The 57,671-nt window shown below is 38.7% G+C and carries 53 protein-coding genes (1 of these 53 running past the window's edge); 32 read left to right on the top strand and 21 right to left on the bottom strand.

Annotation, left to right across the window (positions count from 1 at the left end; genetic code table 11):
* A protein-coding gene (locus GQR56_RS13910) for a LysM peptidoglycan-binding domain-containing protein (RefSeq protein ID WP_024609628.1) crosses the window boundary here: on the bottom strand, positions 1-155 show its 5' end (the start). The gene continues 967 nt to the left of window position 1, outside the view; only the first 155 of its 1,122 coding nucleotides appear in the window; it begins with the start codon at positions 153-155; its stop codon lies beyond the left edge, outside the window.
* 118 nt (positions 156-273) lie between these two features.
* Here GQR56_RS13910 and def point away from each other — a divergent pair, with 118 nt between their 5' ends.
* The 4 genes from def to trkA all read left to right on the top strand — a co-directional run bounded on the left by def (position 274) and on the right by trkA (position 4,507).
* Positions 274-780, top strand: coding sequence for a peptide deformylase (def, locus tag GQR56_RS13905; RefSeq protein ID WP_166112467.1), 507 nt, complete (start codon positions 274-276; stop codon positions 778-780).
* A gap of 21 nt (positions 781-801) precedes the next feature.
* A complete protein-coding gene (gene fmt / locus GQR56_RS13900) occupies positions 802-1,755 on the top strand; it encodes a methionyl-tRNA formyltransferase (protein WP_166112464.1) in 954 nt (317 codons plus the stop codon).
* Positions 1,748-3,043, top strand: a complete 1,296-nt coding sequence (gene rsmB, locus GQR56_RS13895; RefSeq protein ID WP_024609625.1) for a 16S rRNA (cytosine(967)-C(5))-methyltransferase RsmB — start codon at positions 1,748-1,750, stop codon at positions 3,041-3,043. The genes fmt and rsmB overlap by 8 nt, the downstream gene beginning before the upstream one ends.
* 87 nt (positions 3,044-3,130) lie before the next feature.
* Complete coding sequence (gene trkA / locus GQR56_RS13890) at positions 3,131-4,507, top strand: Trk system potassium transporter TrkA (RefSeq protein ID WP_024609624.1); 1,377 nt, start codon at positions 3,131-3,133, stop codon at positions 4,505-4,507.
* Between the two features lie 65 nt (positions 4,508-4,572).
* Here trkA and GQR56_RS13885 read toward each other — a convergent pair whose 3' ends face one another.
* The 9 genes from GQR56_RS13885 to GQR56_RS13845 form a co-directional block, all read right to left on the bottom strand.
* Entirely contained in the window at positions 4,573-4,788 is a 216-nt protein-coding gene (locus GQR56_RS13885; RefSeq protein ID WP_024609623.1) for an EF-hand domain-containing protein, read from the bottom strand.
* 79 nt (positions 4,789-4,867) lie between these two features.
* Positions 4,868-5,080 carry a calmodulin gene (locus tag GQR56_RS13880; protein WP_024609622.1) on the bottom strand — a complete coding sequence of 71 codons (213 nt, stop codon included), beginning with the start codon at positions 5,078-5,080 and terminating at the stop codon, positions 4,868-4,870.
* 148 nt (positions 5,081-5,228) lie between these two features.
* Entirely contained in the window at positions 5,229-5,441 is a 213-nt protein-coding gene (locus GQR56_RS13875) for an EF-hand domain-containing protein (RefSeq protein WP_024609621.1), read from the bottom strand.
* Positions 5,442-5,497: 56 nt separating this feature from the next.
* The gene (locus GQR56_RS13870; protein ID WP_024609620.1) at positions 5,498-5,710 is read right to left on the bottom strand and encodes an EF-hand domain-containing protein; all 213 of its coding nucleotides are present in this window, start codon (positions 5,708-5,710) and stop codon (positions 5,498-5,500) included.
* Between the two features lie 461 nt (positions 5,711-6,171).
* The gene (locus GQR56_RS13865) at positions 6,172-6,834 is read right to left on the bottom strand and encodes a flagellar brake protein (protein ID WP_024609619.1); all 663 of its coding nucleotides are present in this window, start codon (positions 6,832-6,834) and stop codon (positions 6,172-6,174) included.
* A gap of 40 nt (positions 6,835-6,874) precedes the next feature.
* Complete coding sequence (locus GQR56_RS13860; RefSeq protein WP_024609618.1) at positions 6,875-8,326, bottom strand: TrkH family potassium uptake protein; 1,452 nt, start codon at positions 8,324-8,326, stop codon at positions 6,875-6,877.
* 96 nt (positions 8,327-8,422) lie between these two features.
* Entirely contained in the window at positions 8,423-9,037 is a 615-nt protein-coding gene (locus tag GQR56_RS13855; protein WP_024609617.1) for a YigZ family protein, read from the bottom strand.
* A gap of 86 nt (positions 9,038-9,123) precedes the next feature.
* Positions 9,124-10,446, bottom strand: coding sequence for a Xaa-Pro dipeptidase (gene pepQ / locus GQR56_RS13850; protein ID WP_024609616.1), 1,323 nt, complete (start codon positions 10,444-10,446; stop codon positions 9,124-9,126).
* 115 nt (positions 10,447-10,561) lie between these two features.
* Positions 10,562-12,448, bottom strand: a complete 1,887-nt coding sequence (locus tag GQR56_RS13845; RefSeq protein ID WP_166112461.1) for a transglycosylase SLT domain-containing protein — start codon at positions 12,446-12,448, stop codon at positions 10,562-10,564.
* A 193-nt stretch (positions 12,449-12,641) separates the two neighbouring features.
* On the opposite strand from GQR56_RS13845, the gene fadB reads away from it, so the two are divergent.
* From fadB to tusA, 3 genes are all read left to right on the top strand, one after another.
* The gene (fadB, locus tag GQR56_RS13840; protein ID WP_166112458.1) at positions 12,642-14,801 is read left to right on the top strand and encodes a fatty acid oxidation complex subunit alpha FadB; all 2,160 of its coding nucleotides are present in this window, start codon (positions 12,642-12,644) and stop codon (positions 14,799-14,801) included.
* 4 nt (positions 14,802-14,805) lie between these two features.
* The gene (gene fadA / locus GQR56_RS13835) at positions 14,806-15,975 is read left to right on the top strand and encodes an acetyl-CoA C-acyltransferase FadA (RefSeq protein ID WP_007584192.1); all 1,170 of its coding nucleotides are present in this window, start codon (positions 14,806-14,808) and stop codon (positions 15,973-15,975) included.
* 318 nt (positions 15,976-16,293) lie between these two features.
* Complete coding sequence (gene tusA, locus GQR56_RS13830; protein WP_138584853.1) at positions 16,294-16,533, top strand: sulfurtransferase TusA; 240 nt, start codon at positions 16,294-16,296, stop codon at positions 16,531-16,533.
* Between the two features lie 62 nt (positions 16,534-16,595).
* Here the strand turns inward: tusA and GQR56_RS13825 are convergent, their stop codons facing one another.
* From GQR56_RS13825 to dnaA, 8 genes are all read right to left on the bottom strand, one after another.
* Positions 16,596-17,120 carry a transposase gene (locus GQR56_RS13825; protein ID WP_166112455.1) on the bottom strand — a complete coding sequence of 175 codons (525 nt, stop codon included), beginning with the start codon at positions 17,118-17,120 and terminating at the stop codon, positions 16,596-16,598.
* A 312-nt stretch (positions 17,121-17,432) separates the two neighbouring features.
* Complete coding sequence (locus GQR56_RS13820; RefSeq protein ID WP_166112452.1) at positions 17,433-17,882, bottom strand: hypothetical protein; 450 nt, start codon at positions 17,880-17,882, stop codon at positions 17,433-17,435.
* Positions 17,883-17,956: 74 nt separating this feature from the next.
* Positions 17,957-20,026 (bottom strand): glycine--tRNA ligase subunit beta, encoded by a 2,070-nt coding sequence (gene glyS, locus GQR56_RS13815; protein ID WP_024609611.1) that lies wholly within the window; start codon positions 20,024-20,026, stop codon positions 17,957-17,959.
* Positions 20,027-20,028: 2 nt separating this feature from the next.
* Positions 20,029-20,931: a glycine--tRNA ligase subunit alpha gene (gene glyQ / locus GQR56_RS13810; RefSeq protein WP_024609610.1), complete on the bottom strand. Its 903-nt coding sequence runs from the start codon at positions 20,929-20,931 to the stop codon at positions 20,029-20,031.
* Between the two features lie 142 nt (positions 20,932-21,073).
* A complete protein-coding gene (gene gyrB / locus GQR56_RS13805) occupies positions 21,074-23,500 on the bottom strand; it encodes a DNA topoisomerase (ATP-hydrolyzing) subunit B (RefSeq protein ID WP_166112449.1) in 2,427 nt (808 codons plus the stop codon).
* A gap of 12 nt (positions 23,501-23,512) precedes the next feature.
* Positions 23,513-24,607 (bottom strand): DNA replication/repair protein RecF, encoded by a 1,095-nt coding sequence (gene recF / locus GQR56_RS13800; protein WP_024609853.1) that lies wholly within the window; start codon positions 24,605-24,607, stop codon positions 23,513-23,515.
* 15 nt (positions 24,608-24,622) lie between these two features.
* Positions 24,623-25,726, bottom strand: a complete 1,104-nt coding sequence (gene dnaN / locus GQR56_RS13795) for a DNA polymerase III subunit beta (RefSeq protein WP_024609854.1) — start codon at positions 25,724-25,726, stop codon at positions 24,623-24,625.
* A gap of 13 nt (positions 25,727-25,739) precedes the next feature.
* On the bottom strand, positions 25,740-27,128 hold the full coding sequence (dnaA, locus tag GQR56_RS13790) for a chromosomal replication initiator protein DnaA (RefSeq protein WP_166112446.1): 1,389 nt from the start codon (positions 27,126-27,128) through the stop codon (positions 25,740-25,742).
* 517 nt (positions 27,129-27,645) lie between these two features.
* Between dnaA and rpmH the strand changes: the two genes are divergently transcribed.
* From rpmH to mnmE, 5 genes are all read left to right on the top strand, one after another.
* Positions 27,646-27,780, top strand: coding sequence for a 50S ribosomal protein L34 (gene rpmH / locus GQR56_RS13785; RefSeq protein WP_004335215.1), 135 nt, complete (start codon positions 27,646-27,648; stop codon positions 27,778-27,780).
* Between the two features lie 7 nt (positions 27,781-27,787).
* The gene (gene rnpA, locus GQR56_RS13780) at positions 27,788-28,213 is read left to right on the top strand and encodes a ribonuclease P protein component (RefSeq protein ID WP_024609856.1); all 426 of its coding nucleotides are present in this window, start codon (positions 27,788-27,790) and stop codon (positions 28,211-28,213) included.
* Between the two features lie 126 nt (positions 28,214-28,339).
* Positions 28,340-28,615: a membrane protein insertion efficiency factor YidD gene (gene yidD / locus GQR56_RS13775; RefSeq protein WP_024609857.1), complete on the top strand. Its 276-nt coding sequence runs from the start codon at positions 28,340-28,342 to the stop codon at positions 28,613-28,615.
* Between the two features lie 8 nt (positions 28,616-28,623).
* Positions 28,624-30,261, top strand: coding sequence for a membrane protein insertase YidC (gene yidC / locus GQR56_RS13770; RefSeq protein WP_024609858.1), 1,638 nt, complete (start codon positions 28,624-28,626; stop codon positions 30,259-30,261).
* Positions 30,262-30,396: 135 nt separating this feature from the next.
* A complete protein-coding gene (gene mnmE, locus GQR56_RS13765; protein WP_166112443.1) occupies positions 30,397-31,761 on the top strand; it encodes a tRNA uridine-5-carboxymethylaminomethyl(34) synthesis GTPase MnmE in 1,365 nt (454 codons plus the stop codon).
* Between the two features lie 51 nt (positions 31,762-31,812).
* Here mnmE and GQR56_RS13760 read toward each other — a convergent pair whose 3' ends face one another.
* Positions 31,813-32,388: a hypothetical protein gene (locus tag GQR56_RS13760; protein ID WP_166112440.1), complete on the bottom strand. Its 576-nt coding sequence runs from the start codon at positions 32,386-32,388 to the stop codon at positions 31,813-31,815.
* Positions 32,389-33,380: 992 nt separating this feature from the next.
* On the opposite strand from GQR56_RS13760, the gene mioC reads away from it, so the two are divergent.
* The 15 genes from mioC to glmU all read left to right on the top strand — a co-directional run bounded on the left by mioC (position 33,381) and on the right by glmU (position 47,281).
* Positions 33,381-33,830: an FMN-binding protein MioC gene (gene mioC / locus GQR56_RS13755; protein WP_024611299.1), complete on the top strand. Its 450-nt coding sequence runs from the start codon at positions 33,381-33,383 to the stop codon at positions 33,828-33,830.
* A gap of 428 nt (positions 33,831-34,258) precedes the next feature.
* Positions 34,259-36,148 carry a tRNA uridine-5-carboxymethylaminomethyl(34) synthesis enzyme MnmG gene (gene mnmG, locus GQR56_RS13750; RefSeq protein ID WP_166112437.1) on the top strand — a complete coding sequence of 630 codons (1,890 nt, stop codon included), beginning with the start codon at positions 34,259-34,261 and terminating at the stop codon, positions 36,146-36,148.
* A 15-nt stretch (positions 36,149-36,163) separates the two neighbouring features.
* Complete coding sequence (rsmG, locus tag GQR56_RS13745; RefSeq protein WP_024611297.1) at positions 36,164-36,784, top strand: 16S rRNA (guanine(527)-N(7))-methyltransferase RsmG; 621 nt, start codon at positions 36,164-36,166, stop codon at positions 36,782-36,784.
* Positions 36,785-36,798: 14 nt separating this feature from the next.
* Positions 36,799-37,584 carry a ParA family protein gene (locus GQR56_RS13740; RefSeq protein WP_024611296.1) on the top strand — a complete coding sequence of 262 codons (786 nt, stop codon included), beginning with the start codon at positions 36,799-36,801 and terminating at the stop codon, positions 37,582-37,584.
* A gap of 20 nt (positions 37,585-37,604) precedes the next feature.
* Positions 37,605-38,528, top strand: coding sequence for a ParB/RepB/Spo0J family partition protein (locus tag GQR56_RS13735; RefSeq protein WP_166112434.1), 924 nt, complete (start codon positions 37,605-37,607; stop codon positions 38,526-38,528).
* Between the two features lie 142 nt (positions 38,529-38,670).
* Positions 38,671-39,051, top strand: a complete 381-nt coding sequence (locus GQR56_RS13730) for an ATP synthase subunit I (protein WP_024611294.1) — start codon at positions 38,671-38,673, stop codon at positions 39,049-39,051.
* A gap of 15 nt (positions 39,052-39,066) precedes the next feature.
* A complete protein-coding gene (atpB, locus tag GQR56_RS13725) occupies positions 39,067-39,924 on the top strand; it encodes a F0F1 ATP synthase subunit A (protein ID WP_166112431.1) in 858 nt (285 codons plus the stop codon).
* Positions 39,925-39,985: 61 nt separating this feature from the next.
* Entirely contained in the window at positions 39,986-40,219 is a 234-nt protein-coding gene (gene atpE / locus GQR56_RS13720) for a F0F1 ATP synthase subunit C (RefSeq protein WP_004335261.1), read from the top strand.
* A 41-nt stretch (positions 40,220-40,260) separates the two neighbouring features.
* Positions 40,261-40,731 carry a F0F1 ATP synthase subunit B gene (atpF, locus tag GQR56_RS13715; protein WP_024611292.1) on the top strand — a complete coding sequence of 157 codons (471 nt, stop codon included), beginning with the start codon at positions 40,261-40,263 and terminating at the stop codon, positions 40,729-40,731.
* 16 nt (positions 40,732-40,747) lie between these two features.
* Positions 40,748-41,281, top strand: coding sequence for a F0F1 ATP synthase subunit delta (gene atpH, locus GQR56_RS13710; protein ID WP_166112429.1), 534 nt, complete (start codon positions 40,748-40,750; stop codon positions 41,279-41,281).
* A gap of 14 nt (positions 41,282-41,295) precedes the next feature.
* A complete protein-coding gene (atpA, locus tag GQR56_RS13705; protein ID WP_024611290.1) occupies positions 41,296-42,837 on the top strand; it encodes a F0F1 ATP synthase subunit alpha in 1,542 nt (513 codons plus the stop codon).
* Between the two features lie 60 nt (positions 42,838-42,897).
* Positions 42,898-43,758 (top strand): F0F1 ATP synthase subunit gamma, encoded by an 861-nt coding sequence (gene atpG / locus GQR56_RS13700; protein WP_024611289.1) that lies wholly within the window; start codon positions 42,898-42,900, stop codon positions 43,756-43,758.
* 33 nt (positions 43,759-43,791) lie between these two features.
* Positions 43,792-45,177: a F0F1 ATP synthase subunit beta gene (gene atpD / locus GQR56_RS13695; RefSeq protein ID WP_024611288.1), complete on the top strand. Its 1,386-nt coding sequence runs from the start codon at positions 43,792-43,794 to the stop codon at positions 45,175-45,177.
* Positions 45,178-45,190: 13 nt separating this feature from the next.
* On the top strand, positions 45,191-45,613 hold the full coding sequence (locus tag GQR56_RS13690) for a F0F1 ATP synthase subunit epsilon (protein ID WP_024611287.1): 423 nt from the start codon (positions 45,191-45,193) through the stop codon (positions 45,611-45,613).
* A gap of 309 nt (positions 45,614-45,922) precedes the next feature.
* A complete protein-coding gene (glmU, locus tag GQR56_RS13685) occupies positions 45,923-47,281 on the top strand; it encodes a bifunctional UDP-N-acetylglucosamine diphosphorylase/glucosamine-1-phosphate N-acetyltransferase GlmU (protein WP_166112426.1) in 1,359 nt (452 codons plus the stop codon).
* 27 nt (positions 47,282-47,308) lie between these two features.
* On the opposite strand, the gene GQR56_RS13680 is transcribed toward glmU, so the two are convergent.
* Positions 47,309-48,151, bottom strand: coding sequence for a LytTR family DNA-binding domain-containing protein (locus GQR56_RS13680; RefSeq protein WP_166112423.1), 843 nt, complete (start codon positions 48,149-48,151; stop codon positions 47,309-47,311).
* 144 nt (positions 48,152-48,295) lie between these two features.
* Between GQR56_RS13680 and GQR56_RS13675 the strand changes: the two genes are divergently transcribed.
* The 3 genes from GQR56_RS13675 to GQR56_RS13665 all read left to right on the top strand — a co-directional run bounded on the left by GQR56_RS13675 (position 48,296) and on the right by GQR56_RS13665 (position 52,732).
* The gene (locus GQR56_RS13675) at positions 48,296-49,525 is read left to right on the top strand and encodes an acyltransferase family protein (RefSeq protein WP_166112420.1); all 1,230 of its coding nucleotides are present in this window, start codon (positions 48,296-48,298) and stop codon (positions 49,523-49,525) included.
* 83 nt (positions 49,526-49,608) lie between these two features.
* Positions 49,609-51,384 (top strand): choice-of-anchor I family protein, encoded by a 1,776-nt coding sequence (locus GQR56_RS13670; RefSeq protein ID WP_166112417.1) that lies wholly within the window; start codon positions 49,609-49,611, stop codon positions 51,382-51,384.
* 217 nt (positions 51,385-51,601) lie between these two features.
* The gene (locus GQR56_RS13665; protein ID WP_166112414.1) at positions 51,602-52,732 is read left to right on the top strand and encodes a DcaP family trimeric outer membrane transporter; all 1,131 of its coding nucleotides are present in this window, start codon (positions 51,602-51,604) and stop codon (positions 52,730-52,732) included.
* 21 nt (positions 52,733-52,753) lie between these two features.
* Here GQR56_RS13665 and GQR56_RS13660 read toward each other — a convergent pair whose 3' ends face one another.
* Positions 52,754-53,659: a LysR family transcriptional regulator gene (locus GQR56_RS13660; protein ID WP_166112411.1), complete on the bottom strand. Its 906-nt coding sequence runs from the start codon at positions 53,657-53,659 to the stop codon at positions 52,754-52,756.
* A 198-nt stretch (positions 53,660-53,857) separates the two neighbouring features.
* On the opposite strand from GQR56_RS13660, the gene GQR56_RS13655 reads away from it, so the two are divergent.
* Entirely contained in the window at positions 53,858-55,564 is a 1,707-nt protein-coding gene (locus GQR56_RS13655; RefSeq protein ID WP_166112408.1) for an L-lactate permease, read from the top strand.
* Positions 55,561-57,333, top strand: a complete 1,773-nt coding sequence (gene dld / locus GQR56_RS13650) for a D-lactate dehydrogenase (RefSeq protein WP_166112405.1) — start codon at positions 55,561-55,563, stop codon at positions 57,331-57,333. The genes GQR56_RS13655 and dld overlap by 4 nt, the downstream gene beginning before the upstream one ends.
* The last annotated feature ends 338 nt before the right edge of the window (positions 57,334-57,671 follow it).

Genomic DNA, 57,671 nt, shown 5'->3' with positions numbered 1-57,671 from the left:
GGTTCATTCAAATAAATACCAGAAATGTCCCAAAGCGTATCGCCTTTTTTCACAACATACTGTTTTGGTGCGTCTTTTTTTATTGTAAGAACATCAGCTACTGCCGGAAAAGCAGCACTTAATGCAAGCATGATTGCAACTAATGGAGATTTCATTGGGCTTCCTTGTATTGTTTTTTCATTATTATTGACCAAAACCTGTTAAAGGGGAACGCTAATGGCTAAAATAAGAGCATACAATACCCTAAATTAAGCACAAGTGTAAAAGGTAACTATGGCTACGTTAGAAGTTTTAAGATTTCCAGATGAACGTTTACGCACAATAGCACAAGATGTTGTACAAATTGATGACTCTATACGCCAGATTGTGAAAGACATGCTGGAAACTATGTATGATGAAAATGGCATTGGACTTGCTGCAACGCAAGTAGATATTCATCAAAGAATTGTGGTTATTGATGTATCAGAAGAACGCGATGAACCCCTGGTATTAATTAACCCACAAATTATTAAAAAAGATGGCTCTACTATTAGTGAAGAAGGCTGTTTATCAGTACCTAACTCGTATGCAAAAGTAGACCGAGCAGAAACAGTAACCGTTGCTGCACTTAACGAAAACGGCGAAGAGTTTGTTTTAGACGCAGACGAATTATTAGCTATTTGTATTCAACACGAACTTGATCACCTTCAAGGTAAATTGTTCATTGATTACTTATCTCCATTAAAGCGCCAACGTATTCGTAAAAAGCTTGAAAAAGAAGCCAAGTTTGCAGAACAGTAATAAGCACCTTAGGAAAACTCAGTGACTCAACCATTACGCATTATATTTGCCGGTACGCCGGACTTTGCCGCACGTCATTTACAAAAGCTAATTGAAAGTGAACATCAAATAGTAGGTGTTTATAGCCAACCTGACCGCCCTGCTGGTCGAGGTAAAAAATTAAAAGCCAGTGAAGTTAAAGAGCTAGCGCTTGAGCATAACTTACCTGTTTTTCAGCCACCATCATTAAAAACTCAAGACGCATTAAATGAGCTTAACAGCCTAAATGCCGATATTATGATTGTTGTGGCCTATGGCTTAATTTTACCTAAAGCAATTTTAGACGCACCAAGAATGGGCTGTTTAAATGTTCACGGATCTATTTTACCGCGCTGGCGCGGAGCGGCACCAATTCAACGCGCGATTTGGGCTGGTGACGAACAAACTGGCGTAACAATAATGCAAATGGATGAAGGGCTAGATACCGGCGATATGCTACATATTAGCCGCTGTCCTATTAGCACGATAGAAACCAGCGCAAGTTTATATACAAAACTTGCAGAGCTAGGCCCAGGTGCATTGATTGAAACCATTAACAAATTAGCGAATGGTGAAATCACTCCTGAGCCACAAAATGATGAACTCGCTAATTACGCTAAAAAGCTTTCTAAAGAAGAAGCGAATATTGACTGGTCAATGAGCGCGGTACAAATTGAGCGAAACATTCGCTCTTTTAATCCATGGCCAGTGTGCTTTACCCAAATGGGTGGACAAACAGTAAAGATTTATCAAGCGCAAGTTATCTTGCAATCAGGTAATCCTGGGCAAATTTTATTAAGCGACAAAAACGGTGTAATAGTTGCGTGTGGCGAACACGCTTTATGTATTACGCAATTACAACCGCAAGGTAAAAAACCAATGGCAATTAACGACTTTTTAAATGGTCGTAGTGACTGGGTAACTCCTGGCACAATATTAGGCGAAAATAATGAGTAATGTTCAAAATGTACGAGCGCTTGCCGCTGAAACTTTATATAACGTAGTTGATAAAGGCGCATCGCTTAATCAAGAACTCCCATTTGCAAGCCAAGGCTTGCCGCCTAAAGATAAAGCGCTGCTACAGCAAATTTGCTATGGCGTTTTACGCTACTTACCTAGCCTTGAAAATTACTGCCAACATTTAGTGGAAGATCCACTTAAAGGTAAACGCAGAATATTTCAATTTTTACTGTATGTTGGTATTTATCAACTACAACATATGCGCGTACCGCCACATGCAGCAATTTCAGAAACGGTAAATGCACTTGCTCAACTACGAGCTTTAGGCTTAAAAGGTCTTATTAACGCTATATTACGTAGTTTTCAGCGCCAACAAGTTGAACTTGAAGAAAAGGCAAAGCTAATTCCGGTGTGTTTATACAACCACCCAAATTGGTTTATTAAGCAAGTTAAAGAAGCTTACCCTGATAGCTGGGAAGAAATACTTGCAGAAAACCAACATCAAGCACCTATGTGGTTACGTGTAAATCAATCACAATTTAGCACTCAAGAATACAGCGATATACTTAGCGCTAATGATATTGAGCACACCGTAAACCCTGACTTTATAGATGGGATTAAGCTTGCCAAACCACGCGATGTATTTTCACTGCCTGAGTTTGATACAGGTGCGTGTTCAGTACAAGACGCTGCAGCACAGTTGGCAGCTCGCTTTTTAGAGCCAAAAGATGATGACTATATTTTAGATGCCTGCGCAGCACCTGGCGGTAAAACATGTCATATTTTAGAGCTAGCTGATGCAGAAGTACTTGCTCTCGACAGCGATTCAACCCGACTAGAGCGTGTTAAACAAAACTTAACCCGTATTGGTCTTGGCGCTGACTTACAATGTGGTGATGCGTCACAACCACACACATGGTGGGACGATAAACAATTTGATCGTATTTTATTAGACGTGCCTTGTTCGGCTACTGGTGTAATTCGCCGTCATCCAGATATAAAATGGCTTCGTCGCGCATCAGATATTGTAGATTTAGCAGCTCTTCAGGGCGATATACTCAATAGCATTTGGCCACTATTAAAGCCAGGCGGCACATTGGTATATGCTACATGCTCGGTACTTCCACAAGAAAACCAACAACAAGTTGCTAAGTTTTTAGCTAATAACGATGACGTAGATCATATTCCACTTCATGATAAAGACACCGTTACAACGCCAGGATTACAGTTATTACCAGGTGAAAGTGACGGATTTTATTACGCTAAGTTGGTTAAAAAAATCTAATATCGATAACACTGAATCATTAGCCATTTATCATAAATTAAGTGGCTAATATTTTAATTAAATTGGTAATTATAATACTGGTAAATAATGAAAATAATCATACTCGGTGCTGGGCAAGTTGGCGCCACACTCGCTGAAAATTTAGTGGGCGAACAAAACGAAATAACGGTTGTTGATATAGATGGTAATCGTTTACGTGAGCTTCAAGATAAGTACGATTTACAAGGGGTAATGGGACACAGTGCCCACCCTGACGTGTTACGTCGTGCCGGTGCAGAAGATGCCGATATGATTATAGCCGTGACCAGTTCAGATGAAGTAAATATGGTTGCTTGCCAAGTGGCGTATAGTATTTTTAATACACCCACTAAAATTGCTCGAATTCGCTCAGAGCAATATTTAAAGTACCGTGAAAAACTATTTCAAAACGATGATTTACCTATCGACCATTACATTGCTCCCGAAGCACTCGTTACTAAATATATTCGTCGTTTAATTGACTACCCTGGCGCATTGCAAGTACTACAATTTGCCGATGGTATGCTCTCGTTAGTTGCAGTAAAAGCATATTATGGCGGTTTACTTGTAGGCTATGCGTTATCAGCACTTAAAGAGCACATTCCTAATGTAGAAACTCGTGTTGCAGCCATTTATCGCCAAGGTAAAGCGATTAAGCCGCTGGGTACTACGGTCATTGAAGCTGATGACGAAGTATTTTTTATTGCTGCTACCAAACATATTCGCGCGGTAATGAACGAGCTGCAAAAACTAGAGCGTTCATACAAGAAAATTATGATTGCTGGTGGCGGTAACATTGGTGCGGGTCTTGCTCGTTCACTTGAAAAAAACCACACGGTTAAATTAATTGAACGCAGTAAAGAGCGTGCAGAGCAACTATCAGAAATGCTCGATAACACTGTTGTGTTTTGTGGCGATGCATCTGATCAAGAGCTACTTTCAGAAGAGCATATAGAACAAGTCGATGTATTTATTGCTGTAACCAACGACGATGAAGCTAATATTATGTCGGCCATGCTTGCAAAGCGTATGGGCGCGCAAAAAACTATGGTGCTTATCCAGCGTGGTGCTTATGTTGATTTAGTACAAGGTGGTGAAATAGATATTGCTATATCACCACAACAAGCAACTATTTCAGCATTACTAACACACGTACGTCGTGGTGATATTGTGAATGTATATTCACTGCGTAAAGGCGCAGCAGAAGCAATTGAAGCTGTTGCTCATGGCGATGAAAACACATCAAAAGTGGTTGGTCGCGCAATTGCAGATATAAAACTGCCAGCAGGTACAACTATTGGGGCAATAGTACGTAATGACGATGTACTCATTGCTCACGACGACACTATAATTATGTCGGGGGATCACGTTATTATGTTCTTAATCGATAAAAAGCACATTAACGTAGTAGAAAAGCTATTCCAAGTAAGTGCTATATTTTTATAGCTTTATTTTACGCACAAAAAAGCCGCTGACTAAGGCGGCTTTAGTGGAGTATTACCAGTATTTAATTACTGCACTTTTGAAAATTCTTCTTTAGAAATCTCACCATTACCATCAGTATCTAAATCATCAAAAATCTTTACAAGCTGAGGATTAACCTTTGCTTCTTCCATTGTGATAGCACCATCACCATCGGCGTCAAAAGATGAAAAATCGACTGCCGCATAGGCTGCTGATGAAGACGCTAGAACTAAAACTGCAAGTGTTGTATTTAATGTTTTCATAATAATTTCCTAAATAAGTAAAGTCGGTTTACAAAATGCTTTGCTATGGAAGCAATAAAAATTGACTGTGAAAAAATAATTAATAGTTGGCAAATTCTTCTTTAGAAAGCTCACCACTGCCATCTGTATCAAGCTCTATAAACTCAGCCATTAAATCGGTATCTACCGCAGCTTCGCTAGGGCTAATTGTGCCGCTGGCGTCTGTATCTAGACTATCAAAGTCGGATGCTGCAAAGGCAGCTGAAGAAGATGCTAATGCGATAAGTGCTAATGCTTTATTTAAATGTTTCATAACTTAATCCTTCAATATTTCATTTAATTGTCTATCAAAAAAATTGGCTTATAATTTACAAAGTGATTCACACTTCCTTGCTATCCTTTTTTGTAAGCTCCTTGCCTACTTAGATTGTCTTTGGCAATTCAGGAATGAACAGTTTAAATTAAGCTTTTGAAAATTCTTCTTGTGACAACTCACCATTTTGATCAGTGTCGAGCTCTGTAAACATGCTCATTAAATCTGAATTTATTGATGCTTCACTAAGGCTAATACCGCCATTACCATCAATATCAAAAGTATCGAAATCGGTTGCTGCAAAAGCCGCTGAAGAAGATGCTAGTGCGATAAGTGCTAACGCTTTATTTAGTGTTTTCATAGTATGTATCCTTCAATTTTTAAATATGTGGGGCTGTGCGCCTCAGTGTTTTAAGCTTATGCTTGTGAAAACTCTTCTTTTGATAACTCACCATTTTCGTCAGTATCGAGCTCAGAGAATATGCTCATTAATTTTGCATCTACAGATGCTTCAGCTTGGCTAATTGCACCATTGCCATCTACATCTAATGTATCGAAGTCTGTAGCCGCAAAAGCTGCTGATGAAGATGCTAATGCGATAAGTGCTAAAGTTTTATTAATGCTTTTCATAATATGTATCCTTCAAATTTATGTGTGCGATTAAATGCTTTCTTTAAATCACGTTTTCGTTCAGTACAACTAGACTAATACAACTTAAATGCCAGCTTTTAAAAACCATTACTTTTCAAAGTATTAGAGGTTAAATAAACTAAATATGGATAAATACTAGGTGATTTTTGTTGCTTTATAGCAACACACTTTACAGACACAAAATTAAAGCGAATAAAAACAATCAGTTATGTTTACGCGAAAAGATACAATTTTGATAAGAAATTATTAAGAGGATTCTTTTTTAGAAGAATTGAGTTGAAATTTAGCCAAGTGTTTTGTTAAAAAACAAAATATGGCATTTAAAATAAAAATCAAAGCCTTGTTTTAAAAGGAAAAACAATTAATTTTTAATGAAAATAAAAAATATTGATTAAAAATCAATTGAAAATCACTTTTTGTTGCAAAGAAGCGAAAGTAATTTATTCCGTTGTCGACTCTAGTGCTGAAGGGTCGATAAAATGCTCTTTCATAAAAGTTTGCATCTCACCTTCACTTGCTAATAGCTTAATGCCACAACGTGCTCCGGTAGTATGCTCTTTAACGCTACATACCTCACCTTCAAAGTTTTTATCACTGCTGTTAAGTATTACAGTGCACTGCATATCTTTTATATTTTCGAGTTCTTTATCACTTTTAACGTCAAACATAACTCCCGTTAATGAAATATCTTTAATTACTCCATTAAGTACTCGGTCGTCGCTTAATTTAAGTTTTGCAGGTAATAAGGTGGGTATACGTGTTTGTGAACGCAGAGCAAATAGCTGCACTTGTTTAGGAAAATTAATAAAAATAAGCCGTGCTGGATGAGAGGCAACCGACATTACCTGTTGGCGAAACGCTATAACCTGCCCACCTTCACCTTCTATTAAAGCTCTGACTACAACCATTACACCATCACGTAAATAATCAACAGCTGCAGGTAGGCGTTTTGAATTTGGGTAATTTAAAATAATAAACTTATTATCAAGTAAACCTATAAACTCCGTTTTTACACGTTTACTGTCAGTTGGGGTTAGTATTTCTAAATCAACCATTCCCCCAGTTGTTAACTGGTGTAGTTTTTCTAGGTTTGTAGTTGGCATATCCCTTTCCCAATAATAATTTTTATAGTTAAGCTATCGTTTATCCACGCCAAAATGTTGGTGTAAATAGCACTAATAAAGTAAATATTTCTAAACGCCCAAATACCATTGCAATGGTAAGTAACCATTTGGCACCATCGCTGACGGCTCCGTAATGCGATGCAACATCACCCAAGCCAGGACCAAGATTATTTAAACAAGCTGCTGTAGCAGAAAACGCGGTAATGTTATCCATACCGGTACCCATTAACGCTAGCATAATAATAATAAACACTAATGCATACGCAGAGAAAAACCCCCACACAGCCTCTACTACTTTATCTGGTAACGCTTTTCGACCCAGTTTTATCGAATATATAGCTCGAGGATGCACCAACCTATTAAGCTCGCGCACACCTTGTAAATAAAGCAAAAATACTCGTACTACTTTCATACCGCCACCAGTAGAGCCCGCACATCCGCCAATAAAACTCGAAAAGATTAGTAAGATAGGCAAAAACAAAGGCCAAGTAGAAAAGTTATCGGTAGCAAAGCCGGCTGTAGTACTCATCGAAACAGCTTGAAACAATGCCTGATCGAGGGTTTCGTCGCCATCTGCAAAAATTTCGTTTGATGAAAGCACTGTAAAGCAAATAACCACCAGCGCTAATTGAATACACAAAAACACCTTAAATTCTGGGTCACGTATATACACCTGTATGTTTCTACTTGCTACCGCAGCATAGTGTAGTGAAAAATTAACAGCTGCAATTATCAAAAAGAAAACACATATAAAGTTAATTACAGGGCTATCAAAATGCCCCATAGAGGCATCGTAAGTAGAAAATCCACCAATTGCCACAGTAGAAAACGCATGACAAATTGCATCAAACCAGTTCATTCCTGCAGCCCAATAGGCAAGCATACATGCAACTGTTAACGATACATAAATGTACCAAAGATGCTTTGCTGTATCGGCTATACGCGGGGTCATTTTTGAATCTTTTACTGGCCCTGGTATTTCGGCTCGATATAACTGCATACCACCTACGCCTAGCATTGGCAGTATAGCTACCGCAAGTACGATTATCCCCATTCCACCAAACCACTGTAATTGCTGTCGATAAAACAACACGGATTTAGGAAGGTATTCAATACCGGTAAGCACCGTAGCGCCTGTAGTTGTTAAGCCAGAGAATGCTTCAAACACCGCATCGGCTAACGATAAATTAGGTTCTTGTAAAAATATAAGTGGTAAGGACGCAAACGCCCCTAGTACCAACCAAAACAAAACAACAATCAAAAAGCCTTCTCGTGCTTTTAAGTCCCCGTTTTCATGACGATTTGGGTAATAAGCCATTAAGCCAATAACAACACTAAAAATAAATGCTAAAACAAACGGAACACCGCCACCGTCTTTGTAAATTAAAGACACCAGTGCTGGGGGCACCATGGTAATACTGAACAAGGCAACAAGTTGCCCAAGAATTTTTATGATGGTCCGAAATTGCATTTAGCTTATCGCTTTTATTATTAGTAAATTCAGATTGAGTTGTATCAACCAGATCAAATAGAGTGAGTATGCATAACATGCAATTTGTGTAGGTTATTACTCTTTAATAGTTAACTCAACTGCGCCGTGACTTAAATCAAAAATATCTTTTATTGCCTGCTGTGCTTGGCGACTATCAATAGTGATCTCCCATTTAATATTAGCAGTAAATTGCTTCTCAATATTAAGTACTTGATAGTTGGTTTTTAGTAGCTGCTCAATAGCACCTTGCATGCTGTACTCGCTACTTCCTGTAATTTCAACACTGGGTACTTTAAGCACTGTTTGCATATTTACTAATGCATTATTTAACGAGCCACCGTAGGCACGCACTAATCCACCTGTGCCTAGTTTTATACCGCCAAAGTAACGTGTAACTACAGCTGTTATTTCACCAAGCCCCGAACCCACCAGCACATTTAACATGGGTTTTCCTGCGGTGCCATTTGGCTCACCATCATCCGAAAAACCATAAACATGACTACCACCTGGATTACCAGCTACATGTGCCCAGCAATTATGGCGGGCATCGCCATACTTTTCTTCAATGTTTTTAATAAATGCTTTAGCTGAATTTAAATCGGGGGTATGTGCAATGTGAACTATAAACGTACTTTTTTTAATTTCTTCTTGATGAAAAACATCAGCAGCAGGATATTTATATTCAGACATATTAAAAGCTCAATTAAAAATGGGGCCTAAAGGCCCCGTTCATATGCATATTTTAACGTTTATTCGCTAACACGTCTTTATAGAAATTAATCGAGCGCTAAATTACGCGTCATATTCTCTAAGCTATCTTCGTGAACAATAATGTTGTCTTCAATACGAATACCGCCAAATGGTTTAAATGACTCAACCTTTTCCCAATTAATAAATTGCTTATTATCGGTTTGCGCTAAATCGTTAAGTAGTGAATCAATAAAATATAAACCTGGCTCAATAGTAAATACTTGGTTTTTTTCAATCAAGCGAGTACAACGCAAAAATGGATGACCTTCAGGTGATGGTTGATGTGTGCCCTTTTCGTCACTCATAAAACCGCCCATATCGTGTACTTGTAAACCAAGATGATGCCCTAGCCCATGTGGGAAGAAAGTAGAGGTAATTTTACGCTCAACAATTTCCTCAGCGGGTAAGTTAACAATTTTGAAGTCACTCAGTATTTGTGCGATACGGTTATGGCATTCAACGTGTAAATCACCATAAAGCATACCCGGCTTTAAACCTTTACCTAGTTCGATTTGTTGAACCGTCATCGCTTGTACAAGTTCAGCAAACTCACCCTGCTTTTTAAAATCGTAGGTACGTGTAATATCAGCAGCATAACCATTAAAGTTTGCACCGGCATCAATTAAAAATGAGTTATGAGTGTGTGGCGCTTTTGGATCAAAGTGCGTGTAATGCAAAATAGCGCAGTTTTCGTTAAGTGCAACTATATTGCCATACGGCATTTCATTTTCACTTTGACGTGTTGCCATTAAGTACGCTTGCTGAATATCGAACTCGCTACCACCATTAAAAAATGTGTCACGTGCGGCTTTATGCCCATCTACTGCAATACGGTTAGCGTTGCGTAAACATTCAAGTTCGTACTGCGTTTTATAAGCGCGGTGGTAATGAAAATAGTTAAGTACAGGCTCAGGGTTCATAATACTAAAGCCAAGTGCTTGCGCTACTTCAATGTACTCACCCATATAAGCGTATTTAGCTTTGTCGTATGGTAATAATTTTTCAACTTGATCAGGCTGAAGTAATAGCTCTATATCAAAGTACTCAGCCCAAAAATCACGAGGCTCATCTGGCACTTTATGCCAAAAATCAACTGGTCGATAAAATATTAGTTTTGGTTTGTCGCTACCATTTACCACAATCCAGCAATGGGGATTATCAATAACCGGTAACCACGCTTTAAACTGTGGATTAACTTTAAATGGATAATACATATCATCTAAAAACTGGCGCTTAGCTTGGCCTGAGTGAATAACTAATCCTTCTAACCCTTCGCTACTACAAATTGTACGAGTACGCTGTTGCAGTGTTGCAATATGTTCGGCGTATAAAACGGCTAATTTATCCATTGTTAATCCATCTGTTAAATTTAACTTGCTCTGAGTCTACCACTTATATGCTAAGCGCTCAAAAAAGGGGATATCTAAACGCATTAGATATCCCCCTACTTTAAACTGATGTTTACTAACCGCCCATTTTCATTTCCAGTAGCGGTGCTAGTATATTTCCTTCTCTACCCATTCTAGTGTGATAGACCTGTCTATACGCAAAAACATTTTTTACGTAATCGCGAGTTTCACGATAAGGAATAAGCTCTACCCACAATTCAGCTGGTATAGCCTCATCTGGTAACCAACGTTTTACCCTATGATAGCCTGCATTATATGATGCAGTAGCCAGCACTTCGTTACCGTGGTTTTTCTTTTTTAAATACTGTAAATAACTAGTACCTAATCTTATGTTGGTTTTGGGCTCATACAAACGGCTACTAGTTACACTTCCTTTATTTACATACTCCGCTGTACTTGGTAATAACTGCATTAAACCACGGGCATTAGCATGCGAACGTACATCTGGTGCAAATGAGCTTTCTCTTCGAGCAATTGCGATGCTCCATGCAACATCTATTTTACTGCGCTTGCTGTAACGCTCAAATAAGTCTTTAAACGCAAACGGAAAACGAAGTTCTACGTAATCCCATGCTTTAATTTTTGCTAACGTAAAAATAGTGCTGTCGTGCCAACCTAAATCTGTAGAGATTGTTGATGCAGCTAATTTTTCATCAGCACTCGATGTATTAGTTAAATAATTCCATTCTCGACGCGCTGAAGTAAAGCGCTCCATCTCATAAAGTGCTTTTGCACGCTTAAAGCCTGGGGCATTACTTACTTTATCTACGAGCGCTTGATCAACTATTAAAGGCTTATTATTTAAATCAACCGGAAGCCCTAAGCGTGCGGCAGCTAAAAAGCCGTAATAATCACGATTAGCAGCGACTACTTTCCAAATTTCATCTGCTTTTTGTTGCTCACCACGTTTTGCATAGCTATAAGCTAACCAATATTGCTGACCAAGACTAAGATTATCTTTGCCCGTAAAAAACGCAGCAATACCTTCCCAATCTTGGGTTTTAAGCATATTGCCTAACTGCCACTGTATGAGCTTGCTGTCTAACCGCTCTTTAGGTACTTTGTTTAACCAAAAGCCTGCTTGTTTATGTCCGCTAGAGGCAAGCGATAATGCAAATGTGTAATAAACGTCTGCTTTATCTTCATCGCTATATTTAAATATTTTTTCTAACTTTTCCCACGCTTTTAATGCAAGCTCTTTATCGCGCCACACTAAGCGTTTAACACCATAAATAGCTATTTGACCTTCTTTAGCAGACTTATTTTTATATCGATACAAACCAGCCGATGCGCTTGGGTCTTTATGAACCTTTAAATATAAATCAGCTAAGTAACCTTCATTCTTTGGCAATAATGTTTTTAAATATGGTAATAAACTTTGTGTACCGCCTTCAGCGGCTAAGGTTATGCGTTTCCACACAGTATCTTCTTTCATGTAACCTTTTTTACGCCACAATGAAAAAATAGCATCGCACTCTTCTGGTTGCGATTTACCTACAGCCCACAAATCCGTTACCTGATTAAATATTGCTTTTTCAGGCGCGCCTAAATCTAATTGAAAGTCTAAATAAGTACATGTTAGCTCAGCATTAGACGTTTCGCGGTAATTGCGAATATAGGCTGCTTTTTTATTTGTTTTTTCTAAATACTGTAGCCAAGCTTTACGCACAGGCCACTCGAGTGGTGTATGCTGATAAACCGTTAAATAATCTTCTATCTCTGCCTGATACTTAATATCGGGATTACGTTGCCAGTATGTTTTTTCAACATAAGGTTTTAATGGATGCTCAAGCCCGCTCACTGCTTCTTTAAAGTCTTGATAGTCACCGTATCGCACTTTTTTTTCAGCATCTAAAAATGCATCGTTGTCGATAGCCGCCTCGGCAGAATAAAGAGGAAATATAAATGCAGCTGCCACAACGTTTAATAAATATTTTTTCATAATGTCCTTTAATAAAAAATTAAAGCGATGAGTAAAAACTTTTCAACCACCTTAGCACCAAACCAGCTATATTTTAAACAGCCGATTGTAACCGAGTTAATTTTTTCGTTGCATTTTTAATTTAAAGCAAGCACACTGATTGAAATGCAAACTCATCGTACCAGTCTTAGTTCGTCAACTAGGGAGAATAATAATGTTATATAAAAGCGATTCCTTTGAAGTTAGTTTCATAAAGGAAAACATCGCCGAGTTTAAGTTTTGTGTTGCAGGTTCTGTAAACACATTATCTCAAAAAACTCTTTCAGATTGCGCAGCAGCATTAAAAGAATTAGCCGCCAATACTGATATCAAAGGCATGATTTTTACCAGCGATAAAGACCACTTTATTATTGGTGCAGATATCTTCGAATTTTTACCTACATTTACTAAACCTGAAGAAGAATTAGTAGTGTGGATCAAAAACGCAACTGATGTTTTTGATGCAATCGAAGACTTACCATTCCCAACTCTAAGCGCCATAAACGGTATGGCACTTGGCGGTGGTTGTGAGTGGGCACTTGCTACCGATTATCGCGTAGCAAGCGAAACAGCTAAAATGGGCTTACCAGAAGTTAAGCTTGGCATAATGCCAGGGTTTGGTGGCACAGTGCGCTTACCACGTATCATTGGCGCCGATAACGCAATGATGTGGATTACCTCAGGCGCAGAAAATCGCGCTGCAGATGCCCTTAAAGTAGGTGCGTTTGACGCAGTAGTTAGTGCTGACAAACTTTTAGAGTCAAGTGTATCAACACTTGAGCTAGCAATTGCAGGCAAGCTAGATTGGCAAGCAAAACGCAACGTAAAACTACAGCCACTTAAATTAAACCGTGTTGAGCAAGGCATGAGCTTTGCTATGGCAGAAGGTATGGTAATGGGTAAAACCAAAGGCCACTATCCTGCACCGGTTATGGCTGTACGTACTATTAAAGCAGCGGCAAACTGTACTCGCGATGAAGCAATGGCAATCGAAAATGCTAACTTTGCTAAATTAGCACGTACACCAGAAGCAGCTGCACAGACAGGTATATTCCTAGCTGACCAATACATTAAAGGTAAAGCACGTAAATTTGCTAAACAAAGCGATGTAGAAATTAAACAAGCCGCTGTATTAGGGGCTGGTATTATGGGTGGCGGTATTGCATACCAGTCTGCTTATAAAGGCACACCTATTATAATGAAAGACATCCAACAAGATGCGCTTGATTTAGGTATGGGTGAAGCGTCTAAGTTATTAGGCGCAAAAGTTAAGCGTGGCCACATGCCAATGGAAAAAATGCTTGCCACTCTTAGCAAAATTAAACCAACACTTAACGCGTCAGACCTACAAAGTGCCAACATTATTGTTGAAGCCGTTGTAGAAAACCCTAAAGTTAAGCAAGCAGTACTCGCTGATCTTGAAAAGAGCATGCCAGAAGGCACTGTACTTACTTCAAACACATCAACTATTTGTATTGATTTATTAGCAGAAGCACTCGATAAACCAGAAAACTTCTGTGGTATGCACTTTTTCAATCCAGTGCCAAAAATGCCATTAGTAGAAATTATCCGTGGTGCTAAAACGTCAGATAAAACAATTAATGCAGTAGTTGATTACGCGCTTAAATTAGGTAAATCGCCAATTGTTGTTAACGATTGCCCAGGCTTCTTTGTAAACCGTGTTTTATTCCCTTACTTTGCAGGTTTTAGCAAATTAGTGGTTGAAGGCGCTAACTTTGCAAAAGTAGATAAAGTAATGGAAAACGTATTTGGCTGGCCTATGGGTCCGGCTTACCTACTTGATGTTGTAGGTATTGATACAGCGTTCCATTGTACTGGCGTAATGGCCGACGGTTTCCCTGAACGTATGGCGCGTGCTGATAAAGACCCAGTGACTATTTTTGCCAACGAAAAACGTTTTGGTCAAAAGAACAAAGCCGGTTTTTACAAATACGAAACAGATCGTCGCGGTCGTCTTAAAAAGTCTCATGACGAGACAGCAGTTGAGCTACTAAGCCCAATTACAGACGCACCAAAAGAATTTGATAAACAAGAAATCATCGACCGTTGTATGATTCCAATGATCAACGAAGTGCTACTGTGTTTGCAAGAAGGCATTATTGCCTCTGCGCAAGAAGCAGATATGGCATTAGTTTACGGTGTTGGTTTCCCTCCATTTAGAGGCGGCGCGTTCCGTTACTTAGATCAAACTGGTTTAGCTAACTTTGTTGCAGCAGCAGACAAATACGCTCACCTAGGTGCGATTTACCAAGTATCTGAGCAAACTCGCAAGTGGGCCGAAGAGGGTCGTGTTTTCTATAAGGTGGAAGGTTAATATCATGAATAATCCAGTAATTGTAGATTGTATCCGCACACCAATGGGTCGCTCTAAAAGTGGTGTATTCAAACATAAACGTGCTGAAGACTTAAGCGCACATTTAATGAAAGGCTTACTTGATCGCAACCCAGCAGTTGATCCAGCATCAATTGACGATATTTATTGGGGTTGTGTACAGCAAACATTAGAGCAAGGTTTTAACGTAGCACGTAACGCAGCATTACTTGCCGGTATCCCACACAGCGTACCAGCTGTAACGGTTAACCGTTTATGTGGCTCGTCTATGCAAGCATTGCATGACGCAGCACGCGCAATAATGACAGGCGCTGGCGACACTTACCTAATTGGTGGTGTTGAGCACATGGGTCACGTACCTATGACTCACGGTAACGACTTTCATCCTGGTCTAGCAACAACTATTGCACAAGCATCGGGCTCAATGGGTTTAACAGCAGAATACCTTGCTACGCTTCATGGCATTAGTCGTGAGCAACAAGATGAATTTGCTTATCGCTCACATCAACGTGCACAAGCTGCAACTGTTGAAGGCCGTTTCCGTCGCGAAATTTTAGCAATGGAAGGTCACGCAGCAGATGGTTCGCTTATCTTAGTTGAAGACGACGAAGTAATACGCCCAGAAACAACAGTAGAAGGCTTATCAAAGCTTCGTCCTGTATTTAATCCTGCATCGGGTACGGTAACAGCCGGTACTTCTTCTGCACTTTCTGACGGCGCATCTGCAATGTTAGTAATGAGCGAAGAAAAAGCAAAAGAACTTGGCTTGCCAATTCGTGCACGTATTAAAGCAATGGCAGTCGCTGGTTGCGATCCATCAATTATGGGTTACGGCCCAGTACCAGCAAGTAAAAAAGCACTTGCTCAAGCCGGCATTACAATTGATGACTTAGGTGTAGTAGAACTTAACGAAGCCTTTGCAGCTCAATCATTACCTGTAATGAAAGATTTAGGTTTAATGGATGTAGTTGACGAAAAAGTGAATTTAAATGGCGGCGCAATCGCACTTGGTCACCCACTGGGTTGTTCGGGTTCGCGTATTAGCACATCGCTTATTCACTTGATGGAAGACAAAAATGTACGATACGGTTTAGCAACTATGTGTATTGGTTTAGGCCAAGGCATTGCAACTGTATTTGAACGTGTTCAAGACTAATTAGTTTAAACATGTAAAACCATCTTGGTGATTAAAAAGGCGAACTGATTTTATTCAGTTCGCCTTTTTTATTAGCTTTAATTTAGCAAAAATTATCCGTTATAAAACCAGTATGTAGTACTACGGAATTATGTGATCGGGCGTATTATTAAATAACGTGTTTTGCAGCAATAAAGTTTCAAATAAAATGAACATATTGAGGTAAGTAAAATAGTTAAATTACGCTCAAAATTGCGCTAAACTACCAAACTTATTAATTGCTATACCCTAAGCACTCGCGTACGCAGCAATCACTTTAATTAAACAGGTCAATTTATTATGAGCTTTGATAATCCCGATCACCAATTAGATGCCATAGGCCTTCGCTGTCCAGAGCCAGTAATGATGGTACGTGCTGCTATTCGTAAAATGAGTGATGGTGAAACGTTATTAATAACTGCAGATGACCCATCAACAACTCGCGACATTCCGAGCTTTTGTACGTTTATGGATCACACGCTGGTGGCTAAAGATGCAGCAGAAGCACCGTATAGGTATGTGGTAAAGAAAGGTTTATAAACTGATATAGGTTGGGTTGAGTTTTACGAAACCCAACGTATCTTATAATAATCGAAATAATTTCAATCATCGTATATATCGTTTAACTTATTATCACTCCCCCAGTTACTCGGTAATTTTGAATCTTTGACATATCGATGAAAACTCGAAAAAGACCAATTACTGACTTTAGAAACATATTTATGTTTTACAGGGTTGTAGTGGATATAATTAATATGGTTATTTAAGTCTTCTTCATCTCTAATTTTATGCTCCCAATAACGACGCTGCCAAATCCCGCGCTCTCCCTTCGCTATTCGACTTTTATTACAAAATTCTGTTGCTGGAAGCTCTCGAGAAAAGCCTGATTTTATAAGCCGCCAACGCATTGCGTAATTATTATCGCCTTTTGGTAATTGCCAAATAACATGAAGGTGATCGGGCATGATAACGATTGCAATCGTCTTTATTGGATGCTTTTTTGCCACCTTTGAATATACGCGACGTAATAAATCTATATTTTCCACGAGTAAATACTGAGATCTATCTTCTAAATTTACCGTAAAAAAATAACATGCGCCCGCCTCTAACATACGTTTATAACGCATATTTTTACCTATAAAACAAACAGATAAATAAGAGTATAGATTAGTTTTGTTAATTATAATCAAGGCAAGTTTAAGTCAAACTTATCCACGTTATTGTTGCATACTTATAAAGCTTGTTTCTGGCGTAGGTTGGGTTGAGTTTTACGAAACCCAACGTATTTAATAACCACCAAAATAGTTTTATTCGCCACACATGTTGGGTTTCGCTTCACTCTACCTACGAAATCCCTTTAGTGTTAATACTGAATAAACACAACAACGTCCTTGTCACAAATCGATTAATTCACTCGGGCAGCTTTAAAAATACAGCTATCACTTCTTCGTTATTGTAACTTGTGGTCTGTCGTAGTCGCTGTAATCAATGCTTACTATGTACGTGCCTTTTATTGCTGGCGTATAACTAAAGTAGTTATAAATAGTATTACAGTCTGCGATAGCTGGCTGGCCGAGTGTTAGTTTTTGCCCTGCTGGTTGTGCGTCGCTATAGCCACAGTTGTAACCCTCGCTAAAATCGGCATCCGCTATTTTAAATTCATATACTTTACCAGGGCTAGAAAATTTAACTTGTGCTTGATAAAGCGCAGGACCAACTGATGAGAACTGATACTGAGGCTCTGCATCCCACAGTGTAAAATCGCCACGTAGGTAAATTGTGCGATCGAGTTCTTGTTGTGGCAATACATCGTTAATCGAAATTTGGCTAGTACATGCTGTAAGTAAACCGGCAATTGCTAAAGTTAAAATTCGTTTCATGGAGATCATCAAATGGTGTCCTTTGCATACAGTGAAAACTAAAAAGCCAGCAAAACGCTGGCTTTTAAAATTACTAATCGGTGTTATTTTTGTAAAACAGAAATATCTGCAATACCTAAAAACAATCCGCTTAGCTGGCTTAAAAGCGCAAGACGATTTTGCTTAACAGCTTCATCGTCGGCCATAACCATTACGTTGTCAAAAAAGTTATCAACACTTTCACGAATACCCGCCAATTGACTTAATGCTTCTTGGTAGTTTCCATCTGCGTAAAGTGGTGCAAGGTCAGTCGCAAATTTTGCTACTTGTGATGCAAGTACTTTTTCAGCGTCGTCGCTTAATAAGCTCTCATCAACATTACCTTGGCTGGTGATGTCGTTTTTAGCCAGAATATTGCCTACACGCTTATTAGCTGCTGCAAGCGCTTCTGCTGCGTCTAATGTGCGGAAGTGACTCACGGCTTTAACGCGGCGATCAAAATCAACAGGTTTAGTCGGACGACGTGCAAGCACAGCTTGAATTACGTCTACTTCAATTCCTTCGTCTTGATACCAAGCACGAAAGCGCCCTAGCATAAATTCAAATACGTCAGTTGATACATTTAAGTTAGTTAGCTTGTCGCCAAACAATGTTTGTGATTTAGCTACTAGGTCTAAAATATCAAGTGGCAGCTCTTTTTCTACCATGATACGAAGTGCACCAATGGCAGCACGACGAAGAGCAAATGGGTCTTTGTCACCTTTAGGTGCTTGACCTATACCAAAAATACCCACCAGCGTGTCAAACTTATCAGCAATCGCTACTGCGCAGCTAATTAAGTTTGTAGGTAAGTTATCGCCTGAAAAGCGTGGCATGTACTGCTCGTTTTGCGCTACGGCTACATCTTCGGCTTCACCATCGTGGCGAGCGTAATGCATTCCCATTACACCTTGCACATCGGTAAATTCCATTACCATTTCAGTCATTAAGTCTGTTTTACTTAATAAGCCTGCACGCTGCGCTAACACTTTATCAGCACCTAATTGCTCAGCAATGTAACCCGCAAGTTCACTAATACGCTCAGACTTATCTTTAAGCGTACCAAGTTGCTTTTGGAACAATACGCTATCAAGTGACTCTAGTCGGCTTTCTAGGGTTTTCTTTTTATCGGTCTCAAAGAAAAATTGTGCATCGGCTAAACGCGGGCGTACTACTTTTTCGTTACCAGAAATAACCACACTTGGATCTTTACTCTCGATGTTAGATACAAACAAAAACTTATTTAAAAGTTTGCCGTTTTGATCTAATAACGGAAAGTATTTTTGATCGTCTTTCATGGTGTAAATTAACGCTTCGGCTGGTACATCTAAAAATGCTTCTTCAAATGTTGCCGTTAAAGTAACTGGCCACTCTACAAGTGATGTTACTTCTTCTAGTAAATCTTCATCCATAGCAACAACAGCGTTAACTGCTTTTGCAGCGTCTTCTATTTGCGTACGAATTTGTGCTTTACGTTGTTCGTAATCAGCAATAACGTAAGCAGATTTAAGTACGTCAAAAACGTCATCTGCATGGTTAATGCTAATTTTTTCTGGGTGATGAAAACGATGACCTTGAAGCTGGTTAGTTATTTGCTTACCAAGAATTTCGCCTTCAAGTAATTCGTCACCAAATAAAATAGTTACCGTATGCACTGGTCGAATAAATTGTGTTTTATTCGCGCCCCAACGCATTGGTTTAGGTATTGGCAATTTAGCTAGCGCTTTAGTAATTGCACCTGTCATTAACGCTTTGGTTTCTTGCCCTGCTACTTTAGCAATGTGCAATAACCATGCGCCTTTGTCAGTTTCGAGTGTTTGTGCATCTTTTACTTCAATACCACAACCACGTGCCCAACCCATTGCTGCCTTTGTTGGGTTACCGTCACCGTCAAATGCTGCTTTAGTTGCTGGACCGCGTTTTTCAACTTCTTTGTCTTGTTGCTTAGCTTCAAGCGCTTTTACTTGTAAACCTAAACGACGAGGCGATGCATACCAGCTTACGCCTTGATGTGCTAACTCTAGTGTTTCTAGCTCTGCAGTTAGGTTTGCAGCAAAAGCTTCTGCTAATTTACGCAGTGCTTTTGGAGGCAACTCTTCTGTGCCAATTTCTACTAATAAATTTTGTGCTGACATACTTACTTATCCTTACACAGCGGGAAACCAAGCGCTTCGCGTTTGTCATAGTAACTTTGTGCACACGCTTTTGATAACGCACGAACGCGTAAAATATAACGTTGACGTTCGGTTACCGATATTGCGTGGCGTGCGTCTAGCAAGTTAAATGCATGCGATGCTTTCATTACTTGCTCGTAAGCCGGTAGTGGTAAGTTTGCTTCAATTAACTTTTGGCTCTCTGCTTCACATTTATCAAACTGAGCAAATAAATCATCTACGTTTGCGTGTTCAAAGTTATAAGTAGATTGCTCTACTTCATTTTGATGGAACACGTCGCCGTATGTTACGCGCCCTAGTGGACCGTCTGCCCATACTAAGTCGTAAATACTATCTACGCCCTGAATGTACATTGCTAAACGTTCTAGACCGTAAGTAATCTCACCCGTTACTGGTGAACACTCAATACCGCCAACTTGCTGAAAGTAGGTAAACTGCGTTATTTCCATGCCGTTTAACCAAATTTCCCAACCTAAACCCCACGCACCTAACGTAGGTGATTCCCAGTTGTCTTCTACAAAGCGAACTTCGTGAGTTAGCGTATCGATACCCATAGCCGCTAAAGAGCCTAAATAAAGCTCTTGGATGTTATCTGGCGATGGCTTTAAAACTACCTGAAATTGGTAATAGTGTTGTAAGCGATTTGGATTTTCACCGTAGCGACCATCGGTAGGACGACGACACGGTTGCACGTATGCACTCGCCATTGGCTCTGGACCAATAGACTTTAAAAATGTTTGCGGGTGAAATGTCCCTGCGCCCACTTCCATATCAAGTGGTTGAATAATGACACAGCCTTGCTGTGCCCAATAATCCTGTAAAGCCAGGATCAAACCTTGAAAGGTTTTTACGTCATATTTTTGCATATTTGGCTTTTTACTATCTGAGAAGTAGCGTGAAAATTACCCTTAGTATACCTTGTGCACACTCAGGTTTTAAGCAGTTTGTGTAATTGAAGAAAATAAAAAAGGAGCCATTAGGCTCCTTTTCTGATCTAAGTATTACTTTTTAAACGTCTAGGTTAACTACACGTAATGCGTTAGTTTCAATAAACTCACGACGAGGCTCTACTTGATCCCCCATTAAGGTCGCAAATAATTGATCCGCGCCTACAGCATCTTCAATCGTTACTTGTAACATACGACGTGCATCCGGATCCATTGTCGTTTCCCAAAGCTGGCTTGGGTTCATTTCACCCAGTCCTTTATAACGTTGAATATATAGACCACGTTTAGACTCAGCGATCAACCATTCTAAAGCATCCACAAAGTTATCAACAGGAAGTGTTTTCTCTCCACGTTGAATATAAGCGCCTTCAGTAATGATATTTGCAATGTTAACACCAGTTGCAGCAATACGTTGGTAATCACGTGATGCAATAAAGTCATAACTAAGTACATGTGATTTATCTACACCGTGCTGACGGATATTCACAACTGGGTAGTATAAGTTACGCTCTGTATCATGCTGTGTTTCAGCTTTAAAAATAGTCGCATCTTCATCACGAGCAACTAAGTCATCTACTAATTCTTTAGTCCAAGCAATTACTTTAGCTTCATCTGAAAGGTCTTCTTTTTTCAGCTCGCTTTGGTAAATTAAACGCTCCATTACCGTATTAGGGTATTTACGTTTTAAACGCTCGATTACTTTAACTGTGTTTTGGTAATCGTGTACTATTTTCTCTAACGCTTCACCTTCAACAGCTGACGCATCAGTACTTGTGTACAATGCTGCATTATTAAGTGCAAGCGATGTTAGGTATTCAACAAGCGCTGGGTCATCTTTAATATAGCGCTCTTGTTTACCCTTTTTCACTTTATAAAGTGGTGGTTGAGCAATATAAATATATCCACGCTCAACAATTTCAGGCATTTGGCGATAGAAGAACGTTAGTAGTAATGTACGAATATGAGAACCATCCACGTCCGCATCGGTCATGATGATGATACGATGATAGCGTAGTTTTTCAGGATTATATTCGTCACGCCCAATACCACAACCTAATGCCGTAATTAGCGTTGCTACCTCTTGCGAAGATAACATTTTATCAAAACGTGCTTTTTCTACGTTTAATATTTTACCTTTAAGCGGAAGTATTGCTTGGTTTTTACGGTTACGTCCCTGCTTGGCTGATCCGCCAGCAGAGTCTCCTTCCACTATGTATAGTTCAGATTGTGCAGGATCTTTTTCTTGGCAATCAGCTAACTTACCAGGTAAACCTGCTAAGTCCATTGCGCCTTTACGACGTGTCATTTCGCGGGCTTTACGCGCTGCTTCACGTGCACGTGAGGCATCAATGATCTTACCAACAACAATTTTTGCATCACTTGGGTTTTCTAATAAAAACTCAGTGAATTTTTCAGCCATTGCTTGTTCAACTGCAGATTTAACTTCACTTGAAACTAGCTTGTCTTTTGTTTGTGATGAAAACTTAGGATCTGGAACTTTAACACTAACAACAGCAGTCAAACCTTCACGAGCATCATCACCGGTGGCGTTGCTGGTTGTTTTAGCTTTTTTGTTAAAGCCTTCTTTTTCCATATAGTTATTAAGTGTACGTGTTAGCGCAGATCTAAAACCGGCTAAGTGAGTACCACCATCACGTTGTGGAATATTATTTGTAAAACAGTAAATATTTTCTTGGTATGCATCATTCCACTGCATTGATACTTCAACACTTATACCATCTTCTTCACGTTCATGAGTAAAGTGGAATACACCTTTATGAATAGGTGTTTTATTACGGTTTAAGTACTCAACGAAAGCTTGTATTCCGCCTTCGTATTTAAAGTGATCCGATTTATTTTCTTCACGTTCATCATTTAATATGATGCTCACGCCAGAGTTTAGGAATGAAAGCTCACGTAAACGTTTAGCTAAAATTTCGTAATGGAAATCTAAGTTTGTAAATGTTTGATCGCTCGGCCAAAAACGTAATTCGGTACCTGTTGTTTCAGAGTCACCAATCACAGCTAATGGAGCGTCAGGAACACCCATTGTATAAAATTGCTCATGAAGTTTACCTTCACGGCGAACTGTTAGTTTTAACTTTTCAGAAAGTGCATTTACTACCGAAACACCAACACCGTGTAAGCCACCAGATACTTTGTAAGAGTTGTCATCAAATTTACCACCGGCATGAAGTACCGTCATAATAACTTCGGCTGCTGATACGCCTTCTTCTTCATGGATAGAAGTTGGGATACCACGACCGTTATCTCTTACCGAGACAGAACCATCTAAGTGAATAGTTACATAGATATCATCACAATAACCAGCTAAAGCTTCATCGATAGAGTTATCAACTACCTCAAACACCATATGGTGTAAGCCTGTGCCATCATCGGTGTCCCCAATATACATTCCAGGACGCTTTCTTACTGCGTCTAATCCTTTAAGTACTTTAATACTCGACGAGTCATAATTCTCAGACATGGTTAATCCCACTTATCTTGTTATTAGGTTGCCATGTTTCACGTGGAACATTTGTAGTTCTCGCTGCATGGGTTCCACCACAGCAGAAATACTTTCAGACAAAATTGAAGAGATAAAAATTTGAGAACTGCAGTGAGCAAGTAATTGACCCACTTTCTCTTTTGTATCTTCGCCTAACTCTGAAGGTAGATCATCTATTAGCAATATTGATTGCTTATCTGTTTCTGACTCAATTAAGCTATTCTGCGTTACTTTTAACGCATAAAGCAAAAGCTTTAATTGACCGCGTGAAAATGTATTCTCTACGCTGTTGCCAAAAACACTAAAACTAAAATCGGCCTTATGTGGACCTTTACTTGTAAACCCTTGGCGAGCATCTCGCTCAAAGTTTTGCTCTAATGCATCAGCAAGAGATTCACTCTCTTTCCAACCTGCATTAAAGGTCATTTCTAAATCGCGTATAAGCGTTAATTCTGCACACATTTTATCAAAAAACTGCTGCTTAAACCTACTTATATACGCCATTCTTAATTTATTTATTTGTTCAGCTAGTCTAACAAATTCTTTGTCCCAAAACCTAATTTGGTCAAAATAATTCTTAGGCTTAGTTTTTAATAATGCGTTGCGTTGTTTTAACACTTTATTAAACGATTGCCACAAGAAAAAAAACTCATGTTCCACGTGGAACAAACCTAAATCTAAAAACTTTCTACGTTCTTTTGGTCCACCAAAAAACAATGAATAACTCTCTGGTGTAATAATTTGGACCGGCATGAGTTGAGCGAGTTCTGATATTTTACGGCTTGCCTTACCCTGTATTTTTAAATTGGTTTCACCCGTTTGGGTTTTACTTATACCAATAGGAATAGATAAGTCATGTAGTGCTTTTCTGCCATGTATAACAAACTGCTCTTGCTGATGCTGTATGATACTTTTATGTTTTGGTGTTCTAAAAGATTTGCCGTGAGAAAGGAAATAAATAGCTTCTAAAAGGCTAGTTTTACCACTGCCGTTTTCACCATAAATTATGTTAACGCCATTTACTGGTTCTAGCGTCAATGCCTCAATATTACGAAAATATTTGAGGCTCAAATGACTTAAGCTCATTGTGTATTTATAGTCTTATAAACGCATAGGCATAACAACATACATTGCTTCTTCATCACCCGCACCTTCAATTAGTGCACTGCTGTTTGAATCAGCTAATGTAAATAGTACATCTTCGGTTTTTAATGTATTTAACACATCAAGTACATAAGATACGTTAAAACCTATTTCTAGGTCAGCGCCTTCGTAACTTACTTCAACAACCTCTTCAGCTTGTTCTTGCTCTGGGTTATTGGCTGTAATTTTTAATAAACCATTTGATAAGTTTAAACGAACACCACGAAATTTTTCATTAGATAAAATAGACACACGTTGAAACGCATTGCGTAACCATTCGCGGTTAGCCGTAATTACCTTATCGCCACCACGGGGTAATACTCGACGATAATCAGGAAATCGTCCATCTACCAATTTACTAGTAAACGTAAATTCGAGATCGATAATACGAATATGGTTAGCACCAAACTGAATTGTAACTAGTTCATCGTCTGCGACCATAAGGCGCATAATTTCTTGCACACCTTTACGCGGAATAATTAGCTGGCGCTGCGTATTAAGCGATTGTGTTAATTGCTTTTGTGCAATAGCTAAACGATGCCCATCAGTAGCAACAGTTTTTATATCAGTATTATCTACTTCAAACGACATGCCGTTTAAGTAATAACGAACATCCTGATTTGCCATTGAAAAATGAGTGCTTTCGAGTAATTTACGTAACTCTAAGCGGGTAAGTTGAAATTCAACCTCTCCATCCCATTCTTCTAAATTAGGAAAATCATCAGCTGATAAAGTTGTTAAAGAAAAACGACTTTTACCACTGGTTAAAAGTAATTGATGTTCTTGTAAGCTCAAAGTAAGGTCTGAACCGTCTGGTAGACTTTTACAAATATCGAGTAATTTTTTAGCGGGTAACGTTAGTTTTGTATCGGCAACATTATCACCTACAAATACGCCAGAAACGAGTTCAATTTCAAGGTCGGTCCCTGTCATTGAAAGTTGTCCGTTTTCTACCACTAACAATACGTTAGATAAAATTGGCAATGTGTGTTTGCGCTCAATCGCACCCGACACTTGCACTAATGGCTTTAAAAATTGTTGTCTTGATATTGTTATTTGCATAATAAAGTCAGCCCTAAGATGACAATGTTCTTATTAAGTTTTGGTAATCTTCTTTTATTTCGTGGCTCTCATCACGTAGTGATTTAATTTTACGACACGCATGTAATACAGTGGTATGGTCTCGACCTCCAAACGCATCACCAATCTCAGGTAAGCTGTGATTAGTTAGCTCTTTAGACAATGCCATAGCTACTTGACGAGGTCTTGCTATAGAGCGACTGCGACGCTTTGATAAGAGATCTGATATACGAATTCGGTAATACTCAGCAACCGTACGCTGAATGTTATCTATGGTAACCAGTTTATCCTGCAAGGCAAGTAAATCGCGTAGTGCTTCTTTTACAAAATCAATAGAAATTGGACGACCCGTAAAATTAGCATTAGCAATCACACGATTAAGTGCACCTTCTAATTCACGTACGTTTGAGCGTAATTTTTTGGCAATAAAAAAAGCAACTTCATGCGGTAAATTAATTTTACTTTGCTGGGCTTTTTTCATCAAAATTGCAACGCGTGTTTCAAGCTCTGGCGGCTCAATCGCAATTGTTAAACCCCAACCGAATCGTGATTTAAGGCGATCTTCAACCCCTTCAATCTCTTTTGGATAACGGTCAGAAGTTAAAATAATTTGTTGGTTACCTTCAAGTAATGCATTAAAGGTATGAAAAAACTCTTCTTGTGAGCGTTCTTTATTAGCAAAAAATTGGATGTCATCGATCATCAATGCATCAACACTTCTGTAATAACGCTTAAATTCTTCAATTGCGTTATTTTGTAGTGCTTTTACCATATCTTGCACAAAGCGCTCAGAGTGCATATAAACAATTTTAGCATCTGGCTTGTTAGCCAATATACCGTTGCCTACTGCATGTAATAAGTGAGTTTTACCTAAACCAGTTCCACCATATATAAAGACAGGGTTAAAAGCCGAACCAGGATTGTCAGCTATTTGTGTAGCAGCAGCTTTAGCTAATTGGTTTGACTTACCTTCTACAAAGCTATCAAAAGTATAATTTTCTTTTATATTAGATTTGTAATTTGATTTAGGCGCAGGTTCAACAACTGGTTTTGGTTGACGTAATTGCTGTTTTGCTGACGTTTGCGCACCAGGTGTAGATTGTGCATCAATAGCAGGTGCAACTTGGGCATTAACCAAGGGCTTACTGCCCACATCAAAACGTAACTCAGGGGCTTCAACACCACAAATTTCGACTAAAAGTTCGTTAATTCTATTTAAATACTTTTCTCTCACCCAATCAAGCACAAAGCGATTAGGTGCGTAAATCGTCAAGGTATCTTCGGTACTTTCTGCTTGAAGTGGTCTTACCCACATACTGAACTGCTGCGAAGGCAATTCATCTTGCAATACATATAAACAACTTTGCCAAACCGACAGATACACAGTTAAACTCCCAGAGATATAATTTTTATTCCCGCACATCATTAATGATTAAAAATCATCCATTTATTGCGTTAAAATGGTCTAATAAGCGACCCAAGGCCGAGTATTATGAAGATACTTTATCCACAAGTAAAAGATTGATTTTTATTAAATTGTTGATATCGATGTATAAATATATTAACAGACTGATTTAAAACAGCTTTTATTTAAAAGCTTGATGACAGATCATAACAAAAACAGACTAAGATCGCGAACCAAATTTACGATCCATTTTACTTTTCCCCTGCTTTTATTCACTTTTTATACAAGGGCTGTGGAAAACTCTTTATTAATGATGATCCTAGAGGATCATCCTTTATGATCTACATTAACTATATAATAAACACTAAGTGTGTAGTGTAATTATGATTGACTTTAATGTGTTTCTTCTATAATATCTCGCGCTCGCAATGGCACCTATGCCAGGATCGCGACCTGCGTAGGATGTTTTAACTTTAACCGATCGGATGAGATTGTTATGAAAAGAACTTTTCAACCTAGCGTTTTAAAACGCAAACGTGCACACGGCTTCCGTGCTCGCATGGCAACTGTAAATGGCCGTAAAGTATTAGCACGTCGCCGCGCTAAAGGCCGCAAAGTTCTTTCTGCTTAATATATAAGTGGAAGACTTTAGCTTTGGCAGGGAGTTACGTCTGTTAACTCCCTCGCATTACTCTCGTATATTTAATGAACCCGCTCGGGCTGCAACTCCTTTCTTTACTCTATTAGCTAAACCAAATGACCAAGATAAACCTAGGTTAGGTCTTACTGTTGCTAAAAAACGTGTAAAAAAGGCATGCCAACGAAACCGTATTAAACGTCTTGCTCGCGAAAGTTTTCGTTTAAATCAACACAATATAGATAATATCGATATTGTGCTTATGGTAAAAAATGGTATCGATGATCAGTCTAATGAAGAATTAACCAAGCAACTTACTAAGTTATGGCGAAAAATTAACGAACGCTGTAAGCCAGGCGCTCCTAAACCGCCACCTTTTAAGAAACGCCCAAACAAATCAGCTAAATCCAATAAACAAACCCAATAGCAATAGAATTGCAGGGTTAATTAATGTATCTTTAGCTCACCTTTTAATCATGCATTTAAAATTTCTAATTGAGTCTTTAAATACATGATATCTATCTCACTAAACTTAAGTAGGGGCATAAACATCATGAGGTTACTTAAACCACTTGTTGCTTTACCGAGGTTTTGTTTAGTGTTATTTATCCGCGGTTATCAAAAGTGGATTAGCCCGCTGTTAGGTCCGCATTGTCGTTTTAATCCAAGCTGCTCACATTATGCAATTCAAGCAATTAATTTGCATGGATTTATAAAAGGTAGTTGGTTAGCTTTAAAACGCATATTAAAATGCCATCCTTTACATTCAGGTGGAAATGACCCCGTCCCTGAAAAATTAACCCATATTAACCACCAACACGAGAAATAAGAGCTGTTATGGAATCGCAACGCACGTTTTTATTAATTGGCCTAATGCTAGTGTCGTTTTTATTATTCCAAGAATGGGATAATGATTACAACAAGCCTAAAGTCGATCCAAGTGCCACAACACAAACACTACAAGCAAATTCACCAGAGTCGGATGATTATATCCCTTCATCGTCAGATTCTGATTTACCCGCTTCAGCAACTTTAGCTAAGCGCTCAGTGATTGAAATTACAACTGACGTTTTTAAAGTTAAAATTGACACCAAAGGCGGTGACATTGTTGAAACAGACTTACTTCAATACGAAGATACTAAAGGTAGTGATACACCTTATATGCTTCTTGGTGAGATTGATGGTAGTAAGCAATACTTTTCACAAAGTGGCTTAATTGGTTTAAATGGCCCTGATGCATCAGCTAACGGTCGCCCTACTTACAAAACAGAACAAAAGTCATATACCTTAACGGGTGATGAGCTTCGCGTTCCGCTTCAGTTTACTGATAGCAACGGTGTTAACTTTACAAAAACATATGTATTCAAAAAAGGTCAATATGATGTTGGCTTAGAATACAAAGTTAACAACACCACCAGCGCACCACTTCAAGTACAGCTATACACGCAAATTAAGCGTACTGTACAAGAAAAAGGCAGCATGGTTGATCAAAACTATTTAGGCGCTGCATACGGTACTGACGAAGAACCATACGAAAAGTATAGTTTTTCTGATATGGCTGATAAAAACTTAAACAAGAGTACTCAAGGTGGTTATGTTGCATTTATACAGCATTACTTTGTAAGTGCTTGGGTTCCAATGCAGGATCAATCAAATACACTTTATAGCTTAATTACAAAAAGTAATGCCGCTATTATTGGTGCTAAAGATCCCGCTGTAAATATTCAAGCTGGTAGTGAGCAAACACTAACTGCTATTTACTATATGGGTCCAAAAGAGTCTGATATTCTTGAAGCTATTCATCCAGACCTAGACTTAACTGTAGATTACGGTTGGTTATGGTTTATTTCGCAACCTTTATTTGTATTGCTAAAATGGCTACACAGCATTTTAGGTAATTGGGGTGTAGCAATTATTGCCATCACTATTATCGTAAAATCGTTAATGTATCCACTTACAAAAGCGCAATACACCTCAATGGCTAAAATGCGTGCCCTACAGCCTAAAATGGCAGCTCTTAAAGAAAAGTTTGGTGATGACCGTCAAAAGTTCGGCCAAGCAACTATGGAAATGTACAAAAAAGAAAAAGTTAACCCTATGGGTGGTTGCTTCCCTATTTTGTTACAAATGCCAATTTTCTTAGCCTTGTTCTATGTATTCTTAGAATCGACAGAACTTCGCCATGCTGAATTTATTTTTTGGTTAAATGACCTTTCTGCACAAGACCCGTACTACGTATTACCAATCTTATTTGGTGCGAGTATGTTTGTGACTCAAAAACTACAACCTATGACGGTTACTGATCCAATGCAGCAAAAAATGATGACCTTTATGCCGGTTATCTTCTCTGTATTCTTCTTATGGTTCCCATCTGGTTTAGTTCTTTACTGGTTAGTGTCTAACCTTATTTCTATTGTCCAGATGTTGATCATCTACCGTGGCATGGAAAAGAAAGGAATTAAAGTAAGAGGCTAACTAAGCTCCTACTTATATAAAGGCGACTTCGGTCGCCTTTTTTATTGCTTGTTTTTCACCACAGCTATTCGCTACAAATAAATCCATAGGTTACAATACCGCCATAAAGTTACTTATCGTTGGCAAATTAATAGCATGATAAATCAAGATACAATTGCAGCACAAGCAACTGCCCCCGGACGTGGTGGTGTTGGTATTATTCGCGTTTCAGGCAGCCTTGCTAAAAGTGTCGCCGAAAAAGTAGTCGGTAAAATTCCTAAAGTTCGCTACGCCGATTACGTGCCATTTAAAAGCCTAGCTGGCGAGCAACTTGACCAAGGTATTGCAATTTACTTTGCCGGGCCTAACTCATTTACAGGCGAAGATGTACTTGAGCTACAAGGTCATGGTGGTCCTGTAGTACTTGATATGCTACTTAAAGAAATTAGTAAAATCGAGGGCGTTCGTTTAGCAAAACCAGGTGAGTTTTCTGAGCGCGCATTTATGAACGACAAGCTTGATTTAACTCAAGCTGAAGCCATCGCCGACTTAATTAATGCTACCAGTGAGCAAGCCGCTAAAAGCGCCCTGCAATCGCTACAAGGTGAATTTTCTAAGCACATAGAAACACTCGTAGAAAAAGTAATTCATTTACGCATGTACGTAGAAGCGGCCATTGATTTTCCTGATGAAGAAATTGATTTTTTATCAGATGGTAAAGTGTCAGGCGACTTAGACGCCATTATTACTCAGCTTAATACCGTAACCAATCAAGCCAAGCAAGGCAGCATCATGCGCGAAGGTATGCGTGTTGTTATTGCAGGTCGCCCTAATGCGGGTAAATCAAGCCTACTTAACGCTCTAGCTGGGCGTGAAGCCGCTATTGTAACAGAAATAGCAGGTACTACTCGCGACGTACTACGAGAACATATACATATAGATGGTATGCCACTGCATATTATAGATACAGCAGGTCTTCGTGAAAGCCCTGATCGCGTAGAACAAATAGGTATTGAGCGTGCATGGGATGAAATAAACCAAGCAGATCGCGTTTTATTTATGCTTGATGGCACGGACACTGTAGATACAGACCCACACAAAATTTGGCCTGAATTTATGGCAAAATTACCAGAAGGTATGGGCGTTACTGTCATCAGAAATAAAGCCGATTTATCGGGTGATATAGTGGGCATGGAGCAAGAACAACAATACCCGGTTATCAGCTTAAGTGCTAAAAATGCTGACGGTATTGAACTTGTACGCGAGCATTTAAAAGCCTGTATAGGCTTTCAAGGCGCAACAGAAGGTGGCTTTATGGCGCGCCGTCGTCATTTAGATGCACTAGAGAGTGCTGCGTATCATTTAGAAACAGGTAAAACACAATTAGAAATGCACATTGCTGGTGAAATACTCGCTGAAGAACTACGTTTAACACAGCAGTATTTAAACGAAATAACCGGTGAATTTACCTCAGACGACTTACTTGGCAAAATATTTAGCTCGTTTTGTATTGGTAAATAACTAGAAAACATGTAAATCTAAAGGGGGGATTAACCCCCCTTAATCAAATACTTAATAATACTCAGATAAGTAAAGAGATAACTCTTTATAAAACGCTTCTAAGTTAGGTTCACCTTTTCCATTTTGCTGTAATAGCCATTTTTTAACTTTAAAACTAACTACAGCACCTTGCTTGATACAAAACCGCTCGTCATAAACATAAAAGTCTAACGATCTACCCCAGGAGTAAGAATGACAGTTAATAAATCCTTTATTCTCATAATAATTAGCCACTGCAATATTAGAAATGATCCCAGTAGGTACGCCTATACATGTGCAAAATAAAACGGTTTTTACGATTAAACCAACTATCTTTTTATCTGGGCGTCGATTAATTAAGCCATGAGCAAACATATAGGTAACTATGAGCAAAAGCGGAATAAAACAAAGAAAACCAAAAGCACTTCCTTTTTGTTTTAAAAAATAGATTTCGCCCATACTCACACCATTTATGGTGTCGACTAATTTTAAAGCTTCATCAAAAAAACTATATATTAAAAAAAGTAAAATCCAAATTAAAGAAATATAACAAATAATTTTTTTTAATAAACTATCTTCAGGTTTGAGAACCGCCTCATAAAACTTCAAAAATGTCTCCAAAGTTTAAAATTTTAAATATATTATTTAGCTTTTAAGCACTTCACCTAGTTGCTTTTGTGATGATATAAGAGCTTTTAAACTAATATTTTTAGTAAACTGCTTTCTTTATTGATTAAAAAACAGTTCATTTCATCAATTAAAACCGTGTGTTTTATGCTTTTTTTAGCCTAATAATGCATAAATATCTGAGTATTTGTCACTTTGTTTATCTGTGTAAAAGCATAAATTAACCTAAATTTTGGATAATAAACAACTTATCTACGAAACAAAAAAAGAGTTTTTGAGCTGTATTTTTATTCTAATTGGACAAATACAAAGTTTAATTTAGCGTATCTAGGAAAAATATAGCAATATTTGAAATCGAAAATAACACTTACAAAGTCGTTTTTTTCAATTCACTTACTAAAATACATAAAAATAAGTGATCTAAATATGCATTAAATTAAAAATATCTCGATCACTTATCCACAATTGCTAATTTTTAGCTAAAATAAATGACAAAATTAGGTAACTAGGTCATAAAAAGCTCACGATCAATATTAATTGATCTGTTTATCAGCCTATTTTAAATTAATTTCATTAGATCTACCTTTTTAGATCATTTAATAAAATTATTTTGGATCTAAATTTAGAGTTATCAACAAGCTTTATATCCACATTATGATCAACAGGTGATTAAAAATAAAATACTATCATCCCTTGCACTTTCCTATCTATAAAATCAATAACTTAGAAATAAAAAAGCAATTAAATGATCAACTTAAGCAAAGCTTTCCCCAACCTTATCAACAAGTTGATCAGAAGATTACATTTAAATATAAATTGTTAACCTCAATTTAATCAATAACTTAAATAGCTTTATATGCGTTAGTATAAATTTACAGCAAAATTAGTTATACAAAAAAGCAGTCTTAACTTTACTGTTATGCTCACTCAGTTATCATATGCGTTAATTAAAACTAATGTGATCACTAATATTCATGAGTTCAGTAAATATTATCGTTGGTAGTCAAATGGGATCAGCCGAGTATGTTGCAGAGCAACTAAGTGACGAGCTAAATAATCAAGGTATTGATACACAACTACATGATCAACCAGTGTTTAGTGATATTGATCAACACAATACGATTTGGTTAATTTGTACCTCTACTTATGGCGCAGGTGATTATCCTGAGAACCTCATTAACTTTGTTGATGATTTAGCTCAAACTGATGATTTATCTAATTTAAAATATTCAGTCATTGCCTTAGGTGATACCAGTTATGACACTTATAACCTTGCTGGGCGCAATATAGATGCGTTATTAACAGATAAAAAAGCAATAAGAGTAGCAGAACGGTTAGAGCTTAATATTACTGATGAAGCGCTTCCAGAAGACACTGCTTTAGCTTGGTTAGACTCTTGGATAGCTAAAACAGGTTTAAAATAGAGAGATCAAGCTAAAAAACATTAATAAAGTTACCCACAATTTACTAATAATTTAATAAGTTTTGTGGATAACTAATGTTTAAACTGTTTTTTAAAGCATGCTTATCCATGGGATAAGATCCGGCTGATGTAGGCCTGTGCATAAAGTGCCTTTTTGATCAGAGCTTATTCGCCTGATGATCCGATCATATTAACACCTTTAGATCTGATCTAATTTCATGTTTTAAATAAAGATCTAAACCTTATCAACAGAAAAGTCGATCAGTAGTAGTAATAGTAATAAAAGATCTCTTTAAAAGATCCTTTATATTATTAGAGATCACCCACTTAGATCTTGAGCACTGTTTAATCATTTATCTTCTGCTAATTTCTAGGTAGAATACGCTCCCCTTTGAAGTTTACTGGTTTGATTTAAGTAGGATCCCATAAATGATTTTTCACGAAAATTTTGACGTTATCGTAGTCGGTGGTGGACATGCTGGCACTGAAGCCGCATTAGCAGCTGCTCGTATGGGAATGAATACCCTGCTGCTAACTCACAATATGGATACCCTTGGTCAGATGTCTTGTAACCCAGCAATTGGTGGCATTGGCAAAGGTCATTTGGTTAAAGAAATTGATGCGCTAGGCGGTGCAATGGCACAGGCCATTGATAAAGGCGGGATCCAATTTCGTACGTTAAATTCTTCTAAAGGACCAGCTGTTCGTGCAACTCGAGCACAGGCTGATCGCGCTTTGTACAAAGCGGCTATTCAAACAACGTTACAAAACCAAGAAAACTTAAAGATTTTTCAACAATCGTGTGATGATCTTATTGTTGAAAACGATCGTGTTACAGGCGTAGTTACTCAGATGGGTTTACGTTTTAGTGCCCCAAGCGTAGTTTTGACTGTAGGTACTTTTTTAGGTGGTTTAATTCATATTGGATTAGAAAACTACAAAGGTGGTCGTGCAGGAGATCCTCCTTCGATTGCCTTAGCTGATCGCTTACGTGAACATCCGTTTAGAGTAGATCGTTTAAAAACGGGTACTCCACCACGTATTGATGCACGTACTGTTGATTTTACTAAAATGGAAGCACAACCAGGTGATACACCTACTCCTGTATTTTCATTTATGGGTAAGCAAGCTGATCACCCACAACAAATACCGTGTTACATCACTTACACAAACGAAAAAACACACGATGTTATTCGTAAAAATTTACATCGCTCACCTATGTACTCGGGTGTAATTGAAGGTATTGGTCCACGTTACTGCCCTTCAATTGAAGATAAGATTGTTCGTTTTGCTGATAAAGATAAACATCAAATTTTTGTTGAACCAGAAGGTTTAACATCATACGAATTATATCCGAATGGTATTTCTACTAGTTTACCATTTGACGTACAACTTGAAATTGTGCAGTCGATTACTGGTTTTGAAAATGCACATATTTGTCGACCTGGTTATGCAATTGAATATGATTACTTTGACCCACGTGATTTAAAACAGTCTTTAGAAACTAAATTTATTGAAGGCTTATTTTTTGCTGGTCAAATTAATGGTACTACCGGTTATGAAGAAGCTGGTGCGCAGGGCTTAATTGCAGGCATGAATGCAGCGTTGAAAGTACAAGGTAAAGATTCTTGGACACCACGTCGTGATGAAGCTTATGTTGGCGTATTAATCGACGACTTAGCAACACTGGGTACAAAAGAACCTTACCGCATGTTTACTAGTCGTGCTGAATACCGTTTATTACTTCGTGAAGATAATGCTGATATTCGTTTAACTGAAAAAGGTCGTGAATTAGGTCTTGTTAATGACGAACGCTGGCAGGCATTTAACGAAAAAATGGAAGTGATCGAAAAAGAGAAACAACGTGTTAAAGATACGTGGATCCATAAAGATCACCCTGTTATTGATCAAGTAAATGCATTACTAAAAACGCCGTTGACACGTGAAGCAAGTTTAGAAGAGCTCCTTCGTAGACCAGAGATCCGTTACAACGATCTTATGGCTATTGAAGGGCTTGGATCTGAATTTACAAATAAAGCAGCATTAGAGCAAGTTGAGATCCATACTAAGTACGCTGGTTATATTGCGCGCCAACAAGATGAAATCAATAAACAGCTTCGTCATGAAGAGACTATTTTACCTAAAGAGTTTGATTATAAAACCGTATCTGGGTTGTCAAATGAGGTAGTTGCCAAGCTTATTGAGTCTCGTCCTGACACTATTGGTCAAGCATCGCGTATTTCTGGTATCACCCCAGCGGCTATTTCGCTATTATTAGTGTATCTGAAGAAGCAAGGCTTGTTGCGCAAATCTGCGTAACGGTAAGGGTACATAGTGTTAAAGCAACAATTAACTACATTGTTAGCGCAAACTGATATTGCGCTAACAGAAAAACAACAGCAGCAGCTGGTTCGTTACGTCGAGTTATTAGATAAATGGAACAAAGCTTATAATTTAACCTCAGTACGCTTACCTGAAGAAATGATGATCAAGCATATTATGGATAGTTTAGTTGTTGCACCTCATTTACCCGGTCATCATTATATTGATGTTGGTACGGGTCCTGGCTTACCAGGCATTGTATTAGCTATTGCATTACCTGATACGCATTTTGTGCTATTAGATAGTTTAGGCAAACGTGTTCGATTTTTAATGCACGTGAAACATGAGCTTGGGCTTGATAACGTTACCCCTGTGCAGTCAAGAGTTGAAGAATATCAACCAAGTGTTAAATTAGACGGCGTACTAAGTCGTGCATTTGCCTCTTTGCAAGACATGGTAAAATGGTGTTCACACTTAATTGATAATTCAGGTAAATTTATAGCCCTCAAAGGTATATTCCCTAGTGAAGAGCTAGAGTCGCTACCTGAAGGCATTAAGTTTGAGAAAAAAATTGCATTAGAAGTACCTAAATTAGATGCACAACGACATTTAATTATTCTTTCTAAAGACTAGGGATCAGAGACACTGTGGCAAAAGTCATCGCATTAGCAAATCAAAAAGGCGGAGTGGGTAAAACTACAACTGCTGTTAACCTCGCTGCGTCTATGGCTGCAACGAAACGTAAAGTGCTGTTAATTGATCTAGACCCGCAAGGTAATGCAACTATGGGTAGCGGCGTAGATAAGTATGGCGATGTGCCAACTATTTATGACTTACTTATTGAAGATAAGCCTATCGAAGACGTTATTATTAAAGAGACATCAGGTGAATACCACATGATAGCTGCAAACGGTGATGTAACCGCTGCAGAAGTTAAATTGATGGAGTTATTTGCCCGTGAAGTACGTCTTCGCAATGCGCTCGAAAAAATTCAGGACCAGTACGAATTTATTTTTATTGACTGCCCACCTTCTCTAAATATGTTAACTGTAAATGCAATGGCTGCTGCTGATTCTATTTTAGTGCCAATGCAATGCGAATATTATGCATTAGAAGGGTTAACTGCATTAATGGATACGATTACACAACTTGCTAGATTAGTTAATCCTAAATTACAAATCGAAGGCATACTTCGTACTATGTACGATCCGCGTAATCGATTAGCAAATGATGTGTCAGAACAACTAAAACAACATTTTGGTGATAAAGTATACCGTACTGTAATCCCACGTAATGTACGTTTAGCGGAAGCCCCAAGTTTTGGTACTCCTGCTATGTACTATGACCGGGCATCAAGTGGCGCTAAAGCTTATTTAGCACTTGCTGGCGAAATGTTACGCAGAAAAGAAAAAACAGCGTCCGTTGTCGCCTAACTTTGAGGTAAAAAAATAACATGTCTGCTAAAAAACGAGGTCTAGGCCGAGGACTCGATGCGCTTTTAAGTTCGTCAAAACCTGCACCAAGCGTAAGCAAGGAACAAGACACATCAAACGTGACTGATGCTATGCAAAAAGCTGCAGCTAATAATAGTGAATTGCAAAAGCTTCCTATCGAGTTTTTACATTCGGGTAAATACCAGCCTCGTAAAGATATGTCTGAAGAGGCGCTTGAAGAACTAGCAAGCTCTATTCGCTCTCAAGGTATTATTCAGCCAATAGTTGTTCGCCCAGTGGCACACAATAGTTTTGAAATTATTGCTGGTGAACGTCGTTGGCGTGCAGCGCAAATAGCTAAGCTTGATACTGTACCGTGTATTATTAAAGACGTGCCAGATGAAGCCGCTGTTGCAATTGCATTAATTGAAAATATTCAACGTGAAGATTTAAATGCAATGGAAGAAGCCGTTGCACTTAATCGTTTACTTATAGAATTTGAGCTAACACATCAGCAAGTAGCCGATGCGGTAGGTAAATCACGAACAACGGTGACTAATTTACTACGGTTAAATAATTTAAATAGTGATGTAAAAATTTTGTTAGAACATGGTGACATCGAAATGGGCCATGCTCGTTGTTTATTGGCTCTTGAAGGTGAGGCACAATCAGATGCGGCTCGTTTAGCTGTTGCTAAAGCACTTACTGTTCGTGAAACCGAAAAGCTAGTTCGCTCAATTCTAGAACCTATGCCAGCGAAAGAAATAACAGAAAAAGACCCAGATGTTAAACAGTTAGAGCAACAACTAGCTGAAAACTTAGGTGCCAAAGTAGAAATAAATTACAATAAAAAAGGCAAAGGTAAGCTTGTTATTTCTTATACCAATTTAGACGAACTTGACGGCATTTTAAACCGCATTAATCAAGACAATACCCACCATTAGTTTTATACATGTCTAAAAAGAGACATTTGTAACTATTTCGTGTTACAAAACGTCTACTCAAGTTGCAAAACTGGCAGGATTAAGTATAATTTCGCCAGTTTTCACACCCTAACAATTAGAACGCAATAAAGGTTAACTAACCGTGACTAATAAGTTAGCGAGTCCATATAGACTTGCCGTATTAAAGTTAATTTGCCTTCAGGGTGTTGTAGCATTAATTGCTGCTGTAATTATTTTTTTAAGTTCGGGAGTCAATGCCGCACTTTCATCACTTGCTGGTGGAGTTGTTGCAGTACTTCCACACTTTGTATTTGCGCTCTATGCATTCAGATATATGGGTGCTAGTCGAGCAAATCAAGCGTATGCCTCGTTAAAGCGCGGCAACGGATTAAAATTTATGCTAACAATCATATTGTTTGCGCTGGTTCTAAAGTCGTTTCCGGTAATATTATTACCTTTTTTTAGTACTTATATACTTGCGCTATTTACTGGATTGTTTGCACCCGTTTTTTTTAAACATTAACTTTTGGGATATAACATGGCAGCAGAAGAAGTTACTCTATCTGGCCATATCCAGCACCATTTGACCAATGCTAAGATGTGCTCGACCGATACAGGTCTTGCCTTCAATAAAGCATGTACGGACAGTGGATTCTGGACATGGCATATAGATACCCTCGCATGGTCTATCGGTTTAGGTCTTATATTTTTATGGATCTTTCGTAGTGCCGCTAAAAAATCAACACTAGGTGTACCTGGAAAATTTCAATGCTTCATTGAAATAATCGTAGAATTTGTTGGCGACAACGTACGCGATACTTTCCATGGTAAAAGCAAGCTTATTGCACCATTAGCCTTAACGATTTTCGTTTGGGTGTTCTTAATGAACTTAATGGATTTAATACCAGTTGATTTCCTTCCAGCATTTGCAGGTTTTGTTGGTGAAACAGCATTTGGTATGGATTCACACGATGTGTACATGAAAATTGTACCAACGACTGACATTAATATGACTTCAGCGCTAGCGCTGGGTGTATTTATATTAATGGTTGGCTTTTCAATCAAAATAAAGGGCATTGGCGGGTTTATTAAAGAGTTAACTCTTCATCCGTTTAGCTCAAATAATATGCTGGTTCAAATTCTTTTGATACCATTTAACTTATTACTTGAACTGATAGCACTCGTTTCTAAACCGTTTTCATTAGCATTACGTTTGTTTGGTAACTTATATGCAGGTGAGTTGATTTTCATCTTGATCGGCGCTATCGGATTTCTGCAATTACCATTGCATTTTGTGTGGGGAGTATTCCACATATTAGTTATTACACTACAAGCATTCTTATTTATGATGCTGACAATTGTATACCTAAGCATGGCAAGCTCAGATAATCACTAATTTTTAGATTTACAATTTTACTTTTACTTTTAACTTTACAATTGAAACTTTGGAGAAAAAAATGGAACTAGTATTAGGTCTTAAATACATCGCAGTAGCTTTACTAATCGGCTTTGGTGCAATCGGCACAGCAATTGGTTTTGGTAACATGGGCGGTAAATTCCTTGAAGCATGTGCGCGTCAACCTGAGCTTGCACCTTCGCTACAAGTTAAGATGTTTATTCTTGCTGGTCTAATCGATGCTGTAGCAATGATTGGTGTTGGTATCGCTATGGTATTGTTGTTCGTACTTTAATTTTATTTTTTGAACAGCTTACTATTTAAGGAGGAGCGGTTGTGAATTTAAACGCCACTCTTATCGGTGAATTGATTGCGTTTACGGTGTTCGTATTATTTTGTATGAAATACGTATGGCCACCACTAAACGGTGCAATTGAAGCTCGCCAGAAAAAAATCGAAGATGGTTTAGCTGCCTCTGATAGAGCCGAAAAAGACTTAGAACTTGCGCAAAAGAAAGCTGCTGAACAGCTTAAAGATGCAAAAGCTCAAGCGGCTGATATCATTGATCAAGCTAAAAAACGTGCAGTGCTAATTGTTGACGAAGAAACACTTCGTGGTCAACAAGAGCGTGAAAATATCATTGCTCAAGGGCACTCTGAAATTGAGTCTGAACGTAATCGTGTAACAGAAGAGCTACGTAAGCAAGTAGCAACTCTAGCAGTGATTGGCGCAGAACGTATTTTAGAGCGTGAAATTAATCAAGCCGCACATAGTGACATCGTTGAAAAACTTGTCGCTGAGCTGTAATTAGGAGGGTATGAGCATGTCTAAATTGACTACTATCGCTCGCCCATACGCTAAAGCGGCTTTTGAACTTGCCGTTGAAAAAGGCACTATTGAAAGTTGGAACGATATGTTGTTCTTTGCTGGCCATGTAGCCAGCAATGAGCAGGCATCTTCGATTTTAGCCGGTATGCCTACTGCTACTGCACAAGCTGAATTATTTATTCAACTTTGTGCTGAGCAGCTCAACGAACAAGGTCAGAACCTAGTTAAGGTGATGGCTGAAAATGGACGTTTGATCGCTCTACCTGAGGTTGCACAGTTATTTGCTGAATTTAAAGCAGAATACGATAAAGAAATCGAAGTTGATGTGATTTCTGCAACCCCTCTTGTTGCTGCGCAACAAGAGTCATTGGTAGCGGTACTTGAAAAACGTTTCGCACGCAAAGTTAAGCTGAATTGTAGTGAAGACGCGTCAGTTGTTGGTGGACTTATTATTAGGTCTGGTGACACTGTAATCGACGGCACTATTCGCGGTAAATTAAACCGCTTAGCCACAACACTACAATCGTAATTGGGAAAAAGAGCATGCAACTTAATTCCACTGAAATTTCAGATCTGATCAAACAACGTATTGAGAAGTTCGAAGTTGTAAGTGAAGCTCGTAACGAAGGTACTATTGTATCTGTTACTGACGGTATCATCCGCATCCACGGTCTTGCTGACTGTATGCAAGGTGAAATGATTGAGCTTCCTGGCAGCCGTTATGCTATCGCACTAAACCTTGAGCGTGACTCAATTGGTGCAGTAGTAATGGGTCCTTACGCTGACCTTACTGAAGGCGTAAAAGTATATACAACTGGTCGTATTTTAGAAGTTCCTGTTGGTCCTGGTCTACTTGGTCGTGTTGTAAACACACTAGGTGCTCCAATCGATGGTAAAGGCGCTCTAGATAATGACGGGTTTGAACCTGTAGAAAAAATTGCACCAGGTGTAATCGAGCGTAAATCTGTAGATGAGCCAGTTCAAACTGGTTATAAATCTATTGATGCTATGATTCCAGTTGGTCGTGGTCAACGTGAACTTATCATTGGTGACCGCCAAACAGGTAAAACTGCTCTAGCAATCGATGCAATCATCAATCAAAAAGACACAGGCGTTAAGTGTGTGTACGTTGCGATTGGTCAAAAAGCGTCTACTATTGCAAACGTAGTTCGTAAATTAGAAGAGCATGGTGCACTAGCAAATACTATCGTAGTTGTTGCATCTGCTTCTGAATCTGCGGCACTTCAGTACTTAGCACCGTTCGCGGGCTGTACTATGGGTGAATACTTCCGTGACCGTGGTGAAAACGCATTAATCGTATATGATGATTTGTCTAAGCAAGCAGTTGCTTATCGTCAAATTTCATTACTACTTAAGCGTCCACCAGGCCGTGAAGCATACCCAGGTGACGTATTCTATCTTCACTCTCGTCTTTTAGAACGTGCATCGCGTGTAAACGCAGATTACGTTGAAAAGTTCACCAATGGTGAAGTGAAAGGTAAAACTGGTTCATTGACGGCATTGCCAATCATTGAAACTCAAGGCGGCGACGTTTCTGCGTTCGTACCGACTAATGTTATCTCTATCACCGATGGTCAGATCTTCTTAGAAACTGACCTATTCAACTCAGGTATCCGTCCGGCAGTAAATGCTGGTATTTCGGTATCGCGTGTTGGTGGTGCTGCACAAACAAAAATCGTTAAGAAACTGGGTGGCGGTATTCGTCTAGCCCTAGCTCAGTACCGTGAACTAGCTGCGTTCTCGCAGTTCGCGTCTGACCTTGACGATGCAACTCGTGCTCAACTTGAGCATGGTGAGCGTGTAACAGAGCTAATGAAGCAGAAACAGTACGCGCCAATGTCTGTTGCTGATATGTCTTTGTCGTTATTTGCTGCTGAAAAAGGCTTCCTTCAAGATATCGAAATCGCGAAAATCGGTGACTTTGAAGCTGCTTTACTTTCTTATGCAAGTAGCACATACGCAGAGCTTGTGGCTCAAATCAATGAAACTGGTAACTTGAATGCCGAGATCGAAGCGCAGCTTAAAGAACTTCTAACGAAGTTCAAATCTACGCAAACTTGGTAATTTAGTTATTAATGGTGCGCTTTAGTTTTCTAAAGCACACCTTGATTCGGAGAGAGAGTCATGGCTAGCGGAAAAGAGATTAAAAGCAAGATCGGGAGTATTAAAAATACTCAAAAGATCACTAGCGCAATGGAAATGGTTGCTGCGTCTAAAATGAAAAGGGCGCAAGAACGCGTTGCTTCAAGCCGTCCATACGCTGACAAATTACGTGAAGTAATTGGTCGTGTTGCTCAAGCAAATCTTGATTTTACTCACCCGTTTTTAAAAGAACGTGAAGTGAAACGAGTTGGTTATATTGTTATCTCTACAGACCGTGGTCTGTGTGGCGGTCTAAACTCAAATGAGTTTAAGAAAGTTGCACTTGATGTTAAAGCGTGGAAAGAAAAAGGTGTCGATGCTGAATTTGCTACTTTAGGTAGTAAAGCAGCTGGTTTCTTTCAACGTTTCGGTGGTCAACTACTCGCTAAAAAAGCGGGCCTAGGAGATAAACCTTCAGTACAAGACGTTATTGGTCCTGTAAAAATAATGCTTGATGCATTTTCTGAAGGCAAAATAGACCGTTTATTCTTGGTATATAACAAATTCGTTAATACCATGAAGCAAGAGCCAATTATAGATCAGTTACTCCCTTTGCCAAAAGCTGAAGAAGAAGTATCTGCTCACACATGGGATTACTTATACGAGCCAAACCCAGAGGCTATTTTAGAGTCTTTGTTAGTACGCTTTATTGAGTCTCAAGCATACCAAGGTGTGGTAGAAAATGCTGCCTCTGAACAGGCTGCTCGTATGGTTGCAATGAAAGCTGCAACTGATAACGCAGGTGACCTTATGGACGAGCTACAGCTTGTTTATAACAAGGCTCGCCAAGCAGCAATCACACAAGAAATTAGTGAGATTTGTTCTGGCTCAGCAGCAGTTTAATGCTTCGGGTAAAGATTAACGAGAGGAATAGACATGAGTTTAGGTAAGGTCGTCCAAATTATCGGCGCCGTTGTGGATATTGAATTTCCACAAGATAGCGTGCCAGCGGTATACCACGCACTAAGAGTAACAGATGGCGATTTAGCTGGTTTGACTCTAGAAGTCCAGCAACAGCTAGGTGGCGGTGTAGTGCGTACTATCGCTATGGGTACTACTGATGGTTTACGTCGTAGTGCTTTAGTTATGAATACAGGTGAATCGATTCAAGTTCCAGTTGGTAAAGCAACACTTGGTCGTATCATGAACGTACTTGGTGAGCCAATCGATGAAGCGGGTCCAATCGGCGAAGAAGACCGTATGTCTATTCACCGTGCAGCGCCTTCATACGAAGAGCAATCAAGTTCAGTTGAACTTTTAGAAACTGGTATCAAGGTTATCGACCTTGTATGTCCGTTTGCTAAAGGTGGTAAAGTTGGTTTATTCGGTGGTGCCGGTGTTGGTAAAACTGTAAACATGATGGAACTTATCCGTAACATCGCAATCGAGCACAGCGGCTACTCAGTATTCGCAGGTGTTGGTGAGCGTACACGTGAGGGTAACGATTTCTACCATGAGATGAACGATTCAAACGTACTTGATAAAGTATCGCTTGTATACGGTCAGATGAACGAGCCTCCAGGTAACCGTTTACGCGTAGCGTTAACTGGTCTTACTATGGCTGAAAAGTTCCGTGATGAAGGTCGCGATGTACTTTTCTTCGTAGATAACATTTACCGTTATACACTTGCTGGTACAGAAGTATCTGCACTTCTTGGTCGTATGCCATCAGCGGTAGGTTACCAGCCTACACTTGCTGAAGAAATGGGTGTGCTTCAAGAGCGTATCGCTTCTACTAAGACTGGTTCAATTACATCAATCCAAGCGGTATACGTACCTGCGGATGATTTAACGGATCCATCTCCAGCAACTACCTTTGCTCACTTAGACGCAACAGTAGTACTTTCACGTGATATCGCATCACTTGGTATCTACCCAGCGGTAGACCCACTTGATTCATCTTCACGTCAACTTGACCCACAAGTAATTGGTCAAGAGCACTACGATACAGCACGTGGCGTTCAAACAGTTCTTCAGCGTTACAAAGAACTTAAAGACATCATTGCAATCCTAGGTATGGACGAGCTTTCTGACGAAGATAAGCAACTTGTATCTCGTGCACGTAAAATCCAACGTTTCCTATCTCAGCCATTCTTCGTGGCAGAGGTGTTTACAGGCGCGTCTGGTAAATACGTATCACTAAAAGATACAATTGCTGGCTTTAAAGGCATTTTAAACGGCGAGTTTGATGACCTTCCAGAGCAAGCGTTCTACATGGTTGGCTCTATTGAAGAAGCTCAAGAAAAAGCCAAAGGCATGTAACTAGGAGGGTAGTATGACAGCTATGACTGTACATCTTGACGTAGTAAGCGCAGAGCAGAGCTTGTTCTCTGGTCTTGTTGAATCGATTCAAGTATCTGGTAGTGAAGGCGAACTAGGTGTAAACCTAGGTCATGCTCCACTACTAACTGCCCTTAAACCTGGTATGGTACGTTTAGTTAAGCAATTTGGTCACGAAGATGTGATATACGTTGCTGGCGGTACATTAGAAGTTCAACCAAATCACATCACGATTCTTGCAGATACTGCGATTCGTGGTGAAGATTTAGATGAAGATTCAGTACAAAAAGCTAAACGTGAAGCTGAAGAACATATGGCGAATTCGTCAGCTGTTGAGTTTGATTATCAACAAGCGGCAACGCAACTGGCAGAAGCAGTTGCTCAGTTACGTGTTATTCAGTTATTACGTAATAAGTAAGCCTACTCGGTTTTTAAAAGCCCACTTTATGTGGGCTTTTTTGTGCCTGTAATATTTATCAGAATATTATTATTGGTAATATAAATATAATTCACCTTTATAGCTGCTATAAGCTTTTTTTGACTTATATCCTTGCTCAATCCTCGTTACAATAACGTAATACAGTCGAGTGAATATTGGTTTCAGTTAAGATTCAGTAGTTAAAACTTAAACTACTGGGTATTTGCACAGGAAGTGATTTACGTAGTCTTACTGGCTAGTAAAACGACTCTTATTTAACTAAAACAACGGAAAAAGGAAATTGTTTTAATGGCATTAACAACGGTAATTCTTGCTGCGGGTAAAGGTACTCGTATGCGCTCTGCACTCCCTAAAGTACTTCATAAAATTGCTGATAAGCCTATGGTGCAGCATGTTATTGATAACGCAATGGCATTAGGTGCTACAACTACTAATCTAGTTTACGGACACGGCGGCGAACTATTACAACAAGAACTTGCCGATAACAATGTAAATTGGGTACTTCAAGCTGAACAACTTGGTACTGGTCACGCAGTAGCGCAAGCCAACTCTCATGTTAATGATGAAGACACGGTATTAATTTTATACGGTGATGTACCACTAACAAAACAATCAACATTAGAGCGTTTATTAGCTGCAACACCTAAAAATGGTTTAGCTGTATTAACCGTAAATTTGGTAAACCCAAATGGCTATGGTCGAATGCTTCGTGCCGGTGGTAAGTTAGTCGGTATTGTTGAGCAAAAAGATTCAAGCCCAGAGCAGTTACTAATCAACGAAGTAAACACCGGTATTATGGCTGTTAACGGTAAGCTATTAAAAACATGGTTAGGTAACTTATCTAACAATAATGCACAAGGCGAGTACTACTTAACAGATATCGTTGCAATGGCTCATAGTGAAGGCGTAGAAATTACGTCAGCGCAGCCAGACCATGCAATGGAAGTTGAGGGCGCAAATAACCGCGTACAACTTGCAGGCTTAGAGCGCGCTTACCAAGCATGGCAAGCAGAAGAGCTAATGTTAAATGGTGCAACACTTGCTGATCCTGCGCGTATTGATGTGCGTGGAACAGTTACCACCGGTGAAGATATACTTATCGATGTAAACGTTATTTTTGAAGGCACAGTCACGCTTGGTAACAACGTACAAATTGGTCCTAACTGTGTACTTAAAAATTGTAGCATTGGCGATAACGTTATTATTAAAGCTAATACCCTAATTGAAGATGCCACAGTTGCAGATAAATGTACGCTTGGTCCTTATGCTCGCCTTCGCCCAGGCGCTGTAATGGAAGAAGACTCGCACATTGGTAACTTTGTTGAGATGAAAAAAACCCGTTTAGGCAAAGGCTCTAAAGCTAACCATTTAAGTTACTTAGGTGATGCTGAAATTGGCGAAAAAGTGAATATTGGCGCTGGTACTATTACTTGTAACTATGATGGCGTTAATAAAGCAAAAACCATTATTGGCGATAATGCTTTTATTGGTTCTAATTCATCGTTAGTTGCGCCTGTAAACATTGGTGCAATGGCAACTGTTGGTGCCGGCTCTGTGATCACCAGTACCGTTGAAGATGACCAATTAGCAATAGCACGCTCTAAACAGCGTAATTTAACGGGTTGGAAACGCCCAGTTAAAAAATAACAATAGAGGCTACTTAGGTAGCCTTTTTTATTTTAGCTGAAGTTTAAATTGCTCTTTATAGCGTCTAGACAAGTTAAGTACTTTACCTGTTGTTAGTTTTATTTCACTGTCGCCACTGGGGAGTGGTGTAATGGACTCCACTTTATCGAGTTTTACGCCATGGCTGCGGTGAATTCTACAAAACCCCTGTACTTCAAGTTGTTTGCTCAATGCTGTAAGCGTTGCCCTTAGAGGATATATACGTGAGCCTATATGTAGGTTTACATAATTACCCGACGATTCAAGCCAATCAACATCTTCTATTTTTATAATGAATTCCTTCCCGAGCTTTTTAACTAATAAGCGATTTATGGTCAATGTTGTTTGCTGCTCACTTTCTTCAATTGAAGCGGCTTCACCTAGTAACTGCTGCACTACATATTGATATACTTTGATAAGTAAAATGAAAAACACAAAGCTTATAGCGTCTTTCTGGTATTCATAAATAAGTTCAAACCAACTAAGTCCAAAGTTGTAAGACCCATTATTCAACAAATATATGAATTTACGAACCCCTACCATAATACCAACGTGTAACACGCTAAATATAATAGAGGCACCAAAGTACATACCTAAAGAGGCAGTGATATTTTGCCAATTAAAAGGTAAGTATCTTAAAAACCAAATTAAAATAGGGAATATAAGCAAAGTACTCAAGGCACTTGAATACTCCCAAACAAATGGCTCCCACATTAAAAGAGTTAAAGCCCCTTCTCTTTGGACTTCCATTATTTGGGTTGTAGCGTTTACTGTATTGTTAATTAATACGTAAGCACACAGTAATACTGATGTGTAAATGCTTTGAAAACGTTGAAAGTGCTGTAGGTTCATAAATGTATGCTTATTGCTGATGTGGCACGCTTATCCCTGTATACCACCTTTTATCACTATTGCTTGTAATATAAGCACTTATAGATAGTTTTAGCGAGAGCTTTAGGTATGAATAACGCATAACATACATAAAGTAGTAAAAGCATGAGCACTCAAGTACAACAACCTTCATTAGTTAATTCGCGTAAATATTATCTTGATTGGCTTAGGGTAATCGCATTTGCGTCGCTAATTTTTTACCACATTGCCATGTTGTATAGCGAAAACTGGGGATTTCATTTTAAAAGTAATTATACATCACAGTATGTTGAATATTTAATGTTGGTGTTTTCACCTTGGCGCATGTTGCTCATTTGGTTTATATCGGGCGTAGCACTGCGTTTTATGATTGATAAAGTAAGTAGCTTTAAGTCTTGGTTACATTTCACCTTATACCGCTCTATTTTTTTACTATTACCCTTGCTGGTGGGGTTATGGCTAATAGTGCCTTTACAGTTGTTTGCAGAAATGTCGCAGCAAGGTGTTATTGATATTAGCTATTGGCAATTTTATTTAGCTTTTATAGAGACTAACAATACGCTTTTTATTAATTATCAGTCTGGAGTGTGGCCGAATGTGGATGTAAATCACTTATGGTATTTGCGCTCGTTGTGGCAATTTATGCTGATCATTATTGTTTTAACTCTTTTTGCACGCTTGCCCTTTATTACGCCTTTAAAAACATTTGTTAAAGGGGGGATGTCATTTGGGCTTTTAATTACCTTACTCACTATTGCCGTACTATTTACAAGCCATTACTTAACTGGCGATTCAATCAGAGAAACTAACGGCTTTATACTGTTAATCGCAGGATACATACTTGCTAAAAACACTTATTTTTGGAACTGCTTAAATAAAAATTTGGTATTACTGGCTTTGAGTTTTACGGTTTTGTTTGTACTTATAATATTAAGTTATCAGAAGGCGTTTACTCTTCCTCATTTTATTTTAAGCGGTAGCTACAATATTCAACGTGTTGTAGGTGTATTTTTTGTACTTGCGCTCGCTCACCGATTTTTAAATTTTAATACCTACTATTTAAAGCAGCTCAATGCATGGGTATTTCCCTTTTATTTATTGCATCAAAGCATTTTGATTATTTTGTGTTTTTTACTACAGCCTTTAAGTTTAGGAGCTGTTGCTGAACCATTTATCATTATTTTAGGGACTTGGTTTTTTTGTGGTGTTTTTACATGGGGTATAACACATATTGATATACTTAGACCTTTGCTAGGGATTGCAATTAAACGAGATTATCCCCCGACTGTAAAAATGCTTGGTTATACGGTCGCTTTAATTTTAATAACTCCGCTAGCGTATAAGCTAATTAGTTAGGCTAAGGGGTTGTATTAAAACGGCCATAATCTTGTCATGCCTGTGTGTTGATATTTAGCAAATACAATACTAAGGAAAATTACATGTTTAAAAAATCAATTATTGCGCTGTCACTTATATCTATTCTTACGTGTTGCTCATTTGATGGTAAAAACGGCTCTCAAGGATTACAGGGAGAACAAGGTACAAATGGGTTTAATGGTATAAATGCAAACTCAGCATTAAAAATTAACCTTGTGGGTAGAGGCGTATTAAATGCACAAAGCCCAGAAGGTGCAGCTGAAATAGTTGCATATCAAACATCTAAAAAATGGATTTACGCTATTAACAGTTCAGGCGATGACGCTGTTGTTAATATTTTACCCGCTGTCACCTTTGATACTGCCGCACTCGTTAAAGATAACGAAGGGGTTATAAGCGCCACAAACTTAACCTCGGTCATTACGTTGCCTTTAAACGAGCACACCCAAGGCGATGCAAACAGTATTGCTATTGATGAAAACAATAATTTACTAGCGGTTGCAATGGCTGCTGAAAGCACGGGTGATGCAGGTCAAATTGCTTTTTACGATATAAGCGGCGACTCACCCGTATTTATTAAAAATGTAACGGTCGGATTTTTACCAGACATGGTGACGTTCACCCATGATGGCGCAAAGGCAGTGGTTGCTAACGAAGGTGAACCAAGTGGCGACTACAGCGTAGATCCTGAAGGTTCTATTAGTATTATCGATATAACAAATAATGTAATAGCCGATACGGCAATAAATATTGATTTTAAAGCCTATAACAACAAACAAGCCGATCTAGAAACGCAAGGGGTCGTTTTTGCAAACCCAAATGGTAGTACTATTAACGGTAATCTAATAAATACAACTGTGGCTATGGATTTAGAGCCCGAGTACGTTAGCATTTCTAAAGATAACAAATACGCTTATGTATCTATTCAAGAAAACAATGCACTTGCAATAGTTAACCTACAAGACAACAGCTTTGAGCTAAAGGGCTTAGGCTTTAAAGATTGGTCAAGCTTACAACTTGATGCCTCAGATAAAGACGGCGGCGTTAATTTTAAATCATACCCAGGGCTCTATGGTATGTACCAGCCCGACACTATCTCAAGCTTTAGTTGGAAAGGCGCTAATTTTATAGTCACTGCCAACGAAGGTGACGCAAGAGAATACTTTTTTGATACAGCTGATGAAGCAGACTGTATAGCAAAGGGCGGACTTGATTACGATAAAGACGATGGCTGCTTAGCTTATATAGATGAAAGCCGCGTTGAAGATCTAACGCTTGCTAGTAACTTTGATTATTTAAATAATGACGATGATGATATTGGTCGCTTAAAAGTAACAACAATAAAAGGCGATACCAACAACGATGGACAATACGAATCGCTTTATGCTTATGGTGCACGTTCGTTTACTATTTGGGATAGCAACGCGCTGGTGGTTTTTGATTCTGGTGATGACATTGCACGTATAACAGCATCTGTGCATGGTGAATCATTTAATAATGATGAAGATGAAAACAAAGGTGATTCTCGCTCAGATGATAAAGGCGCAGAGCCCGAAGCGCTGACTATTGGTGAAATTGGCGATCGTACATTTGCCTTTATTGGTTTAGAGCGTATGGGTGGCATTATGGTTTACGACATTACTAATCCATACAATGTGCAGTTTGAAGACTACTTCTATAATAGAGGCTTAATTAAAGGCGCTAATATTACAGGCGATTTAGCACCTGAAGGGATGGTATTTGTTCCAGCGGAGCAAAGCGCAACAGGAAATGCACTTTTAATCGTTGGGAATGAAATATCTGGTTCTATTGTGGTATGGGAAATTGCAGCGAGTTAAAAAGGTTAGTTTAGCTAAAGTAAACTTGGATCGACTTACACAGTGAAGTTGATCCACTAAATTTTTTAACTTAAGTCTATATGTGTTTATATCGCGTTAATTTTGGGTTTTATTATGTTAACTATGGAACAAGTGATTCGCTTTTTTCATACTTTTTAAACAGCCTTTTACTCTCTAAATTGAGAGCTCTAAAAATAAAACACACAAAAGGCTATCTATGACACACACAAAACCACACTTAATTTCCGCTGCGCTTTCAATTATATTACTAGGTTACTCTAACTTAAGTTTAGCGAGTATTGAATTAGCAAATATAGATACGGGTTCTAAAAAAACAAAAGTAGAACTTGGTGGCTACGCAAAAGTAGATGTTCGTCATGTATCTGGTGATATTGCTTATCAGGATTACTGGATAGGTAATTTTCCTGAAGGTGAAGCCGTTGATACGTCGCACACAGGGTTTAATGTTAAGGAATCAAGGCTTAATTTAAAAATACAACGCGGCGATGTCATTGGGTTTGTTGAGGTGGATTTTTACGGCGGTGGCGGAAACGAAGTTGTTAGTAATTCGTCAAACGATCGTTTACGTCATTTTTATATTCAATACAAAGATTGGTTAGCAGGGCAAACATGGTCAACCTTTATGCCTTTAGCTGCATTGCCTGAAACATTAGACTTTGGTGGTCCGCACGTAGGCGAAGTGTTTATTAGGCAAACGCAAATAAGGTACAGTCATGGTGGCTGGCAGTTCGCTATTGAAAACCCAGAAACAAACGGCGACGGTGACAACGGTACTGCATCAAGTGCGGTTGGTGTTTCTGGGGCACAAGCCGATAAAGACGAATCAATTCCCGATTTTGTTGCGCGTTATAATTATAAAAAAGAGTGGGGTGAATTATCTATTGGTGCTTTATTAAGAAAGGTTGATCAGGGTGGTATAGATAAAACAGCAATTGCAGGTAATTTTTCGGGCAAAATTAAAACGTTTGGCAAAGATGATTTTCGCTTTCAAGTTAGTGTAGGAGAACCTGGTCGTTACGCTGCTGCAGGATTAACAAACGATATTGTAGTTAACGAGCGCGATGAAGTGGAAGTAGAAAAAACGACTGCATTTACTGTTGCCTATAAACATTTTTGGACAGGAACTTGGCGTTCAACCGCTTTTTATGGTGCGGCTAAAACGGATATAATTGAAAAGGATCGGGCTCATTGGGGAGTTAACTTAATAACAAACATAACAGACGATCTTAATGCGGGTATTGAGCTTGGGCAATATAAGATTAATGATGAAAATATTGACAGTATCAGCTCTAACTACTTTCAGCTTTCTGCTAAATATAGTTTTTAATATAAATAATAGGCGTGTTATTTAACAGTAATACGCCTGTTTTTTATGTAACGATTCTCGTAAATGCTCAACAAGCAGTTTTAATTTTTGATCAGGTTGCCTTACTTTAGGATAAACCGCATACATCCCCATTTTCTTTCGTGTAAAGCTTTGCAAAATCTGCGCTAACGTATTTTTTTGTAGTTCTTGATAAACGAGAGCTTGCGGTAAAAAAGCAATACCTAAGTCGCTAAGCGCGGCTCGTTTAATTGCACTGAGATGGTTACTATGAAAGCGACCATGTATGGGAAGTAGCTGCTCCGCTTCATCAATATACAATGGCCATATGTCATTACAGGTATTATCGAACTTATATACTAAGCACTCATGGCTTTGTAGTTGTTCAGGGGTTTGCGGTACACCGTATTGTTTTAAATAGTTTGGTGTGGCACATATTACCCATTGGCTATCTATTAGTCGCCTTGCAATGAGTGATGAGTCTTCAAGTTCGGCTGTTCTAATAGCAAGATCATAACCTTCCTCAATTAAATCAACCAATCTATTCGTAACTTGTAAATCTACGGATATTTCAGGGTGCTTTTTACAAAATTCAGCAATCGACTCACTCAATGCTAAATTTGCTGATACAACGGGCATTGTTATTCTTATATTACCTTTCATGTCATCACCGTAACCAGTTACGGCATTTTCGGCTTCTTGAAATGCAAATTTAACAATTTTAGCTTTGTTATAAAGCGTTCTTCCTGCATCGGTGAGGCTGAGCTTTCTGGTTGTTCTGTAAAGAAGTTGGGCATTTAAGCTTTCTTCTAATCTTGCAATACGCTTACTTACGACTGAATTAGTTAATGAAAGCTTCTCCGCTACTTTAGAAAATGACCCATCATCAACAACTTGAACAAATAAAACCATGTCATCTGCCTTTGCCATACTTGTTCCCCAATTAGTGTAATGCGCTTATTATTATGGCAAAAAAGGAAAATAAGATTGCCTTTACATGCAATATATCAATTTATTTACAAGGAGTAGAGTGTATTAAATCTATCTTGGTCGCAATAAAATCATAAAAATAAACTCTAAATGGTTTTAACAGGGCAGTCACACACACAACAAAAAGAGGATACAATTTTGAGTCAAACAATATATGGATTATTGGCATTACTGCCAATTGTTCTCAGTGGTATTTTGCTAATAGGTCTGCAATGGTCTGCAAAAAAAACAATGCCAATAGTGCTCGCGGTTACTGCTGCAATTGCTATTTTTATATGGGATATGACCCTTAATCGGGTTTCATCATCAATTATTCAGGGGTTTGTGATCACAGTCTCAGTGTTATGGATTGTGTTTGGTGCCCTGTTTTTACTTAATACATTAAAACATACCGGCGCAATAGCGGTTATTCGTGCTGGTTTTACAAATGTATCGCCAGATCGACGTGTTCAAGCCATTATTATTGCATGGTGTTTTGGTACTTTCATTGAAGGTGCATCAGGATTTGGTACGCCAGCAGCAATAGCCGCACCATTAATGGTTGCTATTGGCTTTCCTGCACTGGGTGCTGTTTTAATGGGTATGATGATCCAAAGCACGCCTGTATCGTTTGGTGCTGTGGGTACACCTATTGTTATAGGTGTAAGTAAAGGATTAGATACAACGGCAATTAGCGCTCAATTAGCACAAGAAGGTATGTCGTGGGATGCTTTTTTACAGCTAATAACCAGCCAAGTAGCCATTCTTCATGGAGTTATTGGTACATTCATGCCCCTTTTAATGGTGATGATGTTAACTCGGTTTTTTGGTAAGAATAAAAGCTGGAAAGAAGGATTTGCTATTTGGCCATTCGCTATTTTTGCGGGGCTAGCATTTACCATTCCCTATACATTAACAGGTATCTACCTCGGTCCGGAGTTTCCTGCTCTTATTGGTGGTTTGGTCAGTGTTGCTATTGTTATTAACGCAGCTAAAAAAGGCTTTTTAATACCAAAAACAACGTGGGATTTTGCTCCAAAAAAAGACTGGCCAAGTGAGTGGATTGGCAAGCTTGTTGTTGATAGTGATAATAATACACTTACATCTGGCAACAAAAGTATGTCGCCTATTATGGCGTGGTTTCCTTATTTATTAGTTGCTTTATTACTTGTTTGCTCAAGAGTATTTGTAGAGCTCAAAACATTACTTACAGATGCGACACTAAATTTTTCATCACTTTTAGGTGAAGCTGATATTAGCGCTGGTTTTAGCCCTTTATATTTACCCGGTGGGCTATTATTGATAAGTGCTTTATGTGCTGCGGGGCTTCAGTCTAAAAAGCCAGTTAGCGCCTTAAAAAATGCATTTAGTGAATCAGGTAAAACGGTATTAGGTGCTGGCTTTGTACTTATTTTTACTATTCCGATGGTAAGGATATTTATTAACTCTGGTGTTAACTTATCAGACATGGCGAGTATGCCAGTAGCGAGTGCCGAGTTGTTTGCTGGTGTTTTTGGAAGTGCTTTTCCATTAATTAGTTCTACAATCGGTGCATTAGGTGCTTTTATTGCGGGTTCAAATACAGTGTCCAACATGATGTTTAGTCAATTTCAATATGAGGCAGCTATGAGCTTACATATTTCACCTTCTTTAGTCATAGCATCTCAAGCGGTAGGAGCTGCAGCAGGTAACATGATTGCAATACATAACGTAGTGGCTGCCTCTGCAACAGTTGGTCTACTTGGTATGGAAGGTGCGACACTTAGGCGCACTATTTTACCTACAATTTATTACGTGCTTTTTAGTGGCGTAATCGCTATGACCGCAATTTACATTTTTGGTTTTCAAGGACCCTTAGTATCATGAGTAATAAGCAAACACAGGATTCGGGCTGTAATACTTTCACATCAAAAAGTACTTCTCAAAACGTACTTAGCTCAGATCAAGTTTTAGCTAAACTAACCAATATACTTGGTGCGAATAATTTACAGGCTGATCCAGAAAAAAATGAGCACTATAGAATGGGCTGGCGTTCTGGTGGCGGAAGCGCTTTAGCGGTTTTGTTTCCGCAAAGCTTATTGGAAATTTGGCGCAGTTTAGAGATTTGCGTTGAGGGCAACTGCATTATAATAATGCAAGCAGCAAAAACGGGGTTAACAGAAGGCTCGACCCCAAGTGGGAATGATTACGATAGACCTGTTGTGGTTATTAATACATTAGCGATGGATCAATTATTTTTGGTTAATAATAACGATCAGGTTATTAGTTTACCAGGTGCTACCTTGCATCAACTTCAAAGCCAGCTTAATACTGTAAATAGAGCGCCTCACTCTATAATTGGTTCCTCTACCTTAGGTGCATCTATTATTGGTGGTGTTTCTAATAACTCTGGTGGAGCACTTGTTAAAAGAGGTCCTGCTTATACTGAGCTTGCTTTATTTGCACAAATAAACGAACACGGTGAGCTCATACTCGTTAATCACCTTGAAGTAGAGCTTGGTAATTCCCCTGAAGAAATACTAACTAACTTACAAACAGGCAATTTTGATAAAACAAAATTACCAGTAAGCGACAAGCTTGCATCCGATAGAGAATATATAGCAAGAGTAAAAGATGTTAACGCTAGTACACCAAGTCGGTTTAATGCCGATAAGCGAAGACTTTTTGAAGCTAGTGGCTGTGCAGGTAAACTTGCAGTATTTGCAGTACGTCTTGATACCTATCCAACAGCTGAAAAAGAGCAAACCTTCTATATAGGTAGTAATAGTGTTAGTGAGCTTGCTCAGTTAAGAAAGCAAATCTTATCAACGTTTAAAAACACCCCTGAAGTTGGCGAGTATATGCATCGAGATATATTCGATGTATCTGCTAAATATGGCAAAGATACCTTTTTAAGCATTAAACACTTGGGGACGGATGCATTACCTAGATTGTTTTCTATAAAAGGACGTATAGATTCAAGACTTAATAAGTTGTCATGGGTACCAAAGCACTTTACCGACAAAGCAATGCAGCTCATAGCTAAAGTGTTTCCTCAGCATTTACCTAAAAGAATGCTCGAATACAGAGATAAGTATGAACATCACCTAATAATGAAAATAAGTGATGATGGTATAGAAGAAGCGCAAACTTTTTTAAAGCCATTTTTTGAAGCATCAAATACAGGTAACTATTTTACGTGTAATAAGGAAGAGTCAGAAAGTGCTTTTTTACATCGCTTTGCAGCTGCGGGTGCTGCACTAAGGTACGAAGTTATTCATGAAAAAAAAGTGGGCGAAATATTGGCGCTCGATATAGCTATTCCGCGTAACGAACTCGACTGGCTAGAAACGCTACCAAACGAAATTTCCCAACATATAGAAAAGAAACTCTATTATGGTCATTTCTTCTGTTATGTTTTTCATCAAGACTACATATTAAAAAAAGGAACTGATGCCAAGCTTATTAAAAAGCAAATGCTGAAGTTACTCAATGAAAGAGGAGCTAAGTATCCTGCTGAACATAATGTAGGACACTTATACGAAGCTGAACCTGATTTACAAAATTTCTATAAAAGCCTAGATCCAACTAATACATTTAATCCAGGTATAGGAAAAATGCCTAAAAATAAACGCAACTGTTCTTGTTGTTTATAACGTACATTGCATAACGGTATTGAGTTTTTAAACGAAGAGATAGCTTAATACCGTTATTGTTGTAAATGCAGCCTGATTTTTGAGCATAAAACCCTATGCAGCCCTTTATTTGTATAGCTTTTATACTAAATTCATTTAATTGTCAAAAAGCTGAAATAAAGTATTGACCCTCACTCGTTTATCCCTATAATGCGACCCCACTGAGACGGGAAACGCCGAAGCATAGCAAGGCAGGAACTACTTAGAGAGTTAAATAAAACTTCGGTTTTAAATTATCTAAAAAGAAAGTTTAAAACTAAGTGTTGACTCGAAAAATAAAGGGTGTATTATTCGCATCC

Origin of the sequence: Pseudoalteromonas sp. Z9A5 (genome assembly GCF_011378875.1) — a bacterium.
In the GTDB taxonomy this organism is placed as follows: Bacteria; Pseudomonadota; Gammaproteobacteria; order Enterobacterales; family Alteromonadaceae; genus Pseudoalteromonas.
This window is presented reverse-complemented; position numbering and strand designations above follow the sequence as displayed.

Coding starts and splice junctions, on each gene's coding strand:
- gyrB (WP_166112449.1), bottom strand. CDS start 23,500: ATGTCTGAGAATTATGACTCGTCGAGTATTAAAGTACTTAAAGGATTA.
- dld (WP_166112405.1), top strand. CDS start 55,561: ATGAGTAATAAGCAAACACAGGATTCGGGCTGTAATACTTTCACATCA.
- atpB (WP_166112431.1), top strand. CDS start 39,067: ATGGCAGCAGAAGAAGTTACTCTATCTGGCCATATCCAGCACCATTTG.
- atpH (WP_166112429.1), top strand. CDS start 40,748: ATGTCTAAATTGACTACTATCGCTCGCCCATACGCTAAAGCGGCTTTT.
- yidC (WP_024609858.1), top strand. CDS start 28,624: ATGGAATCGCAACGCACGTTTTTATTAATTGGCCTAATGCTAGTGTCG.
- recF (WP_024609853.1), bottom strand. CDS start 24,607: ATGAGCTTAAGTCATTTGAGCCTCAAATATTTTCGTAATATTGAGGCA.
- tusA (WP_138584853.1), top strand. CDS start 16,294: ATGAGCTTTGATAATCCCGATCACCAATTAGATGCCATAGGCCTTCGC.
- atpG (WP_024611289.1), top strand. CDS start 42,898: ATGGCTAGCGGAAAAGAGATTAAAAGCAAGATCGGGAGTATTAAAAAT.
- atpD (WP_024611288.1), top strand. CDS start 43,792: ATGAGTTTAGGTAAGGTCGTCCAAATTATCGGCGCCGTTGTGGATATT.
- GQR56_RS13845 (WP_166112461.1), bottom strand. CDS start 12,448: ATGAAAAAATATTTATTAAACGTTGTGGCAGCTGCATTTATATTTCCT.
- rpmH (WP_004335215.1), top strand. CDS start 27,646: ATGAAAAGAACTTTTCAACCTAGCGTTTTAAAACGCAAACGTGCACAC.
- GQR56_RS13825 (WP_166112455.1), bottom strand. CDS start 17,120: ATGCGTTATAAACGTATGTTAGAGGCGGGCGCATGTTATTTTTTTACG.
- GQR56_RS13880 (WP_024609622.1), bottom strand. CDS start 5,080: ATGAAACATTTAAATAAAGCATTAGCACTTATCGCATTAGCATCTTCT.
- GQR56_RS13690 (WP_024611287.1), top strand. CDS start 45,191: ATGACAGCTATGACTGTACATCTTGACGTAGTAAGCGCAGAGCAGAGC.
- glyQ (WP_024609610.1), bottom strand. CDS start 20,931: ATGCAAAAATATGACGTAAAAACCTTTCAAGGTTTGATCCTGGCTTTA.
- GQR56_RS13665 (WP_166112414.1), top strand. CDS start 51,602: ATGACACACACAAAACCACACTTAATTTCCGCTGCGCTTTCAATTATA.
- mnmG (WP_166112437.1), top strand. CDS start 34,259: ATGATTTTTCACGAAAATTTTGACGTTATCGTAGTCGGTGGTGGACAT.
- GQR56_RS13865 (WP_024609619.1), bottom strand. CDS start 6,834: ATGCCAACTACAAACCTAGAAAAACTACACCAGTTAACAACTGGGGGA.
- GQR56_RS13820 (WP_166112452.1), bottom strand. CDS start 17,882: ATGATCTCCATGAAACGAATTTTAACTTTAGCAATTGCCGGTTTACTT.
- mioC (WP_024611299.1), top strand. CDS start 33,381: ATGAGTTCAGTAAATATTATCGTTGGTAGTCAAATGGGATCAGCCGAG.
- mnmE (WP_166112443.1), top strand. CDS start 30,397: ATGATAAATCAAGATACAATTGCAGCACAAGCAACTGCCCCCGGACGT.
- trkA (WP_024609624.1), top strand. CDS start 3,131: ATGAAAATAATCATACTCGGTGCTGGGCAAGTTGGCGCCACACTCGCT.
- def (WP_166112467.1), top strand. CDS start 274: ATGGCTACGTTAGAAGTTTTAAGATTTCCAGATGAACGTTTACGCACA.
- atpA (WP_024611290.1), top strand. CDS start 41,296: ATGCAACTTAATTCCACTGAAATTTCAGATCTGATCAAACAACGTATT.
- GQR56_RS13660 (WP_166112411.1), bottom strand. CDS start 53,659: ATGGCAAAGGCAGATGACATGGTTTTATTTGTTCAAGTTGTTGATGAT.
- rsmB (WP_024609625.1), top strand. CDS start 1,748: ATGAGTAATGTTCAAAATGTACGAGCGCTTGCCGCTGAAACTTTATAT.
- GQR56_RS13855 (WP_024609617.1), bottom strand. CDS start 9,037: ATGTCTGAATATAAATATCCTGCTGCTGATGTTTTTCATCAAGAAGAA.
- GQR56_RS13680 (WP_166112423.1), bottom strand. CDS start 48,151: ATGAACCTACAGCACTTTCAACGTTTTCAAAGCATTTACACATCAGTA.
- fadA (WP_007584192.1), top strand. CDS start 14,806: ATGAATAATCCAGTAATTGTAGATTGTATCCGCACACCAATGGGTCGC.
- GQR56_RS13670 (WP_166112417.1), top strand. CDS start 49,609: ATGTTTAAAAAATCAATTATTGCGCTGTCACTTATATCTATTCTTACG.
- fadB (WP_166112458.1), top strand. CDS start 12,642: ATGTTATATAAAAGCGATTCCTTTGAAGTTAGTTTCATAAAGGAAAAC.
- GQR56_RS13860 (WP_024609618.1), bottom strand. CDS start 8,326: ATGCAATTTCGGACCATCATAAAAATTCTTGGGCAACTTGTTGCCTTG.
- glyS (WP_024609611.1), bottom strand. CDS start 20,026: ATGTCAGCACAAAATTTATTAGTAGAAATTGGCACAGAAGAGTTGCCT.
- glmU (WP_166112426.1), top strand. CDS start 45,923: ATGGCATTAACAACGGTAATTCTTGCTGCGGGTAAAGGTACTCGTATG.
- GQR56_RS13870 (WP_024609620.1), bottom strand. CDS start 5,710: ATGAAAAGCATTAATAAAACTTTAGCACTTATCGCATTAGCATCTTCA.
- GQR56_RS13885 (WP_024609623.1), bottom strand. CDS start 4,788: ATGAAAACATTAAATACAACACTTGCAGTTTTAGTTCTAGCGTCTTCA.
- pepQ (WP_024609616.1), bottom strand. CDS start 10,446: ATGGATAAATTAGCCGTTTTATACGCCGAACATATTGCAACACTGCAA.
- yidD (WP_024609857.1), top strand. CDS start 28,340: ATGAGGTTACTTAAACCACTTGTTGCTTTACCGAGGTTTTGTTTAGTG.
- dnaN (WP_024609854.1), bottom strand. CDS start 25,726: ATGCAAATAACAATATCAAGACAACAATTTTTAAAGCCATTAGTGCAA.
- GQR56_RS13735 (WP_166112434.1), top strand. CDS start 37,605: ATGTCTGCTAAAAAACGAGGTCTAGGCCGAGGACTCGATGCGCTTTTA.
- atpE (WP_004335261.1), top strand. CDS start 39,986: ATGGAACTAGTATTAGGTCTTAAATACATCGCAGTAGCTTTACTAATC.
- GQR56_RS13875 (WP_024609621.1), bottom strand. CDS start 5,441: ATGAAAACACTAAATAAAGCGTTAGCACTTATCGCACTAGCATCTTCT.
- GQR56_RS13675 (WP_166112420.1), top strand. CDS start 48,296: ATGAGCACTCAAGTACAACAACCTTCATTAGTTAATTCGCGTAAATAT.